The following is a 57,671-nucleotide window of genomic DNA, read 5'->3' as shown; positions in this document are numbered from 1 at the left end:
GCAACATCATTCCATTCCTTCGGATACTATTTTATCGCCCGTGGTTTTAACCAGCGTTTTAGGGGGAGCAAATCAAAGCAGTTTATTCCATCTGCCTATGAATTCTTCGTACCAAGGTATTCATTATGCAATTTCACAAACCTCACAAGTCTGGCTGGATAATAAAGCTTATGAAACCCATGAAGGATTTATTGCGGAATGGGATTATGTGGATCAGCTTTTTGCCCCACAAACCATACACGCCATGCATGAAACGTATTGCCAATTAATTGAAGCATTAGCGCTTACCGATTGGGAACGCGATGTATTTCCCGTTACTGTTTTACCCAAACTCCACGCACAACTTATTAATGAGGCCAATCAGCATACACGGGCATTCAGTGAAGAAACATTGGTAAGTGCTTATGAGCGCTCTTTAGAAGTGGGGGGACGTTCCGAGTTAATCGCCGTGGTTGATTCAGGTAAAAAGTCGGAGTACAGCCATGGTGAATTATGGACAGCGAGCGACCAACTGGCGGCATCTCTTTTAGCGACAGGGAATCAAGGCCGCTTAATTGCTGTGCTGAGTGAGAAGGGATACAGCCAGGTTGTAGCGACGTTATCGATTATGAAAGCGGGCTATGGGTATTTGCCCTTGCATGTAGATTGGCCGTTAGGACGTGTGCATGAGGTATTAAAGCAAGGGGGAGTTGAGTTGGTGTTGTTGTCGCGAAAGATGGCATCCCAAGAAGAGACTTATGCCTCACTAGTCAACGAGTATGAGGTATTGATTATCGAGGACGTATTGGAGAGGGCTGGTGATTTTAGTGCAGCCAGACCTGCAGTTCATGCCGATGACGTTGCGTATGTTATCTTTACCTCGGGTTCGACAGGAACGCCTAAAGGTGTGACGATAAGTCATCGCGGTGCATTAAATACGATTGAGGCGGTGAATGAACGTTTTGGGGTGGGCTGCGCGGATAAGGTATTAGCCTTATCGGAATTAAGTTTTGATTTGTCGGTCTATGATATTTTTGGGTTGTTGCTTGCCGGTGGCTGCATTGTGTTTCCTGAGCAGGAGCAAACCAAGGAGCCCAAGCATTGGTTGTCTTTAATTGAAGCTCATCAAATTAGTATATGGAATACGGTTCCGCAACTTGCGGGTTTATTAGTTGATGAGGCTGAAAAGGCGTTACCTTCCTTACGTGTGTTTTTATTGAGTGGCGATTGGATACCGGTTTCGCTGCCGAAGAAGCTCAAAGAACGTTGTCCTGAGGCGACGGTAATGAGTTTGGGTGGTGCGACTGAAGGGAGTATCTGGTCGATTTGGTATCCTATAGAGGAGGTGGACTCTAATTGGAGTAGCATTCCTTATGGAATGGCCATGCCCAATCAGCATATGTATGTGCTGAATCAAGATGGAGCGCATTGTCCTGTGGGTGTTATGGGCGAAATCCACATAGGAGGCATGGGTGTTGCGTTAAATTACTGGGGTGATGAAGCGATTACCCAACGTCAGTTTTTTACCCATCCGCAATTAGGTAAATTATATCGTACCGGTGATTTGGGACGTTGGCATGAAGACGGTTATATGGAGTTTTGTGGCCGTAATGACTTCCAAGTCAAGATTAATGGATATCGTGTTGAGTTGGATGAAATTACTGCCAAAATAGAGCAGATAAATGGTGTGGAAAAGGCAGTTGTGACCCTCCAAAAACAGGAAGGAAAAACGCATTTAGTCGCTTATTTATTGCCAGAAAACCGCAAGCAAAAGAGCTCCTTAGATAAAGATCTTTTCAAATTAGAACAACGCGGTTTAATTGCCAACAAGCATATTTCTTATCAACTACCACAACCTATTTTAGTCGCCCATCCTAATCGACGTAAAAGTTATCGGAATTTTATAGACACGCCAATTGATAGTGCTTTAGTGCAACAAATAGGTACTTCCAGCCTGATGATGCAAACCGAGTGTAAGTATCATCTTGATTCGATTAATCTCCAGTCCTTAATGCATGTTTTGGCACGTATCGCTGGACAGCAAGTAACCAATAGAGCATTACCCAAATATCAATATCCTTCTGGCGGTAGTTCCTACGCCGTGCGTTGTTTTGTGAATATTCCTGAAAAATTACAGGATTTGGAACGAGGAGTATTTTATTATCACCCCCTAAAACAAGCTTTATGTGCTACAGACTTTGCACTTTCCTCTCAAGACATTGAGTTTCACTTTGTAGTGCACTGGCCAGCAATTCAACCCTTGTACGCTGATTTATCTAAAAAACTAGCTTATATTGAGCTCGGACATATGCTGTACTTAATGTTGTCCTCTCTTTTAGTAGAAGGTTTTTCATATGCGCTTTCTATAGAGGATAAGGTTTTGGATAGTGACAATCACTTATTGGCCAAGGTGAAGTTGACTCAGGAAAAAGCTTCTTTTCCATGTTTTTCGCTGGGCTTAAAGTACTTATCTAACCAGAACCAAAGCTATATAGATGAGGCGCAAAACTCTGTTCTTTCTTTACGAGATTTTCCCATATTGACGCAAAGCAGTGAATTTGGCCAACTGTTGCGTTCTAGTCAATTGATGATCACTGCTGAGGGGGAAGATTCTTGGCAAAACTACCTCATGGCTGGTTACTCATTTCAAGCAATCAGCCAGTCTTTATATGCACATGATATTGGTAGTTGTACCTTAGGCTTTACTCCTTATACAGGCGCTTTATATGCCATGGTATTGGGAAGTATTGATGCACAAGAACAAGAAAAGCCAGAAAGTGTGCCCCCTCTTATTTCGTTACAGCAGTTGATGAATCAAGAATTAAGTCACTCATTGCCTGATTATATGTTGCCACATGCCTATGCTTTATTGGATGTTTTGCCTTTGAGTGCTAATGGCAAATTAGCTAAAAATCAATTGCCCGAAATTACTATAAAACATGAATATCAAGCTCCAGAAACAGAGTTTGAATTGCAGATGGCGAGCATTTGGGCAAAAGTTTTGTCTTTACCTCCTAGCTCAATTGGTCGCGTAGATAATTTTTTTGCTTTGGGGGGGAATTCGCTACTGGCAATGCAATTAGTAAGGCAATTAAATCGTGAATTAAAACTGAATATGAAATTAACTGATTTGTACCAATACAGCACACTGCGTGACATTGCCAGGAATTTTTCTCCTGCACAAGAAGAGGTACGTGAAGAGGGAGTTATTTAATGAGTGCAACACGTTTGTTATACCAATTGCAAGAGTATCGTATTCTGCTCTGGAAAAATAATGAGGGTAATTTAGCGTTTAGCGTGGATAAAAGTATTGGCTTTCCTCAAGAATTGAAAGAACAGGTAAAAAACTATAAGACTGAGTTATTGTTTTTGTTGGAATACAATGACATTCATTCAGAAGAACAAGCTAAGCGTTGTAATTTTTATAAAATCCCCGAGCAATTAAACAAGCACGTGTTGCAAACCATTCAAAAAGGAATGTATTTACAAACTACTTTGGATGAGCAAAAAGCTACCTATACCGTTCCTTTGTTTGTGCTGTTTAAAAATGCTAATCCCTCTGTATTAAAGCAGGCAATTCAACACTTAGTGAACAGAAACCCAATTTTAAGGATGCGTGTTGTTGATGGATTTGGTTATGAGATTCTCCCTGAAAATAGTTTAACGATTCACGAATCCAGTATTAGCGCACCACAAATAACCGTGGTTTGTGAGCAAAAAGGACGAAGAGCTTTTGCTGTAGATGATGAGCCTTTAATTCATTTGGAATTAATGCAAATTAGCGACACTCAGGATTACTTAGTTAATTTAACCCATCATCATATGTTATCCGATGCTTATTCTGCCGATTTAATGATCAATGAACTCGTGGATCAGTATCAAAAAATAAGTAAAGGATACGTAGATAAAGATGAACGCACGTTTCACTATTTTGATTACACTTGTTTTCAAGATTATGCTTTAAATACAGCGCCTTATCAGCACGCAATTAACCAATTAGCCCAACAATTGGATGGGGCTGAGCCTCTGAATTTATTAGCAAGCCGCACAGCCTTAACAGATAATTGTGCTGGGTTTTATGAGTTTAGATTGGAAAAACAAACTTATAAACAGGTGCAGCAGTTAGCCCTTGAGCATGAAATCAGTGTGTATTCTTTATTGTTAACGGCTCTGTATCAAGTACTTAGTACGTATTCAGGTGGACAAACTAACTTCCCGATTGCATTGACTGTTTCAAATCGCTTACCGGAAATGAATCAGGTTATTGGCCCGTTTATTAATACACTCCCTTTAATTCCTGAATATAAAAAAGAGGAAACAGTTTTATATCATGCGCAAAAAATTCATGAGGCGATTTCTTTTCTGAATACACATCATCAGATAAATTTGAATGTATTGGCACAACATTTACAGCGTAGCCATGAGGATTTACCTTCTTTGCTGCAGGTATTGTTTACTTTTCATAATTTTAAACAAGTGTTGAATCCGGTTGTTGCAGAATGTGCACAACCTATTTTATTGCCTGATTGTTATGAAAAATTTGGTATATCGATTATCGCTAAAGAGGGTGATGACAGCATCTACTTTACAGTGACTTACCTTGCTACGCGCTACGAAAGTGAATTTATCAACTATTTATTTTCTAGTTTTACCCATTTATTAACGAAATATGGTGTAGGCGCGGGGCTGCAAAAAATATCCTCTATTCATTTATTGGATGAAGGCTTATGGAACCGTATTGTTCACCAATTGAATCACACAGAAGCGTATTTTCCACAACAAAAAACCATCAATCAGCTTTTTGAGGAGCAGGTTGCACGAACTCCAGAAAATCTTGCTGTTGTTTATGAACAGAATCGCCTCACTTATCAAGTATTAAATAACCGTGCAAATCAACTGGCTCATTTCTTACGTGAACACTATGCTTTAAAGCCAGATACGATGGTTTGTCTTTGTCTGGATCGTAGTGAATATATGATGATTAGCATCCTGGCGGTATTAAAAGCTGGAGCTGCTTATGTACCTATTGTTCCTGATTTTCCTCAAGCACGAATCGAGTATTTGATTCAAGACACTCAAACTCCTTTGTTGTTAACCGATCAGTGCCATCAGTCCTGGTTAGCGTCTTTTTTAACAGTACCCATTCATGCTGTAGATGAAATGAGTTTTGCTCAGCAACTCGCAAAACAATCTTGTGACAATCTTGCTCCGCAACATACTAGCGAGCATTTGGCCTATGTTATTTATACCTCAGGCACTACAGGACAACCTAAAGGGGTAATGCTGGAACATCGCGGCGTAGTGAATCGCATTCATTGGATGAATCGACAATATCCATTGAGCGAACAGGATAAAATCATTCAAAAAACACCCTATGTGTTTGATGTTTCTGTTTGGGAGTTGTTATGGGCGCATTGGTATGGTGCTTGTTTGGTTTTTGCCAAGCCTGAAGGGCATAAAGATACTGATTATCTGTATGATTTGATGCGCCAAGAAGAAATTACCCGAGCACATTTTGTTCCATCTATGCTTAACGTATTTATGGATGCATTGGAGTTACGCCTGGGCAGCATTCCTAGTTTGCAAATGATTTTTTGCAGCGGGGAAGCGCTTAAATTAGCTCAGGTAAAACAAGTTCATAACTTATTGCCACATACTGAGATCCATAACCTTTATGGCCCGACAGAAGCGTCCATTGATGTGTTATATGCTGATTGCAGCGATAAGAATATTTCCGAAATTGTTCTTGGTAAACCTATAGAGAACACCACCGCTTATGTTTTAGATGAACACATGAATCCATTGCCTTTTTATGCTTTGGGTGAGCTTTATATCGGTGGAGTAGGCTTGGCACGTGGTTATTTAAATCGTGCTGAATTGACCAAGGAGCGTTTCGTCGCTAATCCATTCCAATCAGCAGAGCAAAAAACACGAGAGTACAACAGCCGTTTGTATAAAACCGGAGATGTAGTGAGCTTATCTCCAGATGGAGCTATTGCTTATCATGGCCGTAACGATTTTCAAGTGAAGATACGCGGTCATCGCATAGAGTTAGGCGAGATTGAGCAAGTATTGCTTGCTTGTCCGCAGGTGAAACAAAGTTTGGTGGTGGTAAAGAAGCAGTCTGGCCAAGGGTATTTAGTTGGGTATTACGTCAGTGAAGCGGCACAGGATGAAGAGGCGATGCTGGAGCAATTAGCAAGTCGATTGCCGGACTATATGGTCCCAACACGATTAGTGCATGTAGCATCTTTTCCATTAACAGCGAACGGGAAGTTGGACTTAAAAAATCTTCCAGAGCCTACACAGGGTCAAAGAAGAGACTATGAATTACCGAGCACGGACTTAGAGCAGCAATTGAGTGTTATCTGGAGTGAGGTATTAGGGATAAAAGAAGGTGGATTGAGTGTACATGATGATTTTTTCCGCTTAGGAGGAGACAGCATCATCAGCATTCAGCTCATCAGTCGGATACGGCAACGCTTGCAATTGCAAGTAAGCGTGAAGGATTTATTCAGCTGCCGCACGATACGTCGTTTGCATGAAAAGTTGACCGCAAGTTGTGAGCCCGAGTTGAAGGAGTTGGCTTCTGGCGAGCAAGGATTGTTAACAGGGGATGTGGGATTATTACCGATCCAACGCTGGTTTTTCGCGCATTCGTTTGCAAAAAGTTGGCATTGGAATCAATCTTTTTTAATTAAGACCCCTGCTTTGGATGTGGCACGCTTGCGTTCTTGCGTGGAGAAATTGGTGGCTCATCATGATGCATTTCGTCTTCGCTTTCGCGAAGGTGATGGCGCGATAGAACAATATTATGATGCAGAGAGTAGCTTTTCAGATTTGCAGGTCTTGGATGTCAGCGGTCTTGATGCGGCTGCATTAGAAGAGCAGCTGACCTTGTGGCAGTCGGGATTTAATGGGGCAACAGGACCGTTGTATTGTTTTGCCTATTTGTCAGGTTATGCGGATGGAAGCAGTCGCATTTATATTGCCATGCATCATTTACTGGTTGATGCAGTAAGTTGGCGGATATTGGCTGACGATTTACACCGTCTTTATGAGGGGCAGCCTTTAGGTGTTAAAGGCAGTAGCTACCGTCAATGGGTTGGAGCCCTAGAGGATTATGTTCACCATCATGAAGAAGAACGTGCTTATTGGCAGGAAGTGGTTGCTGATTTAAATCGTTCTTTCCTGTCTACGTTTTTTGATGTCGGATTAACAGTAACCCATGTTGAATTGGAATTGGCAGAGGAATTCACGTCCTCTTTATTAAGAGAGGCGAATGGTGCCTATCACACTCAAATTCATGATTTGTTACTCACCGCCTTGGCTTATGCGTTAAATGACCTCAGTGGTGAGCGTGTACATCATGTGACTTTGGAGGGACATGGCCGCGAAGACATCGCTGCTTCCCTTGATGTGACACGAACTGTAGGTTGGTTTACAAGTTTGTATCCGGTTCGTCTTGAATTGGGCGATGATATAGGTCAGAGCATCAAGAACATTAAAGACAATGTACGTCAAATTCCTAATAAAGGAATTGGTTATGGCGCGTTGTTGGGTTATGCCACTGCTCAGATGCCCGTGATTAGTTTTAATTATCTGGGACAGTTTGAGCAGCAGGCTGAATTTTGGCATGTGGTTGATGAGTCTTCTGGACAAGCCATGCATCCGGAGAATCAAGAAATACATTGCATCACTTGTTTTGGAGGGATTTATCAAGGTCGTTTAAGAATGATGTTTCGGGCGCAGTTGCCTCAAGAAGTAACCGATCGTTTGGCTTTAGTTTATAAGCAGCAACTCTTGATGATTCTTGATCATCAACACTCTTTGGCGCGTAGCTTTTTAACGCTAAGTGATATACATCATTGCGTGAGTGCTCGTTGCTTGGATAAATTACAGCGCGATCGAGAGTTAGATGGAGTTTATTTGGCGAATAGTTTGCATCAGGGGTTTATGTATCATTTTATGAGACAAGGACAAAAAGATGAAGCTTATCGCATGCAAATTGTCTGGTCTTATGATCGTGAGCTGAACATTGATCTGCTGCAACGCGCATGGGGTTTCGCACAACAACGTTATCCTAGTTTGCGTTTGCGTTTTTTGATCGATGAAGAATTAGTGCAAGTTATCGATAAAAAAGGGTATTTACATTGGAAATTTGTTGATTTGAGTCAGGATAAAAACAACCAAGATCATAAAATACAACAGCTCATCGAAGAGGACCGGCAAAAAGCATATGATCTGACTCAAGGAAGTTTGTTTCGAATTCAGCTGATTAAGCAAGAGACAACACACTATACCTGTATCTTTAATGCACATCATGCCATTATTGATGGCTGGAGCGGTCCCTTATTACTTGGATTTGTACATGAAATGTATATGAAGTTACTCCATCAAGAAGGCACTGATTTTACGATAGATACAGCTTACGCGCAGTCGCAACATTTTTTACAAGTTCAAGAATTAGAAAATCAGTCGTTTTGGCTACAGTATGTGGCCCAAATAGAACATAAAGCGGATTTAAGTAATCTTCTGCAAGAGGGTAAAAAACAGCTTAAATTAAGCGACTACAAATACATCACTCATCAATCAGAACAGACCATTTGCATTGCTAAAGAACGCTTTAAACAGATTAAAATGATGAGCCAAGAACAGGGTATCACTTTCAATGCGCTTATTCTTTATGCGTGGCATAAAGTAATGCGCATTTATGGTAATGGTAAACAAACAGTAGTAGGTACTATTGTTTCAGGAAGAAACATACCTATTGATCAGGTGGAACACTCTGTAGGTTTGTACATTAATACATTGCCGATGATTGTGGATCACACCCAACATGACGATCTTAGTGTGTTGGATGCAATTCGTAGTGTGCAAGAAATTTCTAATGAAATAAATCAACGAAGTGCGATGAGTCTAGCTAAGTTACAAAGTCAGGGCGAGCGCTTGTTTGATTGCTTGTTTATGTATGGAAATTATCCTAATCTGGCGGTAGAAAATCCAGAAAAGCAATTGTCCTTTAAGATCCAAAGTACTTTTGAGAAGCGTGACTATCCTTTATCGCTTGCGGCAGATGAGGAAGAAAATCAGCTTAAGATTAAACTTACTTATGCGGGCGAATTATTTGATTCCTCATTGATGACGCAATTATTGGCTACTATGAATTATTTATTGGAGCAAATTGCTCATAATCCTTTGCAAGGTGTGCGTGAATTAAATTATGTGAAATCGAGGTTGCCTGAGCTAATTAGCGCTCCTGGTTTATCGCGCACTTTTATTGATTATTTTGAAGAGCAAGCTTCTTTGTATCCTGAGCGAATAGCCTTGATTCATGAACAGACACAGATTAGTTATGCTGAATTAAATCAACGTGCCAATCAGTTAGCACATTATATTCGGCAACAGGTCGTTCTTGAAAAAGACAGTTTGATTGGACTGTGCTTGGAAAAAAATGAGTATTTAATGATTGCGTTATTGGCAATACTCAAAGCAGGTAGTGCTTATCTGCCCATAGATCCAGCAATGCCTGCACAACGTGTGCAGCACATATTGGAAGACAGTCAAACTAAACTTGTTTTAACGTGTGATGCAGTAAGGCATACATTTCCACAGGCGGTAATTTTAGATGATCCTGCTGCTTCTTTTGCGATAGCACAACAAGCGACAAGCAATTTGCATTTGCCGCTAAAGCCTGATGATTTGGCTTATGTTATTTATACATCCGGTACTACAGGACAGCCCAAAGGAGCCATGATCGAGCATGGGGCTTTTTTACAGACTTTATTGTCGATGCAAGCCGAGTATTTTTCGGAGCAGAAGCCACTCAATACCTACAGTATGACCCATTTTGTGTTCGATATTTTTGGTTTGGAATACGGTTTGCCTCTAGTAACAGGAGGCAAAGTAGAATTAGGTAATCCCTTATTTAATAAATTAGATTGTCGTTCCTTTGATTTTATTCAAATGACCCCTAGTGTGTGTGAGTTAAAATTAGAGTCGTTGCAGTATTGCGAGTCCATCACATTTTTAATTGGCGGTGAAGCACTTGCTCCGGAGTTATTAGCAAAATCATTAGCTAAAGCACATAGGGTGATTAATGTTTATGGGCCAACTGAAACGACCATTTGGTCCACGGCAAAATTATATTCTAGGGTAACTAACCCACATCCTACGTCCCGCTGCTTGTCCGCGGGATCCAATGATGTTACAGAATTTCTGGATCCTGCGGACAAGCAGCGGGATGTAGGTAAGGGAGAACCGTATTCTAAGCAAAATGCACCAACAGTGAGTATTGGTAAGCCTCTTTATCATGAATCTGTTTATGTATTAGATGATTATTTAACGCCAATGCCGGTAGGAGCGATTGGTGATCTTTATATTGGGGGAGCGTGTTTGGCTCGGGGGTACTTAAACCGTCCTGAATTAACTGCGAAACAATTTATAACGCATCCATTATATAATCGCTTATACAAAACTGGGGATCTGGCTAAATGGTTGCCTAATGGTGAGTTGGCATTTATAGGTCGTAATGATTTTCAGGTGAAAATCAGAGGTCACCGTATTGAATTAGCTGAAATTGAAGCAGTATTGCGCTTGCACTCACAGGTAAAACAAACAGTAGTAATTGAACTTGAGCAGAATTTAGTTGCTTATTTTACTGCGTCTGAATTGGTGGTTGAAGCGGATCTGCACGCCTTTTTAAAAGAACAATTACCCGATTACATGCTTCCGCAAAGCTACATGCAGCTGGATCAATTTCCATTAACGGTTAATGGTAAATTAGATAGAAAAGCGTTACCTAAGCCGAATTTGACGAGACGTACTCATTATGCTCTTCCTACAACAGAACAAGAAAAACTTTTGGCTGCTTTATGGGAGGAAGTATTAGGTGTCAGTAAAGTGGGTGTGGCGGATAATTTCTTTGATTTAGGAGGACACTCTATCTCCTTAATTAAGCTCTTTAGCAAATTACCCGAAGCAATTAAAGCCCAGATTACAGTATTGGATTTATTTAAATTTCCTTCAATTAGTACTTTGTTGGGACATTTAGCTGCAGACAAGCATTCAGAAGAAATGGGGCAGAAAAAAATACTCCCCTCTTTGAAACAGGATGATATAGCCATTATCGGTATGGCGGGTCGTTTTCCTGGTGCTGATGATTTAGAAACATTTTGGTCCAATTTACAAAGCGGTAAAGAAGGAATTACTTATTATTCACGTGAAGAGTTACTGGAGCAAGGGTTAGATCCCTCTTTGGTGGATCATCCGAATTATGTGAAAGCACAGTGTAAATTAAGTGATATCAAATGCTTTGATGCTGAATTTTTTGGTTACACTGCTTCAGAAGCGGAGATTATGGATCCCCAGCATCGCTTATTAATGCAATGTGCTTGGCATGCATTGGAAGATGCGAATTACAATCCACATCATTATGCTGGGGATATTGGACTTTTTGCGGGTTGTGGTCAAAATAATTATTTTAGTGATCATGTGTTACCAAACCAAACACAAGATGACTTATCACGGCAATTTCAATTGATGATTCATCAGCAAGCTAATTTTTTGTGTACCAAAATTGCTTATAAATTGAATTTGACTGGACCTGCAATCACCGTTCAGACGGCATGTTCTACTTCCTTAGTTGCAGTGCATCAGGCATGTTTGGCATTAAATGCGGGTGATTGTGATATCGCATTAGCTGGTGGGGTGTCTATTGGTCAATTGGAAAAACAAGGGTATTTGTATCAACCCGGATTAATTTTTTCACCCGATGGTAAATGCCGTGCTTTTGATGCTCAGGCCCAAGGTACTTTCGAAGGCCAGGGTGTTGGTTTGGTGGTATTAAAACCGTTGAGTAACGCCTTAGCTGATGAAGATTTTATCTATGCAGTGATCAAGGCTTCGGCCATTAATAATGATGGTCATCAAAAAATTGGTTTTACTGCTCCTAGTCCCCAAAAGCAGGCTCAAGTCATTGCATTGGCTCAACAACGTGCTGCTTGTCCACCCGATACTATAAGTTATATCGAAGCACATGGAACCGGAACTGCTTTAGGGGATCCTATTGAAATGGAAGGATTAACTCAGGTCTTTAACGATTCAGGTCTTGCGCCCGGATCTTGTGCTCTTGGATCGGTGAAAACGAATATAGGACATTTAGATGTGGCAGCAGGTATTGCCGGCTTAATAAAAACGATTTTGTGTCTTTATCATAAACAATTAGTTCCTACACTGCATTATCAGTCATCAAACAATAAGATTAATTTTGCGGGCACTCCTTTTTATGTCAATACTGTTTTAAAACCTTGGACTAGAGATGATGTTCCACGGCGTGCGGGAATTAGTTCTTTTGGAATTGGCGGAACCAACGCCCATTTAATTCTTGAAGAAGCACCCGCTGAGGCGAAACAAGAACGAGAATCGCCTATACTTTATCCTTTTGCCAAAACAGAATATTGGTTACCTGCCGGAAGAGCTGCAGCAGTAGCCCAATTACCGACCCAAACAAATGGGGTTATTGTTCGTGATCGCGAGCATATTCTCTCTGTTTTACGAAGCTTATGGATCACATTATTGGGTATTGAGTCGTTTAAAAATAATGAGGATTTTTTTGATTTAGGGGGAGACTCACTGGTTGCAGTGCAATTGAGTGCACAATTGCAACGACAATTAGGTGTGCACCTGGAGTTAATGTCCTTAAATCGAATTACTATTGATGGTTTATTGGCATTAATCGAAAAAGAACAAGAAAAAACCGCTAAAGCGCGCTCGCCAGTAGTTTTAATTAAGGCAGGGAAAACGCAGCAAAACACTATACCATTAGTGCTCATTCATCCAATCGGTGGCGATGTTTATTTTTATCGTGATCTTGCTAAATCACTCCCTGAAAACCAGACCGTGTATGCGTTACGCTCACCTTTGTTGGATGGAGGAGCACCATGTTCCAGTATTGAATCTATGGCTGCTTCTTATCTGCATCATTTACGGCAATTTGGTTTGCAACCTCCATATATTTTAGGTGGTTCATCGTTTGGTGGTGCGGTAGCTATCGAAATGGCAAAACAATTGGATCAATCGGGACAATCCATCCCATTAGTTGCGCTTATTGATACACCGGCTTATACCAACTTGCCTAAGTTGATGAGTCAAGAAGAAATTCTTATTTACCTAATGCAACATGGATTGGGTAATTTGCAGATTTCTGGTGCTGAATTACAGGCACAAAAAACTTTGGATCAGAAAATAGCGTTTATTGCGAATCGAGCCAAAGATTCTGAGTTAAAAGAATTATTATCTACAGAGTTTTTGCCGCGGTTTTTGCATACTTGGCAAGCTCATGGGCAGCTTTTACATCAGTATCAGCCAAAGCCTTATCAAGGTAGAGTCCTCTTTTTTGCTCATACTGAAATTATTGATGATTTTCCTTCTCATCAGGAAAAACATTGGCAGAAACTGGTTGATGGTCCTTTTAAGCATCTTATGGTTCCCGGAACTCATATTACGATGAATGCTTCCCCCCATGTGCAAGTGATTGCAGATGCTCTCGTATTTGAACTCGAACAGCGATACCATAGCCAGGAAATATTGGTTGAGGTTGAAGCATGATTGCATTAAATCAGTTGGGTATGGCTTATGGTCAGCGACTTCTTTTTTATGATGTGAGTCTAAATTTGAATTCAGGGCAATGTTACGCTTTAGTGGGCGCAAATGGTTGTGGAAAATCAACTTTTTTTCGACTGATTACAGGAGAAGAGGAGTTGACCTCTGGGGAAATTATGATGCCCAAGGATGCAACGATTGGCTGGTTGAAGCAGGATCAATTTCGCTATGAAAATACGTTAATTAAGGATATTGTCTTACAAGGAAAACCTGAATTATGGCGGGCTCTGTCAGAACGAGAAGCCTTATTGGCAAGTGATACTTGGGATGATGATAAAGGTTTTCGTTTTGCAGCTTTGGAAGAAATTATTGCCCATCATAATGGTTATTCGGCAGAAGCAGAGGTCGAAACGATTCTATTAGGTTTAGGAGTTGCTAAAGAATATCTGCAAAAACCACTTAAGGCATTGTCTGGTGGTTATAAATTGCGAGTGTTGTTAGCGCAGACTTTATTTCAACATCCTTCCATTTTATTACTTGATGAGCCAACTAACCATTTGGACATTTTATCCATTCGTTGGTTGGAGAAGTATTTAAAAAATGAATATCAAGGATTAGTTATCTTTATTTCCCATGACATGGAGTTTATTGATAATTTAGCAGATTATATTTTGGATCTTGATTATGGTGAAATCAGGCAATATCGTGGAAATTATGAACGCTTTCTGACTGAAAAAACACTGCTGGAAGAGCAAAAGAATCTTGAAAAAAAGAGTGCCGAAGCCAAGATTGCTGAAATGCAAAAATTTGTTGATAAATATAAAGCTAAAGCCTCTAAAGCGGGACAAGCACGGTCCCGAATGAAGATGATTGAAAAAATTGAAATTCCTGATGTGAAGCACTCTTCCCGGGTTGCACCCCATTTTCATTTTGCGCCTAAAAAAATATCTGGAAAACATGTGATTAAAGCAGAACATTTGAGTAAATCTTTTAAGAATAAGACTTTATTCAAGCAGCTCGATTTCAAAGTAGATCGTGGTGAAAAAGTAGCAATTATGGGAGTGAATGGAATTGGTAAATCTACTTTAATTAAAATCGTGACGGGTATGGTGCAAAGTGATGAAGGCCACGTTATTTTAGGACACGAAGTACGCATGAGTTATTTTTCTCAAGATCATCATGAGTTACTCAATCGACATGTAAGTGTTTTTCATTGGTTATCTGACGTAGTGAGCGGCGTGACTGAGCAACAGATACGTAGAGCACTCGGCCAAATGTTGTTTGTGAAAGAAGATGTAGATAAGGATATTTTGTCACTAAGCGGAGGTGAGGCTGCTCGACTCTTGTTAGCTAAGATTATTTTGGAATCACCTAATGTGTTGATTCTTGATGAGCCCACCAACCATATGGATTTGGAAACCATTGAAGCTTTGGCGCAGGCTTTGGTTCAGTATAGTGGAACCGTTGTTTTTGTCAGTCATAATCGACATTTTGTTGACAAAATTGCAACGAGAATTTTATATTTCGACCCGCAAACAGGTGTTCGTGATTATAAAGGATGTTATGTGGATTTTGCCCAGCATTATATGGAGTAAATATCCTTATAGAACCATCATTTTGAAGGAGTAATAATGCAAAACCGATTTTTACCGTGGTTATTTTTGCTGTCTTTAGTGAGTACTTGTGCTGAAGTGGATATTTCAGTGCCAGGATTTCCCCAGATTGCACAATTTTTTAATGTTTCTGAAAGCGTCATTCAGGCAACAATTACCTATAATTTTTTAGGCTATTTTCTTGGCGCTTTGCTTTATGGTCCTTTGTCGGATAGCTTTGGTCGAAGAAAGATGATGTTGTTTGGCAATGCGATATTATCCATTGGAGCAGTGGGTTGTTTTTATGCGCCAAGCATCGATTTTCTTTTAATGTCTCGATTTATTCAAGGTATTGGAGCGAGCACTTCGGTAGTTTTGGTATTCACTATGATTGCTGATTTATATCAAGGTGAAAAAGCGATGAAACTCATCGGAATGATGAACGCTGCGTTATCAATCATTATGGCTTGCGCTCCATTGTTAGGTGGGGTTATCAATCAAGCTATTGGGTGGCGGGGTAATTATGGCAGTGTGGCAGCGTTTAGTGTGTTTGTTTGGATTTTATTATGGTTTCTATTGCCAGAATCAAAGACACAATTAGATCGTTTTAACACCAAAAAAATGATTGGTGATTATAAGAAATTAATCACCAGTACCCAATTTATTACAGCATCTATGGTTCCTAGCTTATTATTTGCTGCATATATGTCTTATATAGTAGGTAGTGCTTTTTTATATATTGAAACATTCGGCTTAACTATTTTAACTTTTGTAGTACATCAAGCAATTATCGTGGCTTCTTTTGCGATAACCAGTATGTATGCAAGCAAAATTATTCCCCTGTTTGGTCCAAATAAAACTGTAAAATATGGTGTCTCTCTAAGTTTTATCAGTATCTTGGCTTTTGTGGTGTTGAGTATAGAGGGTATAAGCTCAGCCTATTTGACCACCTTATTTATGTCTTTATTCGGGATTGGTTTTGCTGCGTGCTATCCTATTATTTTTTCCAACTCTTTGTCCCTATTTCCAGTATTGCAAGGCCCTGCTTCTTCGCTGATCATGGGCTCTAGAGCTTTGTTGGTTTCTGTATCTACGGCAATTACTGGTTATTTGTATAATGGGCATTCCCTTATGTTAGCTTTGTCTGTTTTCTTTGGAGTGATCCTAGCAAGTTTATTTGCTTTAAGTTGGTTAAATACAAATCAACCTGCAGAGGAAGTTCCTGCGTGATTACAAATGAATATTGTGTTTCCGCTCAATGCCCCGTCATTGGCGGAACTATTGCCTACAGAATTGTTAATGAGCACGCGACTGGATTGCCGCTAATTGTGGTTCATGGAGGACCGGGGACACCACATAATTATTTAGCTTCTTTGGCATCGCTTCTTCCTGAGCGACAGGTTATTTTTTATGATCAACTTGATTGTGGTTTATCTACTAAAACAAATAATCCGCAATGGTGGCAAAAAGAGCGTTTTGTCGATGAAATTGAAAAATTAAGTCAACATTTGGGATTGCAGCAATTTAATCTTTATGCACATTCAGCGGGAACCATGTATGCTTTTGATTATGCATTAGCTTATCCTGATAAAATTACCAATCTTGTTTTGGCGTCACCTGTATTAAGCATCAATGCTTATTTAGCCTCCATGCATGAATTGCTCACTACTTTTCCTGAGCATATCCAAACTGCTTTTCGATTAGCGATGGAACAGAATAAAACCAATACTCTTGAGTTGATGGAAGCAACAGCATATTTTGCGGAGCATCATATGTGCCGTTTACCGGTCTGGCCTGATGAACTGTTCGAGTCTTCAGTGAATACCAATATTCAGTTACGCAATTATATGTGGGGCTGTAACGATTTTTTAATAACGGGAAATTTAAAAGATTATGAACGATTGTCCTGTTTATCAGAGTTTAAGGTGAAAACCTTGATTACAGTTGGGGAGCATGATTTTATTTCGCCAACTGCTTGTAAGGAATATGTGGAATTAATGAATAATGCTCAATTAGCAATTATTCTGGGGGCGTCACATAATCCTCATTTAGAACAGCCAAAGTTGTATGGAGCGATTTTGCATTCATGGTTAGAGAGTTCGCAAAAGAACGCACTTTCTCATTACGAGGCCAACTGCTTTTTATAGGATAATCAGATATTTTAAAATGTTGGAGATTTATTCCATGACTTTTATTGAAAAATGCCAATATTTAAATTTAACTAAAGAGAGTCATTTTCATGAACTTGCTCAAGCTGCAATCGAAAGCTACTATTTAATCCCATATCCTGGTAAAACAGATATAAAACCTCAGATCAACAGACCACGCCATGGCGGTGTACATGTCAGTAGCGCCGCACTCAACTTAGAAATGTTCATTGAATTGTATCAGAAATATGCTCCTAATTATTTAGATGTGTTAAAAACACAAGATGGTACTTCTTTAAATCCAGAAACGATTAAATTACTTAAACTAGCTGCCATTTATCATGATTCTGCCAATATCAATGAAATTGAAGGTGATGAGAAAGCTCATGCAGAAAATTTTAAACGCGATATGTTATCGCTCGGATTTTCACGTGCTGTTATAGAACCTATTGCATTAGCACTAGAAAAAAAAGATGGTGAGGCTGGTAAAAATAAGAAATCTTTGGAGACTAAAGAAGCGAAAAATATTTATCAAAAGTTAATACATGATGCTGATTGTCTTGATATTATTCGTGTTGTGGCAGCAGACAGTTTTGATAGAGAGTATCTTGATATTTTTAATGACCTACATGAATTTCCTTATTTTTTAAAGGAGCTCGATGAAATCATTGAAAATCACTTAGAAACTCTGGGTATTTTTGAAGGCGATGGTAAGGTAGGTAATCTCCACAGTGAATGTGAATATTCCCCAAATTGCTACTTAAGAGTATTTGAAGCAGAAAAAAACATGTTATTGCAAACCATTTTGTTTGCTTGTTTACGCGAAGGAAAAAATGTCATTTTTTCTGATATTGATATTTCTTCTCTGTCCTTGTTGGATCTCTATAATCGCAAAAATAGCCCCAAAGTACATAGCATTATTACTGGAATAAAACCTTTCCCTCCCCAAGATCCTAAAAGTACATCGGAACAACAGTTAGGTATGAAACTCTATCAAGCAGACGGTTGTTATGTGCGTGCATTAAAAGGCACTGCATTGGATGATGAGTTCAAAGTATTAAAAGAAAACAAACGTGTATTGGATAAGTGTGGTATCCATTCTACTCGCGAATTAAAACACTTTTTTGAGCAACAATATGGAAATGACAAGGTTTGGGCACCCAAAGGGTTTAAATGGCGTCCCTGTTCTTTTCTGATGAAGGAAGTAGCTACAGAGCTTTTTGGAAGTGATTTGCTTGTTATTATTAACCCGAATCATCAAGGGACTTTGGTACCCTATTTTTATAAAAAAAATGTTATGAGTAGTAGTGCCGCAGATGGAATATTTCAATATGATTCTAAAGTTGGTTTTAATAAAGACAAGAAAGATCTTCAGGGCATTCGAGAGAAAATGATGGAGATGGAGAAACGCAGAAAAGGAATTTCTTCAGATCTTATTCCTGACAAAGGTCTTCATTATTGGGGGAAACCAGCCCTAAACCACAATGAGGCGCTTGGTACCTATGAGGAAGAAGGTATTGTAGGTATTATTGTTGGCAATACGGAAAAATCGGCAAAAGATGCTTTATTATTACAATCAAAATTAGGTTATCCTCTTCGAGAATTTTATAGATACTCACCAGAAAAAGGTCTAAGCATTGCTAGTAAAACAGAAATTCTCGCTCAAGCCTGTATTACAACACATGGAGTTTATATTTCAGAAATTGAGAGTTGGATTAACAAACTCGGACTGCCTCATAATACCCTTTCAATCCAAATAACAACCTATGAGGAAGATATCCAGGAATGGAATAATCTAACTATGCCTGTAGTTGATTTCACGATACACTGTAATTATACAGGACTTGATCAAGAAACAATCAAAAAAATACAATTTGTATTAAACAACTTACTAAAATTGAAACCCAAAAATTTGAATTATGCTGATTTTGTTATTGATGTAATTGTCAGCAATTCTGACAAGGGTATGAAGGTACTTATTCATTCGTTTGATGAGGGATCTCGGTATAGAGATAAATTTAGCAAGGCAATAATTGATGATTTAAAGGAAATTTTATCCGATTCAATTTGCTTAGAAGATATTGTGTTGGGCAATCAATTAGTAGATCAATTGAAAACTAATACGATAAAAAATATAAAATTAGTTAACTTAGATCCTTATCAATATACTTTTGCTCATCCAACCCATGCCAAGATTAAATGTCTTGCTTGGGTTAAGGATGGGCGATCAGAAGTTGAGTTTTTGTTAGAAAATGATAAGAGGATTACTCGTTCAATAGATTTTTTACCCACCATTAATAAGCACTATTTTCAAGATAGAATTGATGTGCTTAATCGTGTAGTAAACCAGGAATCAATTAGGAGTGAATTAAAAAAAATTGGCATTGAAAGTATTCATTTTAGTCTATCTACATATGGATGTAAGGAAAAATTAACTCTAAAATTTATGCCAAATGAGCCTAACGAACACTATATAGCGATGAATAGCATAAAAGAAATTTTATCAATAAATGATATAACGAAATACAGAGCTATTAATGAAAATGAAATTGCTACTAACTTTACGCCTAAAAATATTCAAAAATTATTTGAATATTTTAACACCAACAATTTTCAATGTTCTTCTCCTAAAATAATATATGAAAGACATGGATTTTTTTCTACAAATGAAAGTAACAAGGAGGAAAATTCTTTTACTGATACAGTTAACTTATTGATTTGAGGATAAAAAACACCAGTTTCTTGATCTAGGGGCATTGTGCTAAAACACTGGGATATATATACCGCGAGGCGTAGTCCAAGAGGTTATCAAGAGACAATGCTTTCGCGGAGAGTAATGATACGCCTATTGGTGAGAATTTTATTGTATGCCTAATTTGTTAAGACGCCTTTGAGTGTTTATAGGTAGTACTCATCTTGATGGGGCAGTACTAGGATTCATAATTCTGTATCTAGCTTCTTCTAATCGATCAATCTGTCTATCTAATGACATAATTTCTCGATGATTAATATTATTATTTGTAGCAAAATAAGAAGGAGGAATTCCAATTGGTACGCCTATGAAAAAGGAGCTTGCACAAATTTGTGAACTATGAGGTGGGGTCAGTTTTTTCCTTTGCTTTTTTAATTGCTTTAATTCTGCGTCAATTTGTTTGAGAGAAGTATCTTCATGATAAACTTCTTTTTGTGTTTTATCTTCTAATTTGTTATAAACTTGTTTATTTTTTCTACTGCCAAAAAACTTCATTTTTCCTCCTGGAGCGTTGTTATTATTGTTTCAAATATATTCATACTGAACATATAATATTTTTTTTATGGAGATTTGTCTATTTTTGAAGGGTAAGGAAGAAACAATTTGAATTAAGCGGTACAGAGAGGTAGCCCTATAAGTTTAGGGGTATCACAAAACGTCTATCGAGAAATCCTATTTTTTAAATCGGAGCTCAATATAAATTCTTTAAATAATTGATTTATATATAGAACACTTTTGTCTTTATGGTAAATCATATAATACTGATTATCTGTGTTTGACCATTCGGGTAATACCTTGCTTAGCACATTATTTTTTAACGTATCAGAACATAAATAATAAGGAAGAAAAGCAATGCCTCGATCAAGGCACGCCATTTTGTGTAAAAAAATTAAAGAGCTACTTTCAATCACCGCATTTTTAAGACGTATTTTAAACGTTTTTTCTCCACTTCTTAAAGGCCAATCAGATAGAGAACTATGCTTTAATAAAGCATGATCTTTTAAATCCTCAGGCTCTCTAATTGGCGCATGACTGGATATATAGGCGGGAGAGGCAACAAGACAACGAGGTACTTTACCGATGTAACGAGATACAAGCGTTGAATCAGCTAATTTTCCAGTTCTGAAGGCAAAATCAATTCCGTGTTGCGTCAAATCCATGAGCTGATCTGTAATCATTAAACGAGTTCTTATTTGAGGGTAAAGAGAGTTAAACTCACTTAAAAGGGCTGGCAATAATTCTAAACCAGTGATCTCAGGACAAGTAATTACTAGTTTACCCGATGGCGCTTTTGCATATTCTCGCAAATGATTTTCCGCATTTGTAACTTCGTTCAACATGATTTGGCAATGTTCAAATAAAATTTTCCCACCCATGGTGAGGCTTAACGCTCGCGTTGTTCTTTTGAGTAATTTAATTCCAAGAGTATTTTCCAGTTGTGACATTTTTTGACTGACCCACGCTTTGGACATACCTGCCTCCAGTGCTGCTTGGGTGAAACTTTGATTTTTGACTACTAAAGCAAAAATTGCTAAATCGTTAAGATTTAATTGATTGTTTATCATAATGAACAATATGTTTTTATTTTTCTATCTAATCAATCCATTGGTTACTCTATACCATTAATTCCTGGACTACAACTGCTAGGAGCAATGATGCGTTTTATTCTATTTTTTATTTGTTCATTACTTATCAATCCTATCTTTGCTAAAGTGATTAATTATGAGCTGGATAGCTTTGCGGAGATTGCTGCTTTATATGGCGATTGGCAGAGAGATCCCAAAACGACCTTAATGGTTTTTGATTTGGATGACACCTTAATCACCATGACGCAACCTTTAGGTAGTGTGGGTTGGTGGGATTGGCAATCTGAATTACTAAATACGGGAAATGATCTCGATAAATTAGTTACAACGGACTACCAACAATTGGTGCGTATTCAAAATATCTTATTTCAATTAATCAAAATGGAGGTTACTGATCAATATGTATTGCCTTTCCTTAAAAATGCCACCGATCAAGGCGCAATGATTATGGGATTAACGGCTCGGGGTAAAGAGCATCTGAGTGCAACATTGATGCAACTTAAAGACAATAATTTCCTGGTGGGTGATAAATTATTGTTTCAAGAAAAAGGATTGAAATTTAAGAACAATAAAACATCACTAGCCGATTATCTTCATTGCCCGCAATTTAGCAAAGAGGTTATTTATCAACGAGGTATCATGTTTCTTGATGGGGAGGATAAAGGACAAGCATTACTGTGTGCTTTATCCAAAATAAAAACAGAGATTAAAACCATTATTTTTGTTGATGATGCAAAAAGAAATAGTGTATCAATGGATAAAGCGTTCGCAAATCGCGACGATTTACTGGTTTTGAATATTCTTTATACTAAAGAGAATGCAAAAGAATTAGAAATTCAAAACAATCCATTAATACAACAGCAAATGTTTGAACAATGGAATGAAATTAAAAATCATATAAATGATATGATTATGCAGTCTAATTTCTAAAAAAACATACAAACACGCACCTTTTCTCAGCAAAGTTGAGAAAAGGTTATTCCGCATTTAATTTGTATTAAAAATTTTTATCGCTAAAGTGTCTTCAGGATACGCAGTCTTTTCACGCATATTTTCCAAGCTAGTAAAGAAATTAAAGGTCCAATTTTTATCTTGATAGCTCGTTGTATAAAGTCCTGTTGTAGTTCCTGCATCTCTCTCAAGAAAGCCTTTTTCAGAATCAGAATTTGCGATATTAACCAGGGCATGAATTGGATTGGATGAATCTTTCTTTACCAAACAAACGCCCTGATTTAAACCTATATCTTCAAAATCACAATCCATGATTTTATATTTTTTTTTGCTGGTTAGTGCACGAACAAGTAACTGAATATCAGCAACTTGAGTACTTACTCTAATTTCGAATACAGCTTTTTTCTTATTATAAAGAATGCTTACATGTTCCTTATTTAAGGTATCATCTTTGTTTTCTATAGGAACAACTTTTTTGCTGACTTCTTTGTAATAGTGTTGTTCATACTTACTTAACTCATGTTTTCTTTTATTGGGCTACAAAACCACCATCGATACTGAATAATGAACCTGTAATGAATGAAGACTTCTCTGAGAGTAAATATTCAACAAGATTTGCAACTTCGGCTGTGGTACCAACACGCGATATAGGTTGAGCAGATTTTAATGATTCATAAATTTCCTCTTTGGGAATTCCGGATTTGGCTGAGTAAGCACTTACAGCCTTGTGGTACAAAGGTGTTTCGATGGTTCCTGGGCATACACAATTGACTCTAATATTGTATTTTGCATAATCAATAGCAGTGCTTTTAGTCAGTTGAGCTATAGCACCTTTAGTTGCACCATAGATAGAGCTTTCTCCTTTACCTATAAAAGATTGATCAGAACCTGTTAAAACAATAGTTCCGCTGTTTTGCTTTTTCATTACTGGAATTACACATTTAAGTGTGTAATAAATTCCTTTTAAATTAATATTGATTACGCGATCTAAATCTTCAATAGAGGTATCTTCTAAATTTGCAAATAAGTGAATGCCCGCATTCGCAAACAACAAATCAATTTTATGTTCACGGGAAATAATATTTTGGAACGCTTTTTCTACTTCAGAGAAAATGGATATATCACAGGGAATATAGTGAACTGAAGAGTGAGTATGTATTGGTTTATTAATATCTATATTGTAAACGCGTGCCCCATGCTCTGCTAAAAGGGTAGCCGTAGCTTGGCCAATTCCAGTGGAGCCACCTGTTACAACTAAGATTTGGTTTGAAAACATTCTATATCTCCAAGATAATTTGGTATTTTAATTTTCATTTTCTTGAATGTAACACTGAATGAAAAGATTACTCTACCTACTGGAGTAAATTTATTTATTAAGCTTGAAACAGCTAACTCTTGGAAGCTGAATGCTGATCACAGTGTAGAGGCTTTAGCTATTAATGGCAGAATGGTTTATTTAGGAGGTAATTTCTCGCAAATTATATTAAATAGCGCGACACGTATAAGTCTGCCTATTGTTTAGGTTATGATATTGATTTTATCAGTTAATTTTTATAAAATACATTGTGCCTAATTATTTTTCATAGTTAATATGAGTCATGCGCGAAAAGATATTTTTACTCTTGTTACTTTAACTGATTTTTTGCGGTTAAATTTTTTGGAGGAGATGACTCTTAAGACTATTAAAGAGGGTACGTTCAATGAAGCAAAGTTCTTTTCTTCTGCAAAATCTGTAGCTGATATTGGCTATATCACCAAAATGGCTCATGCTAGTTCTGATTTTGCAATGATGTGTAAAAAGGAAATTTATCAACCATTATGGAGCAATCTTTATTCTCAACTTGGATTGGCTGTGTCTGCTTTTGCAGAAAAACAGGTAGCTTTTTATGAACACGAAAACATTGATAGCTTTGATTTGCTTCGAGGCACGTATTTTTTTTATCTTTCTCAACAGGTAAGAGCTGCATTGCCGGATGAATTTTCAAGCAGTGAAATTCGTTTTTTAAAAGAGGCCATGCGATTTAATTCGGTTCATGCGGTACAACGATATAATACTTTTTTATACAGCAAAGTTGCTAATGGACAATTCGAAGATGAAGAGGATGCTAAAACATTCCTCATGGAAGCTATTAAAAACTCTAAATCCCTTTTGGAACTTTATGGAAGTTATGCTTATATGCTTTTGGCAGACGCATATTATCAATATGCATTATGGGCAAAAGATCATGAACATATATCTTCCTTTCGCCGCTCTTTACTGTCGGCTATAGCTTCTTGTAGCAGTGCAGAAAAACATTTAGAAAAAAGCCAGTATTCAATTCATAACGCTAGTATTGGTAGAGGGTTAGGCTTCAGTAATTCTTTGGGTATTAATTCCCCAATGGAAGCTAAAGAGGTGCTCGAAGAATTTTTGGAAACTAGTTTGAAAAATGCTAATACTCAAAAATTGACCTCCACTTAAGTACCAACTGCTTTTTTAAGATGATTGTTCTATTATTAGAATATAGTAATAAAATATCAGATTGATGCAAGTTGAAACACCCAAAAAGATATCAATGGGTATTTTGCATCGAATCTACAGCGGCTATATTCAACAAGAGGAATTATTTTAATGATCGCAGAAAAGCTTAATATCAAGTTTGATATTAAGCGCATTCAAAATTATTTTAATACATACGTCAAACATTTGGAGCCCGTGCAACAAAATGAGATGTTCGGTGGGTGGAGTATACTGAGTACCAGTGGTGACTATAGAGATGGCTTTCAACAATCAGAAGAACGTTTCTACGTTTACGACCAGGTTAGTGATCAATATGAGTTTGATTATGAAAGAGCCCATCGAGAAATTGGTTATACGTGGCCGAAAATGCATGTTAATCCTACTCAAGTAGGTACTGAGTACATCGCCGAGATTGTCGCAACTATTTACAAATTAGGACTACAACCGCATCATGCTCGTTGGACGCGAATCTCACCAAATGGAACAACTATTTGGCACCGAGATACATGGGAAAATTGTTATAAAGTTCGGTTGCACATTCCTGTTATCACCAATCCTGGATGTGAATTTGAAACCGAAGAGGGGGCATTGCACATGCCAGCTGATGGATCTTGTTATCTTGTTGCGGTCAATTGCTTACACAGAGCATACAACCATGGCAATGAGGATCGCATCCACATCATTATGGATGTGATTGATGATATCGGTATCAGCCGATATCACCGGACCTCTAAATGTCGTCAAACGAATTATCGGTTCATGAATTGGCCTATTTCTCGAATAATTAAGAAAATTTGGGGCGCTTAGGGTGTGTCAACACACCTAGTTGTTTTAAATGGAGTCATTGATAACCAGAGAAGTTCTCAATTACTTTTTAAAAAATAACTGTTTTATTGCCATATACAAATATCCGATCTTCTAAAGCAAGTTTTAATGCTCGGGCTAAAACTACTTTTTCAACATCCCGACCATACTGTTGCATACTTTGCCAATCATAAGCATGATCAACATGAATTACATCTTGCTCAATAATTGGGCCTTCATCTAGATTTTCATTGACGAAATGAGCTGTGGCTCCAATAATTTTGACCCCTCGATCATAAGCCTGTTTGTAAGGATTTGCGCCAATAAAAGCAGGTAAAAATGAATGATGAATATTGATTATTTTACCTTGGTATTGTTGCGTAAAATTGGGCGTTAAAATACGCATGTATTTAGCTAACACGATATAATCAATAAAATCAAACTGCTTCAAGATATGGATTATTTGAGCTTCGTGTTCTTCCCGAGAGATATGGTCAGCACTTATATGATAGTAGGGAATATCAAAATGACTGCATAATGGAAATAAAACATTATGATTTGATAAAATGCCGAGAATATTGGCATCTAGAAGCCCTTCTTGATAACGAATTAAAATATCACCTAAAACGTGAGCTTCTTTGGTGGCCATAAGTACGATATTTTTTTTATGAGGTGGTTTAATGGTTACTAAGGTATCTTGCGGCATTTCATCCACCAATTTCCCATATAAAAGGGGTACATCAATGTTACCTGCTACTACGGTGCGCATAAAAAATTGATGATTTGCATTATCTACAAATTCATTATTGGAAATAATATTTAGCCCGTGTCCATAAAATATCTTTGCGGCTTTATATACAAGACCCGCTCGATCTGGGGCCTGGATTAAAATGCGATATTGATTCACGATACATCTAACTCCTCTAAAACTTAAATTAGATCGAATAAGTATTCAACTGCTTTTGCTAAGCAATCACTTTGTTTTTGAAATCCTTATCTATATAATTGACCATCATTAACAAAAGGACTTGATGATGCAAACTAAATGGCAAGCCACAATTCTGCGCTTCTTCCTTAGTGCAGCAGTTTTTTTTATGAGTAATAGTTCCCAAGCGGGTACTCCAATGTGGACATTTACACCAAATCCTGCTTTTCCTCCCAATATATCTTTAACCCAGTCTGGATACGCTTATGTGCAATATACAGTAACAAATCAATCAAGAAAAACAAAAACTTTAATTATGAATTCGATACCTGGGATTACACAAATAACCACACCAGGAAATTGCCCTAATCCCTTTACTTTGGCGTATCAACAATATTGTACGCTCACTTTGTTTGTGGATGGTAGTCAGCTTGTTGGTACTATTAAAGGCGGTCCGGCTGTGTGTGAACACGGTAGCCCATTGCAATGTTATCAACCGAGTAACCCTTTAAATATTACAGTGCGTGGTGCACGTTTTGTAATTACCCCAAATGCAGGAGCAAATGGGACAATTTCACCAGCCCTACCACGAACAGTAGTTGCAAACAGTAATTTGCTCTTTAATGCTACACCCAATAGTGGTTATCAAGTTTATCAATGGATTGTGGACGGGAACCCAGTCCAATGGGGCGGTTTGAATTTTAGTTTAAATAATATTATTGCCAACCATACTGTTGAAGTTACCTTTAATCAGGCAGCTACTATATTTGCTGGAGCAGAGAATGGGCACGTGTATCTTTCCAGCGATAATGGTCAAACATGGATTGGCACTATTCCATTACCGAATCATGCCGTGAACAGTATTTATGCCACCAGTACCGATATATATGCAGGGGTAGGCCACTATGTGTATCGCTATAACAATAGCAGTGGGAGTTGGGATGAAGGCAAGTCACCCGATCATTCTGAGGTGTTAAGTGTTTTTGTTACTTCTGAAAATACTCAAACAATTATTTACGCGGGCACAAAAAATGGCAGTTTGTTATATTCTACAGATGATAGGAAAACATGGAACAATCTATTTTTACCATCCGCTGTAACTGCTGTTCACGGCATCTATGTCACAAATGGCACAATCTATATAGGCAGTACAGAGAGCAATGAGGGGCATATTTATTATTCGCCAGTAAGTGGCGGTAGTTGGACAAAAATTCCTGGTCCTGCGGATGTTAAGGGCATACGTGATGTTTTTGTTGTTAATCATATACTCTATGCTAATACTGCGCCAATTCAACTCCCACCCGATGGTGATGATAAAGGACCACGTGAATACGTTTATACTTATGATTTAACCACAAATGGTCCTTGGAGTTCTTTTATAGATCAGACAGTTTACAGCTTATTTGTAAGTGCTGATGGCAGCACGATGTTAGCTGGGACACAAGGTGGTTTTGTTTATTCATTAGTGACTGGCGATTTATATGGATTTATAACAGATACCAAGATTAATAGCGTTTATTTACTCAGCGCAAACTAAGTTTATAGGGAGATAATTCATGTTACCGCTTAAATCACTCTCGTTGGCTTTATTACCATTTTGTCTCATGCTAGCTAATTCCTATGCAGGAAAGTCCAATATGCTTGTAAGCTTACCCAGCCCTGGATCCTCATTAATAGAACATGCAACGTTTGTAAAACCAGTCGAAGCTCACAAAAAATTGAAATTTATTGTATGGTTAAAACTAAGAAATAAAGCTCAATTGGATAAATTAGTGGAAGAAATTTATGATCCACATAGTCCTAATTATCAGCGGTATTTAACGCACGATGTTTTCGAGGAACACTACGCGCCGACTAAAGAAATTGAGGATGCCCTACAAAAATACTTCACTGCTCAAGGCATGCAAGCAGATATTGTTAATCATAGTGTGCAAGTGACGGCCTCTGTACACCAAATTGAAAATACGTTGCACACGAGTTTAAACTATTATTTTTATGATCAGGGTATGATTTATGCCAATGCGAGTAAACCCTCTTTACCCTCTGAAATTGCTCAATATATAGTTGATATTACTGGATTAAACAATATTCCACTCTACCATCCCAACAATATGTTCACCCAGATGAATGCATCATCTTATGAGCAAGAATTTATTGGGGACGTATTAATTCCCAAAGCCATCCCAACCACAACTTCGATACATGGATTCTCCGGGGAGCAATTACAATACACCTATAACATCAATAATATTCCACCTGTAAGTGGCACTCATCTGGATGGCAAAGGGCAAACATTAATTATTGTTGATGGGTGCGGGGAAAATTCGCCCGAACAAATTTTGAGTGATGCCAACCAATATTTTAGTGCTAATGGGATCAAACCTTTTTTTACTTCTGGAGCATCACGAAACTTTGCTATGCTTAATCAAAATCTCACACCATACACCACCGTATGTACACCAACCAGTCCAGGGCAATATGGTTTTACCGGAGAAATTGCTCTGGATGTTGAATCGTCTCATACATTAGCACCCGAAAATAACACGGTATTAATTGTTACAGACGGCAATAATCAGGCAGCTGCACTGCAGAGTGTTATCAGTTACTTAGTTGCTAATTACTTTACTATTGCTGGATTTTCTAACGCTTATGTTATTTCTAACAGTTGGACTAGTCCCGAGTCAGCTAGCGTTGATCCCAATACCTCAATGGAACAATCGTTACAAACTGCTGCTGCATTTGGAATCAGCGTGCAATTTTCATCAGGAGATTGTGGCGATAATACTTATACCAGTCCTCGTAAGGGCGCAGATGGGAAAATAAAATGTAAGAATAAAGGGGATGCAAAAGCAGTTAACTATCCAGCAAGCTCTCCTTATGTTACTGCTGTAGGTGCAACCTCCATATTCGTGGATAACAACTATAATTATGCTTTTGAAAATGTTTGGGGAACTTATGATGTGAAAAAGGCTGGATTTGTTTCGGGCACTACTGGTGGGATTAGTCAATTTTATCAAGCTCCAATTTGGCAAAGTTCAATCAATACTTTTTATGCCGGTGGTTATGGGCATATAAGTGCTCCAGCTCATGCTAAATGTGGCGTAATGGGGAGCCAACCTTGCCGAGCAGTGCCTGATGTATCCATGTTAGGCGATCCAAGTACCGGTCTAAATATGGTAATTAATGGATCCTATATACAAAATGGCGGTACCAGTTTAGCCTGTCCTTTATTTTCTGCCACGATACTTTTAGTCAATCAAGGCCGTACCTTATTAAATAAACCTCGTATTGGGCATACAGCACCTTATTTATATCAAATGAATTCTATATTACGATCCAAACGAGCACTCAATCTCATTGTTCCACCGGCTAAAGTCATAGATGGAGCAACGGCACCCGATCCCTCGACTTATCCAAAAGCACCTTCAACAGCATTTGTCTTACCGAATAAACAGGGTGATGAGGATATTTGGGGATGGGATTCTGCATTAACTATTGCCCCAGAAAGTCAATTCTGGAATGATGCAATTGGGGTTGGTTCACCTAATCTTCCTAACTTTGTGCCTTTGATGGCAAATCTTTAATCTAGAAAAGCAGTTGATCCAACTGCTTTTCTAAAATTAAAGTTGAGAAAGCATGTATTAATGCTTTTTGTGGATCATACCAACATCCTAGTTTTATCATCAGGCAAGTTGGCTGTATAAAATTCTATCAATTTTTGGGATACACGATTGTAGCGTGAGGCGGTCGATGGTTATCGGATTGAAATCCTTCGCTATCGGCTCCTTTACCTTTTTTAGCATCCACTTTGTTCACTCGTTCGATTTCTTGTTTTACTGCTTTTTCCATTCGGTCATAGGCTTGCTGCGTTCCTGTTTTGATTCCCAACTTTTCAGCAAGCTTGCTAAAAAGACTTTGACTTCTACGTGTATCGAACAATTTGTTATTAGTAACACGATGTACCGTGATTCTATCTAAAAGATCAGTGAGTGATAATTGAGGTTTTCCTGCTAGTTCTTGATATAGATGTTTTAATTCATTAAATTTCTTTCTTGTGTCGCCAGAGGTAGGGTTAATTTTAGGCAAATTCTCAAGTTTTTTATAGAGCTCTTTAAGCACCTTCATTTGAGTAGGATTTACCTCAAAACAACTTGGTGGTTGTGGAAGAATATAAAATGAATTTGCAGTTGGTTTTCCACCTACTAGCTTTGTTTTGTAATCAAGCCCAATAGCAAACAAGGCAGGAACATCAGGAGAATAGCCTAACGTATAATTAAGAAGAGCACGCGCTGTGGTGCGGCATGTGTTAGACACTTTAATTTCGTTGGCTCCACTAATTATATCTTGGCGAGTTTGCTGGTTCTTGTTAGCGCATTGATGTTCAAAAGTCGTAATTGGTTTAAATTCAAATGTAATTTTTCCTGATTCTACTTGGCTAGGTAGATAACAATTGATGCCACTCCTAAGCTTGTGAACTCCTTGTTGAGGATAAGTCCATTTTGAAGGGTCTACCTTAGGGAGTTCTCTTTCCTTATAGTGCTCCAGTTGATGCTCATGGATCTCTTTTGTAAGTGCTAAAAATTCTAAATATTGCTCATAGGTAATGGCATAGGATTGATAGCTTATGTCTGAAGTCCTGTCTTTCTTACGGCTAATACCTTCATCCATTAATGAAGCTTCGGTGTGACTGCCTACAGCTTTACCAAACATAGTAAATTGATTTCCGCAACTTTCACCAAAGTTAGGATCGATAAGATTTCCCTTACCTACTCTGGCTAACAGTTCAGGTTTGTTATCTACCATGACTCCTAACATCACAAAACTATGAATTCCTTCTTTGGCAATAGTTATAAAAAACTCGCTCTCTTTATCTACGGTAATTGACATATTTGATCCTGGAAGTGCGTTAAAAATGCTCTATAATTAACATTGTAGATCAATTTGTATTCATTTGGAATACTTAAGGTACCATATGACTAAAAAAGTTCTTTTTGTTTTTGCTGGTACAGGAGTTAATGCGCAAATGATCCGGGATTTCACCGAAGGTAAAACTGAGGATACGGGTGAAACTTTTAATGATGATGTGATTCGGGTGTATTTTAATGGCTGCCAAGATAAGCATATTGGAGGTCATTCAAAACTCAAAGGATATTTAGATCCAAATCTTGATGTGGTCGCAAATAAGGTACGTCATGCTTTTTCTAAAGATGATGTGGTTACCTTGGATCTTGCTGATTTAAAAAAGGAATTTGGCAGTTCAATTATTATTGAACCAAAAGACGGGTTAAACGATGTAGAAGAAATCAATGATATTACTTTGAATGGTTTTAGCCGAGGCGCGGTTGCTACTTTTGCAACGGCTCGAGCACTCGATGATTTAGATACTCCTATGTCGATTTTAGCTGAAGATCCTGTTCCTGGTAATGAGCGTAAAAATACGTATAAACAAGATTCTTTATACGCCAAAAACTTTGATTTGAGTCATTGCAGAAATATTGCTCGAGGAGAAATATTGCTTGGAACCTATTCGAAACACAATAAAGGTTGGGAAAATAAGTGGTTTAGACAAATGGCGCCTAAGTTTGATGCAACCACTGATAGTCATATTTTTATGGTTCCCAAAAAGATGCATGTCGAATTTAATCGAAGAGCAGTAACTTATACTTCAAGCTTTTTACATAATAGAGGTTTAACTACTGTTAGTTTAAGATGGAGAGAGGAAAATGACCGAGCCTATGTAATTCCCAAAGTTGAGCAACAAAAATTTCATTTTGGTGTTGTAGGGCGGGCAGAATACTTACCCTCTTATAAAATGAGTGTTCTTCTCAGTCTACGAAGTAAATATGACCCCGAGGGTTTATGTCCTATAGATAATGGCAATAAATTTAAATACGGCCAAGCCCTTTTAGTGTTACATAATGCAACTATGGATGAGGCAACTTTTGAGACTTTATCGAAAGCTGTTTTAAAAGATACGAATAAAAGCAAAGGATTACGCGAATTTATTGTGGAGCTTGATAGCATTGTACAATACAGTAAAGAGCAAAGTACTTTAAAGCCTGAGCATACTCGACAGCTGGCTGCATTAGAAAAAAACATATATAAGTTAATCGCAGACTTTTATAAATTAGAAAAACCAAGCTTGAAACAAAAAGAAGCTTTTGCACGAGCAATTCAGTCAAGTATCAATCTTTCAAAATGTAATTTGCCGAGCAGTGTTTATGATAAATTAAAGGAGTTAACCTCACTTTTATTAAGTGAAAATACTTTAGTGCATTCACACTTAGTAAAATTTATTGATGAAAGTGAAACTTTTTCTGCAAGCTTACTTGCAGCGAATCAACGAGCACTCGATGGTGTAGTAACCAATGCTGAAGAGTTATCGCAAAAATTATTTCATAGCTCTGTAAGACAACGTACAGTAATATTTGAACAAGAAAAGCCATTTCTAGGTAAATTTATAACCAATGTGACTGATTTAGCAAATATTGCTTCGTTTTTAACACCCAAGCAGTTAAAAGAAGTACTTGAGATAAGTAACACAATTACAACAATGGCTGATGTGCTTTTGCTTATGAAAACGCTTCCTACATATGAACACCAAAAAATCATCTATCACGCTGTAAAAGAAAAGTTAATTGATATGAGGCCAACACTTGATGAGTTAGTGGAGTTAATGGAATATTTATCAGATAAAAAATGTCAGGAGCTCTGCGAAATAGTACCAATTCAAGAATTAGCATCGTTAGATCTAATGGACTCAAATGAATTAATAAAACAAAAACTTACTGATGATAAAATTGCGCTTCTCAAAAAATCATTAGCGGTTATGCCCGAAGAAACACTATCCGTACGTATTCGATAAACGAATAACATAAAAAATTACTGGACTAAGTGAGAATTTTGTTGTTCATTTATGGATAGAATCATGACAAGCGATCATCGTGTATGATGTTAATACAGGCAATTTTCTTTTGTTTATCGTGCATCAAAATCATAGGGACGTGTGAATAAATAGATGAATAAAAATTTAAGTGCTTTCAGTTTACTTTGGATTTCAATTACCAGCATGGTAGGTTCAGGTTGGCTATTTGGTTCTTTATACTCTGCTCATTTTGCTGGTCCTGCAGCAATTATAGCCTGGCCATTGGCAGGTTTTTTACTGCTATTTGTCGCCTTATCCTATGCTGAATTAGGTACCCTGTTTCCTCAGTCTGATAGCTTGGCTTGTTTGCCTTTATATACCCATGGGCGCTTAATGGGTGTTATTATGGGCAGCATGGCTTGGTTTTCCTTAGCCATTTTACCAGTCATTGAAACTCAAGGTGTTATTCAATACGCCAGTAACTACATTCCCGGCCTAGTGACTCATAGTGGTGTTTCTTATAGAAACACGCCATTAGGTTATGTATTGTCCTTGGTTGTATTAATGAGTTTTGTTTTTTTCAATTATTTCGGCATAGGATTATTTGCTCGCATTAATGCAGCATTTACTGTTTGGAAGATAATAATTCCTACCCTTACCATCGCAAGCCTAGTAACTATGAGTTATCACTCAGATAATTTTTTTCAATATGGTGGCTTCATGCCTTACGGTTGGCAAGGCATTATGACTGCGATGTCCAGTGGAGGCGTACTTTTTTCCTTATTGGGATTTAGGCAAGTGATTATTATGATGGGGGAACTCGAAAAACCAGGACAATCGATTCCGCTGATCTTGGGTGGTTCATTATTGCTCGTCACTTTACTTTATACGGGGTTACAATGGTCCTTTATTGGTAGTGTTAGTGAACAAGCGCTTGAAAAGGGGTGGGGGAATTTATCGTTTACTGGAGATGCAGGACCTTTCGCAGCCTTGGCTGCATTAGCGGGTATAGTTTGGTTGAGCGTTTTATTATATGTGGATGCTTTTATATCACCTTATTCAACGGGTTTGGTTTATTCAACAACAGCAGCGCATATGCTAAGTAGTATGGGTTCAGTCGTTCACACGCCCAAGATTCTCGCTAAACGAAATAAGTATCAAGTGCCCTGGGTTAGTTTAGGAGTGAATTTTTTGCTTGCAGCTTCAATGTCGTTTGTATTCCACGGATGGCAGGAAATGTCCGCTTTTCTTGTGGCAATACTCATGGTGAGCTATTCCATAGGGCCTATAGGAGTGGTTTGTTTACGCAAACAATTACCCCATTATAAAAGGCCTTTTCGTTTGCAAGGAGCTAGCGTTATTGCTTTTATTGGATTTTATGTGTGTACAGTTGGCGTTTATTGGGCAGGTTTCCATAGTGTCCGCAAATTATTGGTGATCACTATTTTGGGGTTGATAGGTTCCTTTCTTTATTGTTTTATAAAAAACACACATCGGGAATTTGATAGTAAACACGCACTTTGGTTTATAGTATATCTTTTGGGTCTCAGTATTTTCTCTTATCTTGGTAATTATGGTGGCAAACTTATCCTACCTAGATATTGGGATTTGATATATTTATTATTTTTTAGCTTGATGGTGTTTGTTTTTGCTATATCATCCAGAAAGTCCAGTACCCATACACAAAAATTGGTGCATCATGAGATCAGAATACAATAAGTTAAGGTGCTATAAACAAATTGAAATTGATAGCCATGGAAAACTGAAATTTTTTCTGGAAAAACACAGCACTAAAGAAGGAACCTGGGGTAATCTTATCCTAAAAGAGGGAGAAATTGATTTTGTATTCTTAAATGGTCATGGGCAAGAGTTGTCGCGTTATCAGATCAATGAAGAACATTCTCAATTACTGATTCCTCCAGCTGCATGGCATAAAATTATTCCTGTTAGTCAATCTTTTACTGCAATTCTTGAGTTTTATTGCATACCTCAACGTTATTTCAATAAAAAATACGGTTTAGGAGTGGTTCATCCTGATCTCATGAATATTTATCAAACTTATTTATGCCATTTGCAACGCTCCTCGATGTTGGATGTAGGCTGTGGTTCAGGCAGAAATTTATTGTATTTGGCAAGTATGGGACACCGTGTTTTGGGGATTGATCACAACCCATCGGCATTAGAGACGATTCAAGAGATAGTCCAAAAAGAAGGCTTATCTGGAGCTAGCACACAATTATATGATTTAAATCAACCCTTGAACCTTGAATCAAAAAGTTATGATTTGGTGCTTTCAACAGTTTCGTTGCAGTTTTTAAACCCACAACGTATTCCAGCGTTACTCGCTGAACTTCAAGGGTTCACTAAGAAAAATGGATATCATTTTTTAGTGTTTCCTATTCATTCTGAACTTTATTCATTGCCTGATTTTTTCACCTTTCTTCCACAAAAAGACGAGCTTTATCATCTGTATCAAGACAGCGGGTGGTCTATACTCGAATATAAAGAATCAGTAGGTCATCTGCATAAGCAAGACGAATTGGGCAAGCAAATCTCGGGTCTTTTTGGTATCCTACTTGCGCAAAAAATAGTGTAATTTGTTCTATAAAAACCGAGGTGAAAGTGATTCACTTGCCGTGTTTGTACCTCTTTGTTTTGGCTAAATCATCCATATAGGACATTTTTTTGTTAACTGTTGATTTAGTGTTTCCTATTCAATAACACAGACAACTCATTTGGATTATGCAAAACGTCAGCCAAGGTGTAGCGATCCAATACTTTCATAAATGCAGCCTGAGCTTCATGTAATATACCTTTTAATCGACATACAGGAGCAATACAACAGTTCGCTTTTTCTTTATTAAAGCAAGGTACTAAATCAAAATGAGGTTCCAGTTGAACAATGAGTTGACCTAAATTAATTGTTTCGGGTTGAACTGCTATTAAGATACCACCACCTTTACCACGACTGGTTTTAATCAATCCAAGTTTGGCTAAGTTATGAATGATCTTAATCAGATGATTGTTCGAAATAGTGTACGCATCAGTAATATCTTTAATCGTACACGATTCTTTTTTAAGCGCAATATAAATTAAGGCGCGTAAGGAGTAATCAGTAAATTGAGTGAGTTGCATGAGTAATTCCTAATTATTAGGTTGACTCTGATTATTTCTTTTTATAAGATGTATTGCAAATACATCTTTAAGGGATAACCATGTCTGAATCGTTATTTGAGCGTCTTGGTGGTCACGGGGCAGTCAATACTGCAGTTGATATCTTCTACCGAAAAATGTTGATGGATGAGCGAGTGAGTCATTTTTTTGATGATATTGATATGGAGCAACAAATCTTAAAGCAAAAAGGTTTTTTAACCATGGTATTCGGAGGCCCCAATCACTACAGTGGAAAAAATATGCGTGAAGGACATGCCCATTTACTGAAGCGTGGATTAAATGATACTCACGTAGATATTGTAATTGAGCATTTAGGCGCAACGCTTAATGAATTAGGGGTTGCAGCAGAAGACATCGAACAAGTAGCGGCTATTGCCAATAGCGTTCGAGATGAAGTATTGGGTCGCTTATGAGTAGCCTATACTTTAATAATCAATCGTATCACTTAGCACCTCAGGAAAATGTGTTACAGTGTCTTTTACGTTATGGAGTGGATTATCCTAACTCGTGTCAGGCTGGCGTTTGCCAGTCCTGTCTGATTAAGATCAAAGATGGCATAATTCATCCTTCTTGGCAGGAAGGATTACCGGAAACACTGAAATCGCAAGGTTATTTTTTAGCATGTCTTGCAAAACCAGAAGCAGCACTTGAAGTAGTTGCGCCGGATAGTGCTGAGTGTGAGGTAGATGCAAAAATAATAGATCTTAAATTGCTTAACTATAATGTGCTCCAAGCCAAACTTAGTGTAGATAATCTAGGGGAGTGGATCCCAGGCCAATATCTTAGCCTGATTAATTCTGAAGGTATCATGCGAAACTATTCAATCGCCAACATACCCGCGCAAGAAGGGTTTATTGAGTTGCATGTTAAAATTTACCCTAACGGTAGTATGGGGCAATGGCTTCTTAATAGGGCGACTAAACATTCCGAAGTTAAACTTAGAGGTCCTTTTGGCCGTTGTTTTTATTATAATCCTGATCAATTAGTTTTTGATATGCTATTAGCAGGAACAGGTACAGGACTTGCGCCACTTAGTGCAATTATCAAAAGCGCGCTAAGTCAGAATCACCAAGGGCGAATCACTTTAGTTCATGGCGGTCTTATTGAGGAAGATATATACTACCGAGAAGAGCTGGAACTGTTATCAGCAGTATTTAGTTCATTTATTTATGACCCTTGTGTGCTCCAAAGCCATGGGTGTTATCCAGAAGCATCTGTAGAGAGGCGAGCATTGATTCATTTAAATCCCTCGACAGCAACACGCGTTTACGTCTGTGGTCCTAAAGAGACAACTAGTAAATTGAAAAAACAAATTTTTCTTGCTGGCATACCTTCGCAGGCGATATTAAGTGATGTATTTTTATAATCCTAAATTCAACTGCTGAATTTAGGATAATGAACGTTTCATGCAGCAAAAATGCCCTATAGTCGAAGCTATAGGGCTATGATATTAAGCTTGCTCTACTTTGATACCTCGAGTTCCGCCTTTAGTTTCTTCTTTTTTAGGAAGTTGAATCCAAAGCATCCCTTTTTTGAATGTTGCTTTTGCTTTATCAATATTCACTGTTGAAGGTAATGAGATTGAGCGCTCATATTTCCCATAACTGATTTCCCGAGAAACATATTTTTTATTCTCATTTTTTCTCGATAAAGATTTTTCACCAGTAATGGTGAGTACATTATCTGCTATAGATACGTGGATGTCTTTTTCATCCATGCCGGGCATTTCAAGTTGAACGCTATAGTGATCATCATCTTCAATCACATCCATAGATGGAGCAAGATTTAAATGTTCGAATTGTTCCCAACCTTTGAATCGAATAGGAGAAAAAAAATCAGAAAACTCTCCGAATAATCTATCTACTTCATTTTGAAGTCTTAAAAAGGGACTGGAGGAGTGTTCAGTGGGATGACCTTTTTTCAATTTTGTTAATTTACTCATAATTAACTCCATAAGCGTATTAATCCATTCGTTTTATACTGCTTTTTTAAGTTTGGTGTATAAATATACTTTGTCAAGCCACTATGCTAAAAGACACTTCCCATGTTAATAGTTCCAGCGAGTTGAGGTTTAAAAATGAGCGCGATAGTTTTCGCGAAGTCTACAAGTTATCTATAATTAATTAAAGTTTGTCTGTTATAAGACATTATGAAATTAAAGCTGACTACTTTTTCAGAAGAACATAAAAATATTTTGCGAGCTCAAAGAACATCAGTAATAAACACACTTGATGAAATTGCTGCTTATTTAGTCGAAAATGGAGACGCAGAACCAGAATGGCGAACGATGTTAAATAAAGAATACATGATAAATTACTATGATGTAATCCCTGATAAAGGACGCCTTCGAGCTCATGAAATTGATTTAGAACTTCCTGTTACCCATGAAAATGGCTATATAGCGATAAAAATATTTAAAAAAGATGTTCAAAAAGCCAATGAAGCATTAATTAGAGTTGTCTATTTAAAATTAGAAGAAAGAAAAGTACGATTGATGCATATGGCTCAAGATACTACCGGTGATCATCTTGAGCTCATTAATGCACATATAACTCACACTGAGAGTTTAATGAAAAAATGTGTTAATTTAAAACTCAGCAGCCAACTTCTCATTGCTGAAGTAGGGGGATTACATTTTGTGGAGCAGATCCTCAATCAAGTAAAAGACAGCCTGAATAGTCTTACTCATGAGCATTATATTCAATTCAAAGAGTATATGTATGAACTAAAAAGGCTTATCCAATTACATTCGCCAGTCATGGAGCCCGGGTATGATTTGTTTTACAGTAGAAGAGATATTATTGATCAACGACAACGCTTTAATAAAATCTTTAATATTTGCAAATCATTATTGTTTTCTTTCTCGCAAGAAGGGTTATTAGATTCTAATAAGGAGCAATTAATTATCAAGAGCTTTAATCATTTGCAGCATCTTTTTTTTGCAAAATGCGATGTAAATTTTATGGCTCTAATGTAATGAAAATTAGAGTTTAATATGAATTTCTATGTAATTAACAAAAAAGTATCCCGAGATAGTTTCTAAGCTAATCAGAAAAGGACAACTGAAATAGTCGTTTTGTTCCTACATTAACATACTAATTGGAATAGACATCTAACTGTTCGTTAATACAGCACGCTTAAAATGTAATGATACTATATCCGGAGAATATCATGTCTACAATCGCTTTATTAGATGTTGATAGCACTTTGTTATTTAACGGTAGTGATTTGAACCATGCTTTGTTGGATTCTTTATTGCAAAAGGGCATTAAAGATGTCTATTTGTTTACTAACATGGGATTAGAGGATATCCGGTATTATAACCAAGACTTTGCTCCTTTGAGTCGTCACGCAATTATCCAGATAATGCGCCAAAAGGGGTTCAATGTTCATGGTGTAATTACCCCAGCTGATGCAGGTAACTATGATAATCAATACCAATTACGACCTGTTGGTACTATCTTTAATCAGCTATATACCCCATTAATGGAGCAAGTAATAAAAAGCGGGAAGCCATTGGACCTACAATACTATACCAGTGATAAGGAGCTCATCTGTAATTATTTCGTTAATGAGTTAGCACTGAAGACAGCGGAACGCATTATGAGCGCTCGTCAGGAGAATCCTGCAGGAGAGAAAATAAGGATTAAATTACCTCAATTAACTTTGTTAGATGTAACTTCTTCGCATCAAAAAAGAATTTATGTTACTAAAGATGAACTTATGAATGAATTGAACAGTGGGAAAATACCTAGAAATCCTTATGTAATTGATTTTTATGAAGGCGAGCAAGAAGTAGAAGTAATGGGCGCAGACTTTCCTCCAGATACCGCGAATAAGGCTTTGATGATGGAAGCATGCCTTCAGCAACTTGCATCCCAATTTCCCAATTTATCAATAGTGTATTTTGACGATGATGAGAGACAATTGCATGCTTGCCAATTGGCTGTTGCCAACTATAACAGCACTTATACTACTCCTGTCCATTTAACGACGCAACAGGTATCTAAAAATTATAATACAGCCAATAACAGCGCAAATAGTTATATGGATGCAATAACAAATGCCCTTAGGATGGATAAATTAAATCAAATTATCATGGATAAATTAAATCGAGCTATTAAGGATGTTGCTCATCACTATTCTGCTGCTTTATACGATCAATTGGGAGCCGCACAATTCATTAAAAGCCATTTCAACTATATGAACTATCAGCAATATATTGAACTGGCAAAAGTCGCTATGAAAGGGAATACAATAATGTTTAATCCAGGTGGAGCAAATTCCGCACTTCATTGTCTGCGTATCGCAATGCTCTTGACTAAAAATGACAGTCAGGAAAAACAGGTAATAAAAGCGTGTCTGCAAATCATGGAGAAATATAACTATCATGAGCTAAAAAAACAAAATGTTGATGGAAATCTGATGGAAGCTTATAGTAAATTTATGAGAGCAGTTATGGAAATTAATTCAAAACAAAACTCAAAAATATTCCGACAATTTGAAGAGTTAAAAAATAATATTGGCGCTATAAACCCCAGTGTGCACTTTAAGCAAAGCTTGGCTTTCATCGGCCATAGAAACACACAAAATGACCCTTCTCAACAGGAATCTTATGAAAATAATATCAAATAATGAAAGCGTGACATAAAAGGAATTCTATGCTTTTATGTCGCTAAACGAAAGGGATCGAGTTCTAGATAAAAACATAAAATGGATTGAGATTTAGTATGTTTAGAGAAGGTTCATTTAAACCAAGATGGTTACCATTAAAAGCGATTTTTTATTTCCACAAAGCACCTGTTCGTTTTATGAATCAAGTTGCTTATTGTCATGGTGATATAGCAAGTTTTAAGTTTCTTAATCAGCGTTTATGGATAATTCGTCAGCCTGAGTTGGCAGATGCTTTAGTTAAAAATAGCAGTTTTGCCAAATCTCCACTTGTTTTTAAACAGCTTTATCCTATTACGGGTCAACAAGGACTAGTGCAGCTGGATAATAACAGCTGGCAACTTAGAATCCCTTCGATTAAAGCACAGTTCTCTATTCAAGGACTGAACGATTTTTTACCCTTGATCAGGGATAATATAGAAAACGTTTTGCAGCAATTGAATAAAGGACTGATCGATATCTATCCTCTAATCATGAAAATCACCATGAACAACATATTGGGAATTTTGGGTATTGAGGGTAGCCCCGATGTAACAACAATTATTAACGATATGTTGGTATTAAACAAACTTTGCGGTAATCGCATGCGGCAATTATTTCGATGGCCTTTGTTGTTGCCGGTACAATCCCATCGAACAATTAATAAGAAAGCTTACGAGTTGAGGACGAAATTAAATCATCTGTTACACACATCAAGTGTTCGTGCTAACTCACCATTGCATCGGCTACAACAGCATTGGCCGATCAAAGAATGTGTCGATCACTTAAGTACCTTTTTGTTTGCGGGTTTTGAAACGACATCTAGTTCTATTACCACTGCTTTGTATTATTTGGCTCAAGAACCAGCATTGCAAAACGCGATACAGGAGGAAGGGACTTACACTGGGAAATTGTCAGTGCAATTAATGAGGCAATGGTCTTGGACGCATGCGCTTTATTGTGAAACACTTCGTATGTATCCGCCAGCATACATGTTGGTTCGTCAGCCCACAATAAATATCAATCAGGATAACTTAATTTTCAAGCGTAATGATTTAATAGTCGTTAATGTTCATGGTATTCATAGGCATAAGCATTACTGGTCTGAACCTAGGTCATTTGATGCGACGCGCCACTTAAACAGTTCACCATTTGCTAATAAAGCATTTATGCCGTTTGGGTTGGGAAAACGAATTTGTACGGGACATCATTTGGCTATGACTGAAAGTATGTTGACCTTATCCTTAATCTGTCAACGCTTTCGAATAACTAGCCCGAACATTATCAAACCAATGATGAATACAGAGATTACGCTTCATCCAAGGAGTCAAATATGGTTAAATTGCGAGCCTCGCTAAATCAGTGGCTATGTGACTATTTAAAACTGAATATGGGCAGAGATGAGCGTTTATTTACTCAGTTTTTACCTTTGGGCTACGCTAAAACAACCTTATCTTGTGTTAATGCTTCCTTTTATGAACGATGTCAACTGACCAAATGGATGATAGGTGCGCTGATCACTTTAACCGATGATTTCACTGATAACCCAGAATTTAGGAGTATGTCCTGGGTAAAAGGATTTATTGCAGCCACTCAGGACAGACATCAAGTGTCCCCTTTATCTTCCAAACAGCAACAAGCACTGAAATTATCCTGTCAATTATATGAATGGATTCAACACTCTATAGCTCAAATGACACTTCAACCAAGGCTCATTCCTCTGATAGAATTTGACATGCAACAATACTTTCTTAATATGCATTTTAGCACCTTTCTTAATAGTGAACCTTTATTGATTTGTAAACGAGAGTATCTATGGCATGCTCCTCATAACATGGGCATTGTTATTGCGGGAATGATGGATTTAGCCTGCAGTAATCATATTGAATGGCATGAAATGGCAGCTGTGCGTGAAGTATTTTATAGCGCGCAACGTTGTGGACATATTTGTAATACCCTAACCACTGTAGATAGAGAAATAGAAGAAGGGTGTGTCAGTAATGAAATTCTATTGAGGGTACTCCATGGAAATAATGGAAGTGAAGACGATATTATTAAATTTTTAAAGCAGGAACGAGCGGAACTGTATCAAAAAATACATGATAAGTCATTAAAAACATTCTCTACAGAACACTATGTGAAAGGACTACAGCAGTTGCAAATTTTGCATGAAGATATGCTGGGCGTAATATGAATTCATCATGTACTATTATTGGTGCCGGCGCTAGTGGGTTATTATCAGCATTGGCTTTAGCCGAGCATTACGAAGATATTTTACTCATCGATCGATATTGGCCCGATCAAAAGGGTGTGAGTCAAGGAACACCTCAAAGTCGTCATTTACATGTATTACTAGCGGAAGGACAACAGTTACTGGCTTCTTTATTACCAAAAGTTTGGCGACAGCTAACAGTCGAGCCGCTACCGAGGGTTGATTGGGGTAAGGAGACTTGGTGGAAAACTCCTCAAGGTTTGCTGATGCCAAATGATTGTGGTGTAAAAACATACCTATTTAGTCGTCAGTGGTTCAATCAGGTTTTATGGTCTGAGTGTCAGCAGTTTAAGAATATAAGAACCTTAACTGCTACAGTGGACGATTGGCAGATAATTGATGGAACAATAAAGCGATTGTACTTTAAAGATGACAAGTATATATCGATTGAGGGGAATGTTATTGATGCACGCGGTAGGTCTTCCGATTTGCAAAAGCAATTGCGACTCAAATCTTTAGAAGTCAAAAATCAATATCGATATTTTTCTACTCGATTGCAGCAAAATGCTTGGCAAACTCATTTAAGTGCACAACAAGTTTATCTTCAAGCATGTCCTAAAAAGCAACCAATAGGTTTTGTATTGTCTCCCATTGAAGGACAGGAAATGATTTTAACCTTAATTGATACCACCGGAACCATTAAAACAGAGGCACAGAAACAATTAACAGTAATCAGTCTCTTTGAAAAATACCAATTGGGTTCTATTCATTGTACGCTTAAAGATTGGACTCCTTATGCTAATTTGAATAATAAACGATTAATCATCGAACGCCGGAAGTGGCCCCAAAACTTGTTTGCAATGGGTGATAGTATTTGTTATCAAAATCCAGTGTATGGGCAAGGTTTAACCGTTATACTGAATCAAATACAGGTACTAAGACAGCATGAGCGAAGAAATTGGCTTTGTCAAAAACAACTTCATCAGTGTAATTGGCTGCCTTGGCTAATGTCTTCTCATCAAGATAGGTACGGTGACAAGGACACTACTTTTCAATGGTTTTTGCAAAAATTATTGAGGCAAGCAACGATTGATCCTGTTGTTGGAAAAATTCTTATTCAGGTTTTACATCAAAAAATAGGACCATGGCGTTTATTAAGCCCCAGATTTTTGGTCAAACTTATGCGGAAACATCATTATGATTAAACTATATCAGTATCCTGGTATTTGGGATATGCCCAGCTTGTCTCCATTTTGCAGCAAGATATTTTATTTCTTAACATGGGCAAAGTTACCTTTTGAAGTGATTCAAGTTTCTAATCCACGTAAGGGGCCTAAGGGTAAATTTCCTGTAATTGATGATAATGGCTTATTGGTGGCTGATTCAGAATTTATTATTGAGCACTGCAGACAAAAATATAAAGTGGACATTGAAGATCACATCGATGATTTACCGATCAGACGGCTAATTGAAGAGCATCTTTACTTCATCATATTGTACTCTCGTTGGATTGACCCCGAAAACAAGGTATGGATTGAAAATGCTTTTAAACCTTTTTTCCCCAAAGGGATGGGGAAGGTATTATTATCTATCATCCGCTTTCAACTGCGAAAACAAGGTTATTTTCAAGGCATTGCTCGACACGAGCGCCAACAAATTTATCAAAAAGGCATTGATGATTTACAAGCAATAGAGCAGTTTATCATTCAGCGTCAGCACGACAAATGTCGCGTTATTGACATGTCATTGTATGCTTTTTTGCAAGCTATTCAACAAACGCCGCTGGACACTCCTATTCGTTCTTATGTAATTGCCTCAGAAGCAATTCAAAATTATTTAAAACGTCATTATACCCTATAATTCGCAATCAAAAGACTAAGAAAATGATTCAAATAAGGCGATAAAAGCAGTTTTGAATAAGCTTCAAAACATTTGTGAGTCTCAAGAACAAAGTTGCCTACAACTATAATATTTATATTGGTATTAACTCTGATAGCATAATAATCTATATTTGTAAAAGGTCACGTCCTATAAATTTTCAACAAAAATTTATAGGACGTGACCTTCTTTTATCCTAGATTTTAGCGTTCGCGCAAACCCGTATGTTTTGCTTTAAGAATGGGCTTAAGCAAATACTCCATTACGGTTTTTTTTCCAGTTAATATATCAACTGTGGCCATCATGCCCGGGATTATATAGAGTGGTTTTTCTTTTGAGCCTAAATAATTTTTAGTTGTGCGAACTCGAATTAAGTAATAGCTTTCTTCTTTATTGTTTTTTTCATCAACAATGGAGTCTGCGCTGATTTGTTCTACTTTTCCTGGTAGACCCCCATAAATGGAATAATCATAGGCGGTTATTTTTACTGTTGCATTTTGGCCAGGATGGATAAAGCCAATATCCTTAGGTTTAATTTTAGCTTCAATCAATAAAGTATCTTCTAATGGCACTATTTCTAGAATATCTACCCCTGGTTGTATCACACCGCCTATGGTGTTTATTTTGATTTTTTTTACAATACCTTTAACCGGTGAGCGTACAGTGGTACGAGTTACTCGGTCTTTGTCAGCATCATCAGCAGCTAAGAGGGCTGCTAATTCGCTTTTTGCGGTATTTAAACGTTCAAGCAAAGTAGACTTGAAATTGGATATTTTACCTCTAATCTCATTGATAGAACGTTCCAGTTGTAATACTTCTACTTTGGAGGCTGCTCCTTTTGCTACTAAAGGTTTAGTGAGTGAAAGCTCATGCTCTGCTACCTCTAATTGTGAATTTAATTGTTTAAGCTCTTCGGATTTTGAATCATATAAAGCTTTTTGAGACGTATAGGTGAGATCATCTATTTTTAAATCTTTGGGTTCTACAAAGGGTTGATTATTTATTTGTGCCATAATACGTGCAATTTCAAGTTGCAGAGCACTAATTTTTTTTAAGGAAGTGTTATAAGAAGAGGTAAATCGTATGTCGTTAATTTTCATAAGAATTTGATTTTTGTTTACAGTCTCTCCTTCATGAACAAAAATTTTCTCAACAATGCCTCCTTCTAAATTTTGAACGATTTGTATTTGGCTAGAAGGTATCACTTTCCCCTCTCCTACAGTGACCTCATCTAAAATTGCAAAATTCGCCCAAATTAAGATGAAAACAAGAAACAAGACTGAAACAATAAGAATTAAATGAGCCGTTAAATGTGATTGCTTTTTATCTGTCATGCTGGTTGCCTATCAATGGTCATGCCTGTTTTTAGCGCAGTAAGAATCGTATCTCTTTGTCCATCAGCGATTACCCTTCCTTCATCAAGGATAATGATTCGATCGATTAAGTCTAACATAGAGATTTTGTGAGTGATTAAAATGAGTGTATGATTTTCTGTTAAAAATTGAGATAACCGATGCTTAAAAGCGCGCTCACTATTGGTATCCATGGCCGAAGTGGGTTCATCTAGAATAAGAATATTCGGATCGCGTAATAAGCTACGAGCAATGCCTACTGCTTGACGTTGTCCCCCAGATAACTCACTACCTCTTTCTCCGACCTGTCTATCCAGTCCTTGAGGATGATTATTGGTAAATGAACCTACCCCCGCTACATCGCAAGCTTTAATCAAAGCTTCATCCTGAACAAAAGGTGCTCCAATGGTAATATTTTCACGTACACTCCCATAAAATAGAGTGATATCTTGGGGTAAGTATCCTATATTTTGGCGTAATTCATCAGGATTAATTTGCCGATATTCAGTACCATCGATAAGAATTGAACCTTCAGTAGGTGTATAAAGTTGCATCATTAGTCGAGCTAAAGTAGATTTTCCTGAGCCTACTCTTCCAATAATGGCTACCTTTTCTCCTGCATTAATTTTAAAGTTAAGATCCTTGAGAATAGTTAATTTTTCATCCTGATAGTAGAAACCTACATGTTGAAATTCAATAGTACCTTTTATAGAAGGACGATGTAAATAATGGGTCTCTTCATCAACATCTGTGGATAAGCACATTACTTGATTGAGTGAACGAAGCGCATTAACCGATTGATGATATCGGGTAAATAGAGACGCTATTTGCGACATAGGTGCCAGAGCACGTCCCGCAAGTATGGTACAGGCAATTAAACCTCCTACGGTTAGTTCGCCTTCAGAAATCATATAAACTCCAGCAACGACTACGGCAATGCTTGCTGCTTGTTGAATAAACAAAGTTAAATTCATACTGAGGTTGGAGAGGGAACGCAATTTCATGTTTATGTTTGAAGATAATTGGATAATACGCTCCCAACGAGATTGTAGTGCAGATTCCGCACTTACTGTTTTAACGGTTTCGATATTGGAGAGTGAGTCGAATAATATAGCTTGTTTTTCCGCAGCAAGTTGATAGGACTCTCGTGTATATTTAATCAGTGGAGCCTGCAAAACAAAACCAATAATAGCTATAAAGGGTATGACCAATAAGGGGATCCAAAAGAGACTGCCGCCGATTAAATAGATTACAAAGATGAAGATACAAACAAAGGGCAGATCAACAAACAAGGTTAATGTGCTTGAGGTAATAAAGTCACGAAATAACTCAAATGACTGTACTGTATTGGAAAAAGCGCCTACTGATTTAGGTCTGCTTAACATATTAATACCTAAAATCTTCTCAAAAATATTAGCGGATAATTCAGTGTCAGTATGCTTACACGCAATATCTATAAAGTGAGCTCTTAAGCTTTTTAAAAGTAAGTCAAATAAGAAAATGCAAATGATGCCGCTCACCAAAACCCACATCGTGACAATTGCTTGATTGGGGACAACACGGTCATAAACATTCATTGTAAATAATGGTAAAGCAAGCGCAAATAAATTAATCAATAAGGCGGCAATCAATACTTCTGAATAGATATGCCAAGATTTTAAAGTAACATCCCAAAACCAATTATTTTTAGGTTTTTGCGCAATTGATTCCTTCGCACGGGTTGTATGCTTGTACTCTGGTTTTACATAAATTGCTTGCCCACTATAGACTGTTTTTATCTCGCTGAATGATGTATCCTTATCAGGTGCGAGAGGATTAATGATTTTTCTTTGATTTTTTTCATCTAAAATGAGTAAAAATGCTGTTTGAGTCTTAGTTAATAAAATGACAGGTAATGAATCATCTTTAATTTGCTCCAGCTCGATACCAACTATTTCTGCCTCAAGAGATGCCCTACTGGCAGCTCGTGCAAATAGCTCTAAAGACAATTGGTTATTGTGTAAAGGAAGCCGAGCGATTAGGGATTGAGGTGAGTAAGGTTTTTGATAGTAGCGTGTTAATAATACCAAACAGGAGAGCAAAGAATCCTTTTGTATCTCCGTATAAAGGTCTATATTAGACCAGGATTGCTTTCGGTATGTGGTCATTTTTTTTAATAGTTTTTTATTCTTTTTTTCAGTATAGCTTAGTTGTAGAATTTGTATAGAATCTTTTGATGAAGAAGAATTAAATTGATATTTAAGAAGATAGGAGTACTATGAAAAGGATATTGGTTGCAGCATCTGTTTTAGTTTCCGCCTCATTAATGGCGGACACATTGAATGAAGCAGTGCAGCAAGCTTTACTTTCTCATCCAGATGTACTATTGAACACTGCGAGATCCTTAACTGCTCAACAGGGAATAGCTAAAGCTCGTGGTAGTTTTTATCCGACTATTGACTTAGCGGGTGGTGCAGGTAGGGAGCAAAGTATCAACCCCACCACTTCGGCTATTGATGATGTTCCTTCCAATACTCTAAATAGACGTGAATCTTCGGTTGAATTAAAGCAAAATCTTTTTGCTGGTGGTGCTATTGTCAATGAATACAAGCGTAATGTCTATTTAACACAAGCACAAAAATGGAAAACGCAAGGTGTTGCTGAAGATATGGCCTTGGATGTAGTAAACCGTTATTTAACTGTTTTAATGCATGAAAAACTCTATCAGATTTCGGTGCAGAATCTAAATGCGCACAAACCTATTTTTTCTATGATCCAGGATCGCACTAAAGCTGGGCTTGCACGTGAAGCAGAAATTTTTCAAGCTAATGGACGGATGGCATTGGCAGAATCAAACCTTATCAGTGCACAAGCAAATTTGCGCGAAGCTCAAATTAATTATGCAAAGGTGGTGGGCAAATGGCCACATAATTTACATTATCCTAAAGTACCTACACGACACGATTTCCCAGCCAGCCTTGAAAAATCCATTGAAATAGGCTTAGAGTCTCATCCCACAGTTAAATCTTCTTATGCCGATGTTAAAGAGGCTAAGGCTCAATATAGCGTAGCTCGCTCAGCATATTATCCTCGTGTAGACTTAGTATTAAGCGCTTCTCAAAATCGTAACTTGGATGGATTGGTAGGTCCTAACGATGATCGACTAGCTATGGTACGTGCATCTTATAATATATTCCGCGGAGGTTCAGATAAAGCTCGCGTGCGTGAAACAGCCTATCAGGTTCAAGAAGCATATGAAATTAAAAATAGAGCGTTAATTGATTTAAGAGAGGCTTTGAGATTGTCATGGAATGCTTGGACTTCAGCGAGTATTCGTTTAAAACCTTTACGTGAACATGTCGATGCATCGAAACAAACTCGCGCCGCTTATTTGGAACAATTTAAGCTTAATAAACGTACTTTACTTGATTTATTGGATTCCCAAAATGAGTTGTATGAAGCAGAAATTGCTTATGAAAGGGGAAAAATGGAAGAAGTATTTGCACGATACCGTATTATTAACGGTATGGGTAAATTATTACGTTATTTACATATGGAACTTCCTGTTAATGTTAAAAATAATGATGTATTTACTTCTGCACAAGAGCATATTTTATTAAATGGTAATATGGATAAAGTTCCCTACCCTGATGTGAAAGATAAGCCTATTGGTTTGGATCATCCAGTACCTACTTTTGCTGAAGCCAAGATGACTCCAGCCGTGATTAATAAGAATGCCACCCCGCCACAGCAAGTAACGCCGCAAGTATGGTATATATCTTGTGGGGTTTTTAAAGGAAAAACTTTTGCTCAGGATTTAGCTGATCGTTTGCGTGGTTTAGGGTTTAAAGCAGATATTGTATATAGAACAGATCACTTGTATGCAGTATTAGTCGGGCCTTATGAATATAAGAGTCAGGCTGGAAATATTATGGCCAGATTGAAAGAGATTGCTAAAGTTCAAGGTGTGCTAATAACTTATAAAAATAAGAGTAAATATAAGAATGTACCTGTACGCATGGTGGGCAGTCAGATGAAATAACAGTGACACTGCAAAGGAGTTGATAATAGAACAGCATTTTTTAGCTAAATTTCTACATTCCTGTATAGCAATCCTATTGATTAACGCAAGTTTTTTTCTTTCACTAGATTGTTCTGTGTCATACAGTGCTCCTGCTTTACTAAATATAGAGATAATCGCAAAGCAAGAGCAGGCACAAAGTGGGGCGATAAAGAGAAGATTTCATAGTTGGCGAGTTTTGATTGAAAATTCAAAAAATAAATCAATACAAGTACAATTGAAGAGGGTAAATGACTTTTTTAATCAATTCGAATTCCAGTCAGACTCTAATTACCAGGGGCAAGAGGATTATTGGAAGGCTCCAGATGAGTTTGTTCTGGATGGGGGAGGCGATTGTGAAGATTTTTCTATAGCTAAATATTTTACATTATTGGCTATAGGGGTTCCCACCAAACAATTAAGAATTACCTACGTTAAATCTATAAAGTTAAATCAAGCCCATATGGTTCTTGCTTATTATCCTCAACCAATTGCCGATCCCTTAGTGTTAGATAATTTAGTCAGCGATATTCTTCCTGCATCGAAGCGGGCTGATTTAGTTCCTATTTATAGCTTTAATGGTGAAGGTTTGTGGTTAGCTAAGACTGCGGGTAAGAAGGATAAACCTATAGGAAATGCTACAGGCCTAAGTAAATGGCGTCAAGTATTGGAACACATGCAAAAAGGTAAATGACTATGACACTAACAAAGAAGATGGTGATTGGAGTATTAAGCTTATTGCTGTTGATTTTTATGGCAACTTATCTCATCACCATGCAAAATACTCGAAGTTATTTTATTGAGCAACTAGAGAGTGATGCTCAAAATACCGCAACTTCTTTGGGATTATCTTTATCACATGCAGTCGCTGATGAGGATAAAGCAACGATGCTGGCTATGGTACAAGCTGTTTTTGATAGGGGATATTTTTCTTCTATTGAAGTCCGAGATGTTCAAGGCCAAGCAATTGTATCACGTACTACAGCGATAAAACCTACAGTTCCAGAATGGTTTATTCCTTTTGTGGAATGGCATGATGTGGAGAAATCTGCTTTAGTAATGAGGGGGTGGACTCAGGTAGGTGAAGTGGTGGTAGTGAGTAACGCAAATTATTTATACCAGGTTTTATGGGATAATGCTAAGGATTTAGTCCAATCTTATGTCATCTATGCTTTGCTGTCTTTATGTTTAGTTTATTTATTCATCCATTGGTTGCTTAGACCTTTAAATCGTTTAAAAGCACAAGCTATAGCCATACAAGAGCGAAGATTTCTTATTGAAAAGCACATACCTAAAACAACAGAGCTCAAAGAGGTCACTTTGGCGATGAATCAGATGGTGCTTAGAATCAGGCAACGCTTTCAAGAGCAATCAGAACATATTCATACATTACAAAAAAAAGCATATCAGGATTCTTTAACAGGTTTGCCTAATAGAAAATTATTTATACGACAACTTAAGGCGTTACTGAACAACAAGCAAGAGTTTTTTCCGGGTTTTGTGATGATAATAGCTATTCAAGGTTTAGATGAGTTGAATCAGAAAGAGGGATATTTACGAGGAAATTCCATTATTCAGAAAGTAGCTCATTTGTGTACTCATTTTGGAAAATCGGTACATGCTTTAAATGTGGCTAGGATGAGGGGAAGTCAATTTGCACTAATTTTTCCTGAGTACATTCTGGAAACATTGGATCAAAATTTTAAAGATTTGCAGCAGAAGTTTTATTCTGTTGTGCATTCTGATGATGTGAAAATATATATGGGGGCAGCGCCTTTTAAATTGTATCAGGAGACAGGTGAAGTACTTAGCGAGGCAGATAAAGCTTTAAAACAGGCTAAGGAAAAGTCTGATGGCACGGATTATTACCTCCCTGGTTCTGTAGCATCTAATCAGCAAATGGAAAAAACTAGAGTAGCTGAAGCAATCTCCGCAAAGAATTTATCGCTATATATGCAGAGCGTTACTAATGGACAATCTGTTTTTCACCAAGAGATCTATGTACGAATGGCAGAATGTCAAAATGAGTTACATCATGCCAGTTACTTTATGCCTATTGCAGAACAATTAGGTATTGCTCATCAAGTGGATTTATTTGTGCTAGAGACTTTAAAGTGCTCTTTAGGACAAAAAGAAAAAGTTGCCGTAAATATTTCTGCAGATACCCTACTTAATAGGGAACATAGAGAGGTCTATTTACAAAAGTTGGCGGATTTACCTTTAAAATTACGAAGCTTGATCCACATAGAATTAAATGAGTCATTAATATTTCGGTATGTTTCTGAGACAAATGATTTTCTTAATCACATTAAAAAGCTACAGATTAATTCCGGGATAGACCAAGTTGGCCTGCATTTTAGCTCTATGCATTATTTGAGCGATTTACCCATTACTTATATTAAACTACATGGTAGCTTGATTTATGATATTGTCAGGGACCAAAGCAAACAGTTTTTCTTGTATTACTTTAATGAAATGGCAAAAACTTTAGATCTCCAAGTCATTGCTACTCAGGTTGAGTCTTCAGCTCAATGGAAAACGCTACAAACCTTATCTATCTCTTGGGGACAAGGTTTGTATTTGGCCTCAATTGAGCCTATAAATCACTCATGAGCAGCAGGTGGAGGTGTGTGTGGAGCCTCTACATGGACAAGAGGAGTGCCAACAATATGAACATAGGCTGATTGTGATGTGTCTGAATTGTGAATTTGGAACACTTGCTCTCCAGCTCCAATTTGGCCCTGAGGAACATGTTTTGTAATATCCGTTGCATTTTCCAAATTTATAGTGTCTGAAGAGGCTGCATGAATTTTTAATACATTCACACCGCCCTGTTCTGCTAATTGTAAATTCAATTCATTATTTTCAGTTAAAGCATTAATGGCCTTAAAGTCCAAATCTAAGATGTTTTTACTGTGGCTTGAGGTGGTATCTGTTTGCTCCATTGCCTCTGCAAAAAGCTGTTTAATTTCACTTATAGTTAATTCGATCATATGGCCGCCCAATTTTAGTTCAGGCATACCAGCTATTTCGGAAAGTTTGCCTAATTGGATCATTTCACTAGGGTCTTCTAATAAGTGTGTATACTCTCCTAAAAGACCTTGTTCTGGTACATGATGAGGGTCTAATGAATGCTCATGGTCTGATAAATCACTTTGTTCTGCTAAGGATGCTGTATCTTGAGTCGGAGTATCAAAAAGGCTTAATCCCACATCAGCAAAGGTACCTGTACTTCCATCTTGATAAGTGAATGAACCCAATGAATATACTTGAACTTCCCCATTTGCTGCAGTAAATCCTTCACCATATCCAGATAAATCAATGCTAGTAATTCCATAGTCAGAAAGTGATTTAAATTCACCTGGATCGCTAATTCCATTCTGATTGCTGTCTTGCCATAATCCAAATTTCGAAAATTCAGCATCGTTGCTATCTAATTTATTATCGAAATTAGTATCATAATTTATTTTTAATCCCTGCAAATCCGTAAAGGCATTTTGCGTAGGATCTGAAAATACAATTTCTGAGCCATCATTGATCATTTGATCATTGTTTGCGTCGTAAGCTAAAAAGGCATCGGAGCCGCTAACCCAGGCTGTCATCTGTAAAGATCCATTATTATAATCGAATAAAACAGAGTTATTACTATGAGCAGTAAAGTTAAATCCGTCATTATTTAAATCAAATACAATGGGAGCGGCAACGGAAGTCGGAGTAATAATGGAGCTTGTTTGTAGGTTATTTACCCCTGTTAAAATAATAGTTTGTTGTGCCGTTTTAGGACCTGTACCATCGGCATCAATTGTAATTTGTGTATCATTTCCACCATTAATCAGACTAACATTTAAGTAAGAAGACAAGTTTGCTGGAGTTACATTGCCTTCCAAAAAATTGCTTAAATCAATTTTATCGCCTTGGCTTTGGTTGAAGTCAGTTATCGTGTCTGTAGGATTCCCTGCATCATCTCCATATTTCCAAACGAAGGTATCTGCACCGCTTCCTCCAGTTAGTGTGTCGGCGCCTTGGCCACCTATAACAGTATCATTGCCACCACTTGCATTAATGCTGTCATTTCCACTGAGTCCTTGAATTATATTGGCCGAACTATTTCCGGTTAATGTATCGCTAAATGTAGATCCTGTAAGATTTTCTATACCACTTAACTTATCAGTTCCCTGGCCGGTAATTTGATTATTAGTTGTTGCTAGGGATACAGTAACGCCTCCGGTAGCATCAATATAGGTAGCTGTATCGTTACCACTACCACCTATTAGAGTATCATTTCCTGCTCCACCTGCTAAAATATCATCGCCTTCTTCTCCCCTCAGCTCATCGTTTCCTCCAAGACCAATTAAAATGTCATCTCCTGTATCTCCATATATTCTGTCAGCACTTCCATCCCTGCCCAAAAGAATTTCATTTCTAAATGTGCCATCTAGGTCGTTTTGATTTGCTTGAGCACGATTGAGATCAACATGGGCTGTGTCCGAATTAAGACCTGTAGTATTTGTATACCCAAAAGGATTGGCAGTAGACCCATTGTAAGTTCCATCTTGAGCAGAAGAACCTTCTTCGGTAAACGCTACAGCAGAGGTAGTACCTCCTACAAGAGAGACAGTTCCTTCATTAGAGGGTGACGTGTTGCTTACAGCGGTGATAGAAGAGACTCCAATACCGCCACTGTCATTTTCTAATAAAGCCCAAGTAGGAATATTAATGACATCTGAAGCGGCTGCTTGATTCGTCAAAACCAGATCATCACGAACTATTAAAATAGGGCTTCGGCCTGGCAGATCAATATTGAATGAAATTGTAGCACTAGCAGTATCACCATCATTATCGATTACGCTAAAACCAATAGGTCGATTAATTGGGCTAGTGAGATTTTGTGGAGGGTTAAAAGTATAAGCTCCATCATCCATGTCGACGGTAATTTTTTCTCCATTGCTGTTTTCTATAGCGACAGTGAGCTGGTGCGTTGTTGCATCAAAGCTGTGTGTGTTTGTGCCTACAGTTGCTGATCCACTTGTTACTATTGTGTTTGTATTAGTGTTATATGTATAAGTCATTCCATTGACTGTGATGAATTGGATGTGGCCGCCATCAGCACCAAAACTTCCATCAGGATTAGGATCGGTAATTAAATTTCCTGTGACTGGTGCAGAAGTCATGGTCAAAACCAGTGCATCAGAGAATTGACTCACATCTTCTATCAGTTGGGGCTCAATTGTTGTACTTGTGACTCCATCATACGCAATGGGTTCAAGATTCTCCAGTTCAACGCCTGTACCAATACCCAACGCATAAGATGTTATTTGCTCACCCCCTGTAGCTGCACCATTGGTATCTTTTAAAAAGTTCTGCCATGCTGTTTGTTCACTGGGTTGGATTCCAACCTGATTCGATGTACCTGCAATATCTGGCCAATCTTGACTTACAGTTGGATCACCATCAGAGATAAAATAAGACTTATTTTGTGCATCAGCGATCCGACCATCAGCAGCACCCACTGTGCCACTATTAAAGGCTGTCCTGGCCGTAAGCAGTGCAGCATCGTAATTTGTATTGCCTCCTGCAGTAAGATTAAGGATTTCAGTTTTCGCCTCATCTACAGTCATCCAACCTGAACCTATAGCGGTAGCTGTTGAATCAAAGGTAACAATACGCACTTTGACATCCCCAAGAGCTTCATGCTGCTCAAGTAATTCAAGAGTAGAATTTTTTAAAGCTTCCATCCTTTCGCCAGACATACTCCCTGAAGTATCAAGAATCAGCATTAAGTTCGTATCTATGCTCCCTTCAGTAGCTTGGCTTGAGCGGGTAATATTAGAGACAACAGGCACATCATCGACGATGTCCACAGTAATGGTGCCGGTGGTGGTGTTGCCTTTGGCATCGGTGACCTGATAGGTAAAGGAGTCACGGTTGTCTTCGGTGTTGGCGCCGTTATTGGCGTCAGGGGCGGTCGTGTACGCCTTGGTGAGGGTGTAGGTATAGGTGCCGTCGGCATTAATTTGGATCACCCCGTAGGTTCCGTTGGCGGCACCGACCAAGCTGTAGGTATAAGGACCGGTACTGCCGGTGGCATTGAGTTGGTTGCTGGCATCGGTTTCAGCGGTACTGTTGGGCAAGCTTCCGGTGACGGTGCCTGCGGCTAAGTCGGCTCCGTCTTGTGCGGGATCTAAGGCCCGCTCTTCCACGAGCACGTCGTTATCGGCAGGGGCGCTAAGCCCGCTGTCGGTGAGGTTGATGGTCAAGGTGGTGGTGGACAGATCGCCATCGCCATCTTTAATGGTGTAGACAAAGACATCGCTTTGGCCATCGGTATTGGGGTTGGCTTGATAGGTGTAAGAGCCGTTGGCTTGTACGATTAAGGTGCCGTAAGTGCCATTAATGGCGGTATTGACGCCGGTGCTGACGGCGCTGGTGGTGTCGCTGCCCGCAGCGCGTACGCCCACCACGCTGCCTCCTGCGGCGTAATTATCGGCGCCGGCGGTGTCGTTGTGCAACACGCCGCCTGCGGCGGTGACGGTGAGGAGATTGCCTTCGGTGATGCTGGCTACATCGGTGCGTGCGGTGGGCACATCATCGACGATGTCCACAGTAATGGTGCCGGTGGTGGTGTTGCCTTTGGCATCGGTGACCTGATAGGTAAAGGAGTCA

36 protein-coding genes (1 of these 36 running past the window's edge) are annotated in these 57,671 nt (G+C 37.9%); 25 read left to right on the top strand and 11 right to left on the bottom strand.

Features of this window, described 5'->3' with window-relative positions:
• The 6 genes in view from Lgra_RS02740 to Lgra_RS02715 are tightly spaced (at most 37 nt apart) and all read left to right on the top strand, a layout consistent with a single transcriptional unit that may run on beyond the window.
• Window positions 1-3,193, top strand: the end of a protein-coding gene (locus tag Lgra_RS02740) for a non-ribosomal peptide synthetase (RefSeq protein WP_058497754.1). The gene continues 3,917 nt to the left of window position 1, outside the view; the window shows 3,193 of its 7,110 coding nt (coding positions 3,918-7,110); its start codon lies off the left edge, out of view; its stop codon occupies window positions 3,191-3,193.
• Entirely contained in the window at window positions 3,193-13,587 is a 10,395-nt protein-coding gene (locus Lgra_RS02735; RefSeq protein ID WP_058497753.1) for a non-ribosomal peptide synthetase, read from the top strand. The genes Lgra_RS02740 and Lgra_RS02735 overlap by 1 nt, the downstream gene beginning before the upstream one ends.
• Entirely contained in the window at window positions 13,584-15,176 is a 1,593-nt protein-coding gene (locus tag Lgra_RS02730) for an ABC-F family ATP-binding cassette domain-containing protein (RefSeq protein WP_058497752.1), read from the top strand. Before Lgra_RS02735 ends, Lgra_RS02730 begins: the two co-directional genes overlap by 4 nt.
• A gap of 36 nt (window positions 15,177-15,212) precedes the next feature.
• Window positions 15,213-16,403, top strand: coding sequence for a multidrug effflux MFS transporter (locus Lgra_RS02725; RefSeq protein WP_058497751.1), 1,191 nt, complete (start codon window positions 15,213-15,215; stop codon window positions 16,401-16,403).
• Window positions 16,400-17,320, top strand: coding sequence for a proline iminopeptidase-family hydrolase (locus tag Lgra_RS02720; RefSeq protein ID WP_058497750.1), 921 nt, complete (start codon window positions 16,400-16,402; stop codon window positions 17,318-17,320). The genes Lgra_RS02725 and Lgra_RS02720 overlap by 4 nt, the downstream gene beginning before the upstream one ends.
• A 37-nt stretch (window positions 17,321-17,357) precedes the next feature.
• Complete coding sequence (locus Lgra_RS02715) at window positions 17,358-20,042, top strand: hypothetical protein (protein ID WP_058497749.1); 2,685 nt, start codon at window positions 17,358-17,360, stop codon at window positions 20,040-20,042.
• A gap of 189 nt (window positions 20,043-20,231) precedes the next feature.
• On the opposite strand, the gene Lgra_RS02710 is transcribed toward Lgra_RS02715, so the two are convergent.
• Together Lgra_RS02710 and Lgra_RS02705 are read right to left on the bottom strand one after the other, a co-directional pair.
• Window positions 20,232-20,567 carry a hypothetical protein gene (locus Lgra_RS02710; RefSeq protein ID WP_058497748.1) on the bottom strand — a complete coding sequence of 112 codons (336 nt, stop codon included), beginning with the start codon at window positions 20,565-20,567 and terminating at the stop codon, window positions 20,232-20,234.
• A 164-nt stretch (window positions 20,568-20,731) separates the two neighbouring features.
• Complete coding sequence (locus Lgra_RS02705; RefSeq protein ID WP_058497747.1) at window positions 20,732-21,637, bottom strand: LysR family transcriptional regulator; 906 nt, start codon at window positions 21,635-21,637, stop codon at window positions 20,732-20,734.
• Here Lgra_RS02705 and Lgra_RS02700 point away from each other — a divergent pair.
• Window positions 21,623-22,588, top strand: coding sequence for a DUF2608 domain-containing protein (locus Lgra_RS02700; protein WP_238584335.1), 966 nt, complete (start codon window positions 21,623-21,625; stop codon window positions 22,586-22,588). The genes Lgra_RS02705 and Lgra_RS02700 overlap by 15 nt on opposite strands.
• 57 nt (window positions 22,589-22,645) lie before the next feature.
• Here the strand turns inward: Lgra_RS02700 and Lgra_RS18190 are convergent, their stop codons facing one another.
• Window positions 22,646-22,876: a hypothetical protein gene (locus tag Lgra_RS18190; protein WP_238584334.1), complete on the bottom strand. Its 231-nt coding sequence runs from the start codon at window positions 22,874-22,876 to the stop codon at window positions 22,646-22,648.
• A gap of 262 nt (window positions 22,877-23,138) precedes the next feature.
• Window positions 23,139-23,885 (bottom strand): SDR family NAD(P)-dependent oxidoreductase, encoded by a 747-nt coding sequence (locus tag Lgra_RS02690; protein ID WP_058497746.1) that lies wholly within the window; start codon window positions 23,883-23,885, stop codon window positions 23,139-23,141.
• A 390-nt stretch (window positions 23,886-24,275) separates the two neighbouring features.
• On the opposite strand from Lgra_RS02690, the gene Lgra_RS02680 reads away from it, so the two are divergent.
• Window positions 24,276-25,070, top strand: a complete 795-nt coding sequence (locus Lgra_RS02680) for a DUF5630 domain-containing protein (protein ID WP_238584333.1) — start codon at window positions 24,276-24,278, stop codon at window positions 25,068-25,070.
• Between the two features lie 150 nt (window positions 25,071-25,220).
• Window positions 25,221-25,916 (top strand): aspartyl/asparaginyl beta-hydroxylase domain-containing protein, encoded by a 696-nt coding sequence (locus Lgra_RS02675; protein ID WP_058497743.1) that lies wholly within the window; start codon window positions 25,221-25,223, stop codon window positions 25,914-25,916.
• 67 nt (window positions 25,917-25,983) lie between these two features.
• Here the strand turns inward: Lgra_RS02675 and purU are convergent, their stop codons facing one another.
• Window positions 25,984-26,820, bottom strand: a complete 837-nt coding sequence (purU, locus tag Lgra_RS02670) for a formyltetrahydrofolate deformylase (RefSeq protein ID WP_058497742.1) — start codon at window positions 26,818-26,820, stop codon at window positions 25,984-25,986.
• Between the two features lie 127 nt (window positions 26,821-26,947).
• Here purU and Lgra_RS02665 point away from each other — a divergent pair, with 127 nt between their 5' ends.
• Window positions 26,948-28,375, top strand: coding sequence for a DUF6242 domain-containing protein (locus tag Lgra_RS02665; protein WP_058497741.1), 1,428 nt, complete (start codon window positions 26,948-26,950; stop codon window positions 28,373-28,375).
• A 19-nt stretch (window positions 28,376-28,394) separates the two neighbouring features.
• Entirely contained in the window at window positions 28,395-30,422 is a 2,028-nt protein-coding gene (locus Lgra_RS02660) for a S53 family peptidase (protein ID WP_058497740.1), read from the top strand.
• 127 nt (window positions 30,423-30,549) lie between these two features.
• On the opposite strand, the gene Lgra_RS02655 is transcribed toward Lgra_RS02660, so the two are convergent.
• Window positions 30,550-31,725 (bottom strand): hypothetical protein, encoded by a 1,176-nt coding sequence (locus tag Lgra_RS02655; RefSeq protein WP_058497739.1) that lies wholly within the window; start codon window positions 31,723-31,725, stop codon window positions 30,550-30,552.
• Between the two features lie 85 nt (window positions 31,726-31,810).
• Between Lgra_RS02655 and Lgra_RS02650 the strand changes: the two genes are divergently transcribed.
• The 3 genes from Lgra_RS02650 (at window position 31,811) to tehB (ending at window position 36,299) form a co-directional block, all read left to right on the top strand.
• Window positions 31,811-33,703 carry a hypothetical protein gene (locus tag Lgra_RS02650; protein WP_058497738.1) on the top strand — a complete coding sequence of 631 codons (1,893 nt, stop codon included), beginning with the start codon at window positions 31,811-31,813 and terminating at the stop codon, window positions 33,701-33,703.
• A gap of 153 nt (window positions 33,704-33,856) precedes the next feature.
• Window positions 33,857-35,422: an APC family permease gene (locus tag Lgra_RS02645; RefSeq protein WP_058497737.1), complete on the top strand. Its 1,566-nt coding sequence runs from the start codon at window positions 33,857-33,859 to the stop codon at window positions 35,420-35,422.
• Window positions 35,403-36,299 (top strand): SAM-dependent methyltransferase TehB, encoded by an 897-nt coding sequence (tehB, locus tag Lgra_RS02640; protein ID WP_058497736.1) that lies wholly within the window; start codon window positions 35,403-35,405, stop codon window positions 36,297-36,299. Before Lgra_RS02645 ends, tehB begins: the two co-directional genes overlap by 20 nt.
• Before the next feature lie 104 nt (window positions 36,300-36,403).
• On the opposite strand, the gene Lgra_RS02635 is transcribed toward tehB, so the two are convergent.
• On the bottom strand, window positions 36,404-36,838 hold the full coding sequence (locus Lgra_RS02635; protein ID WP_058497735.1) for an Rrf2 family transcriptional regulator: 435 nt from the start codon (window positions 36,836-36,838) through the stop codon (window positions 36,404-36,406).
• Window positions 36,839-36,918: 80 nt separating this feature from the next.
• Here Lgra_RS02635 and Lgra_RS02630 point away from each other — a divergent pair, with 80 nt between their 5' ends.
• Both Lgra_RS02630 and Lgra_RS02625 read left to right on the top strand, forming a co-directional pair.
• Window positions 36,919-37,290 (top strand): group I truncated hemoglobin, encoded by a 372-nt coding sequence (locus tag Lgra_RS02630; protein WP_058497734.1) that lies wholly within the window; start codon window positions 36,919-36,921, stop codon window positions 37,288-37,290.
• Window positions 37,287-38,243, top strand: a complete 957-nt coding sequence (locus Lgra_RS02625; protein ID WP_058497733.1) for an FAD-binding oxidoreductase — start codon at window positions 37,287-37,289, stop codon at window positions 38,241-38,243. Before Lgra_RS02630 ends, Lgra_RS02625 begins: the two co-directional genes overlap by 4 nt.
• An 84-nt stretch (window positions 38,244-38,327) precedes the next feature.
• On the opposite strand, the gene Lgra_RS02620 is transcribed toward Lgra_RS02625, so the two are convergent.
• On the bottom strand, window positions 38,328-38,819 hold the full coding sequence (locus Lgra_RS02620) for an Hsp20/alpha crystallin family protein (RefSeq protein ID WP_058497732.1): 492 nt from the start codon (window positions 38,817-38,819) through the stop codon (window positions 38,328-38,330).
• A 207-nt stretch (window positions 38,820-39,026) separates the two neighbouring features.
• On the opposite strand from Lgra_RS02620, the gene Lgra_RS02615 reads away from it, so the two are divergent.
• The 6 genes from Lgra_RS02615 (at window position 39,027) to Lgra_RS02590 (ending at window position 45,599) form a co-directional block, all read left to right on the top strand.
• A complete protein-coding gene (locus Lgra_RS02615; protein WP_058497731.1) occupies window positions 39,027-39,854 on the top strand; it encodes a hypothetical protein in 828 nt (275 codons plus the stop codon).
• A gap of 194 nt (window positions 39,855-40,048) precedes the next feature.
• Window positions 40,049-41,512, top strand: coding sequence for a hypothetical protein (locus Lgra_RS02610; protein ID WP_058497730.1), 1,464 nt, complete (start codon window positions 40,049-40,051; stop codon window positions 41,510-41,512).
• Window positions 41,513-41,607: 95 nt separating this feature from the next.
• Complete coding sequence (locus tag Lgra_RS02605; protein WP_058497729.1) at window positions 41,608-42,885, top strand: cytochrome P450; 1,278 nt, start codon at window positions 41,608-41,610, stop codon at window positions 42,883-42,885.
• Window positions 42,861-43,721, top strand: a complete 861-nt coding sequence (locus Lgra_RS02600) for a hypothetical protein (protein ID WP_058497728.1) — start codon at window positions 42,861-42,863, stop codon at window positions 43,719-43,721. Before Lgra_RS02605 ends, Lgra_RS02600 begins: the two co-directional genes overlap by 25 nt.
• Window positions 43,718-44,944: an FAD-dependent monooxygenase family protein gene (locus tag Lgra_RS02595; protein ID WP_058497727.1), complete on the top strand. Its 1,227-nt coding sequence runs from the start codon at window positions 43,718-43,720 to the stop codon at window positions 44,942-44,944. Before Lgra_RS02600 ends, Lgra_RS02595 begins: the two co-directional genes overlap by 4 nt.
• Window positions 44,937-45,599 carry a Tom37 metaxin N-terminal-like domain-containing protein gene (locus tag Lgra_RS02590; protein ID WP_058497726.1) on the top strand — a complete coding sequence of 221 codons (663 nt, stop codon included), beginning with the start codon at window positions 44,937-44,939 and terminating at the stop codon, window positions 45,597-45,599. The genes Lgra_RS02595 and Lgra_RS02590 overlap by 8 nt, the downstream gene beginning before the upstream one ends.
• Before the next feature lie 221 nt (window positions 45,600-45,820).
• Here the strand turns inward: Lgra_RS02590 and Lgra_RS02585 are convergent, their stop codons facing one another.
• Complete coding sequence (locus tag Lgra_RS02585; protein ID WP_058497725.1) at window positions 45,821-46,951, bottom strand: HlyD family type I secretion periplasmic adaptor subunit; 1,131 nt, start codon at window positions 46,949-46,951, stop codon at window positions 45,821-45,823.
• Window positions 46,948-49,116, bottom strand: a complete 2,169-nt coding sequence (locus tag Lgra_RS02580; protein ID WP_058497724.1) for a type I secretion system permease/ATPase — start codon at window positions 49,114-49,116, stop codon at window positions 46,948-46,950. Before Lgra_RS02580 ends, Lgra_RS02585 begins: the two co-directional genes overlap by 4 nt.
• Before the next feature lie 110 nt (window positions 49,117-49,226).
• Between Lgra_RS02580 and Lgra_RS02575 the strand changes: the two genes are divergently transcribed.
• The 3 genes from Lgra_RS02575 (at window position 49,227) to Lgra_RS02565 (ending at window position 53,621) form a co-directional block, all read left to right on the top strand.
• On the top strand, window positions 49,227-50,990 hold the full coding sequence (locus Lgra_RS02575) for a TolC family outer membrane protein (protein WP_058497723.1): 1,764 nt from the start codon (window positions 49,227-49,229) through the stop codon (window positions 50,988-50,990).
• Between the two features lie 115 nt (window positions 50,991-51,105).
• Window positions 51,106-51,702 (top strand): transglutaminase-like cysteine peptidase, encoded by a 597-nt coding sequence (locus tag Lgra_RS02570; protein WP_058497932.1) that lies wholly within the window; start codon window positions 51,106-51,108, stop codon window positions 51,700-51,702.
• A 2-nt stretch (window positions 51,703-51,704) separates the two neighbouring features.
• Window positions 51,705-53,621, top strand: coding sequence for a bifunctional diguanylate cyclase/phosphodiesterase (locus Lgra_RS02565; protein ID WP_058497722.1), 1,917 nt, complete (start codon window positions 51,705-51,707; stop codon window positions 53,619-53,621).
• Here Lgra_RS02565 and Lgra_RS02560 read toward each other — a convergent pair.
• Entirely contained in the window at window positions 53,612-57,616 is a 4,005-nt protein-coding gene (locus tag Lgra_RS02560) for a beta strand repeat-containing protein (protein ID WP_420795195.1), read from the bottom strand. The genes Lgra_RS02565 and Lgra_RS02560 overlap by 10 nt on opposite strands.
• Between the last annotated feature and the right edge of the window lie 55 nt (window positions 57,617-57,671).

It is taken from the genome of Legionella gratiana, from assembly GCF_001467695.1.
GTDB classification, from domain to species: Bacteria; Pseudomonadota; Gammaproteobacteria; order Legionellales; family Legionellaceae; genus Legionella; species Legionella gratiana.
The sequence above is the reverse complement of the archived record's forward strand: the minus strand, read 5'-3'. Positions and strand labels throughout refer to the sequence as shown.

What these genes read in the sequence shown, in the direction of transcription:
- Lgra_RS02735 (WP_058497753.1), top strand. Translation starts at nt 3,193, where the DNA reads ATGAGTGCAACACGTTTGTTATACCAATTGCAAGAGTATCGTATTCTG.
- Lgra_RS02730 (WP_058497752.1), top strand. Translation starts at nt 13,584, where the DNA reads ATGATTGCATTAAATCAGTTGGGTATGGCTTATGGTCAGCGACTTCTT.
- Lgra_RS02725 (WP_058497751.1), top strand. Translation starts at nt 15,213, where the DNA reads ATGCAAAACCGATTTTTACCGTGGTTATTTTTGCTGTCTTTAGTGAGT.
- Lgra_RS02715 (WP_058497749.1), top strand. Translation starts at nt 17,358, where the DNA reads ATGACTTTTATTGAAAAATGCCAATATTTAAATTTAACTAAAGAGAGT.
- Lgra_RS02710 (WP_058497748.1), bottom strand. Translation starts at nt 20,567, where the DNA reads ATGAAGTTTTTTGGCAGTAGAAAAAATAAACAAGTTTATAACAAATTA.
- Lgra_RS02705 (WP_058497747.1), bottom strand. Translation starts at nt 21,637, where the DNA reads ATGATAAACAATCAATTAAATCTTAACGATTTAGCAATTTTTGCTTTA.
- Lgra_RS02690 (WP_058497746.1), bottom strand. Translation starts at nt 23,885, where the DNA reads ATGTTTTCAAACCAAATCTTAGTTGTAACAGGTGGCTCCACTGGAATT.
- Lgra_RS02680 (WP_238584333.1), top strand. Translation starts at nt 24,276, where the DNA reads ATGACTCTTAAGACTATTAAAGAGGGTACGTTCAATGAAGCAAAGTTC.
- Lgra_RS02675 (WP_058497743.1), top strand. Translation starts at nt 25,221, where the DNA reads ATGATCGCAGAAAAGCTTAATATCAAGTTTGATATTAAGCGCATTCAA.
- Lgra_RS02665 (WP_058497741.1), top strand. Translation starts at nt 26,948, where the DNA reads ATGCAAACTAAATGGCAAGCCACAATTCTGCGCTTCTTCCTTAGTGCA.
- Lgra_RS02660 (WP_058497740.1), top strand. Translation starts at nt 28,395, where the DNA reads ATGTTACCGCTTAAATCACTCTCGTTGGCTTTATTACCATTTTGTCTC.
- Lgra_RS02655 (WP_058497739.1), bottom strand. Translation starts at nt 31,725, where the DNA reads ATGTCAATTACCGTAGATAAAGAGAGCGAGTTTTTTATAACTATTGCC.
- Lgra_RS02650 (WP_058497738.1), top strand. Translation starts at nt 31,811, where the DNA reads ATGACTAAAAAAGTTCTTTTTGTTTTTGCTGGTACAGGAGTTAATGCG.
- Lgra_RS02645 (WP_058497737.1), top strand. Translation starts at nt 33,857, where the DNA reads ATGAATAAAAATTTAAGTGCTTTCAGTTTACTTTGGATTTCAATTACC.
- tehB (WP_058497736.1), top strand. Translation starts at nt 35,403, where the DNA reads ATGAGATCAGAATACAATAAGTTAAGGTGCTATAAACAAATTGAAATT.
- Lgra_RS02635 (WP_058497735.1), bottom strand. Translation starts at nt 36,838, where the DNA reads ATGCAACTCACTCAATTTACTGATTACTCCTTACGCGCCTTAATTTAT.
- Lgra_RS02630 (WP_058497734.1), top strand. Translation starts at nt 36,919, where the DNA reads ATGTCTGAATCGTTATTTGAGCGTCTTGGTGGTCACGGGGCAGTCAAT.
- Lgra_RS02625 (WP_058497733.1), top strand. Translation starts at nt 37,287, where the DNA reads ATGAGTAGCCTATACTTTAATAATCAATCGTATCACTTAGCACCTCAG.
- Lgra_RS02620 (WP_058497732.1), bottom strand. Translation starts at nt 38,819, where the DNA reads ATGAGTAAATTAACAAAATTGAAAAAAGGTCATCCCACTGAACACTCC.
- Lgra_RS02615 (WP_058497731.1), top strand. Translation starts at nt 39,027, where the DNA reads ATGAAATTAAAGCTGACTACTTTTTCAGAAGAACATAAAAATATTTTG.
- Lgra_RS02610 (WP_058497730.1), top strand. Translation starts at nt 40,049, where the DNA reads ATGTCTACAATCGCTTTATTAGATGTTGATAGCACTTTGTTATTTAAC.
- Lgra_RS02605 (WP_058497729.1), top strand. Translation starts at nt 41,608, where the DNA reads ATGTTTAGAGAAGGTTCATTTAAACCAAGATGGTTACCATTAAAAGCG.
- Lgra_RS02600 (WP_058497728.1), top strand. Translation starts at nt 42,861, where the DNA reads ATGGTTAAATTGCGAGCCTCGCTAAATCAGTGGCTATGTGACTATTTA.
- Lgra_RS02595 (WP_058497727.1), top strand. Translation starts at nt 43,718, where the DNA reads ATGAATTCATCATGTACTATTATTGGTGCCGGCGCTAGTGGGTTATTA.
- Lgra_RS02590 (WP_058497726.1), top strand. Translation starts at nt 44,937, where the DNA reads ATGATTAAACTATATCAGTATCCTGGTATTTGGGATATGCCCAGCTTG.
- Lgra_RS02585 (WP_058497725.1), bottom strand. Translation starts at nt 46,951, where the DNA reads ATGACAGATAAAAAGCAATCACATTTAACGGCTCATTTAATTCTTATT.
- Lgra_RS02580 (WP_058497724.1), bottom strand. Translation starts at nt 49,116, where the DNA reads ATGACCACATACCGAAAGCAATCCTGGTCTAATATAGACCTTTATACG.
- Lgra_RS02575 (WP_058497723.1), top strand. Translation starts at nt 49,227, where the DNA reads ATGAAAAGGATATTGGTTGCAGCATCTGTTTTAGTTTCCGCCTCATTA.
- Lgra_RS02565 (WP_058497722.1), top strand. Translation starts at nt 51,705, where the DNA reads ATGACACTAACAAAGAAGATGGTGATTGGAGTATTAAGCTTATTGCTG.